Annotated in this window: 38 protein-coding genes and 2 pseudogenes (1 of these 40 only partly in view); 13 read left to right on the forward strand and 27 right to left on the reverse strand. The window is 63.0% G+C overall.

The genetic code is table 11. The features are described 5' to 3' along the window. From DGA31_RS14760 to DGA31_RS14795, 8 genes and pseudogenes are all read right to left on the reverse strand, one after another. Positions 1-182, reverse strand: the 5' portion of a protein-coding gene (locus DGA31_RS14760) for a PAAR domain-containing protein (protein WP_109513043.1). It extends 76 nt beyond the left edge of the window; the window shows 182 of its 258 coding nt (coding positions 1-182); its start codon is at positions 180-182; its stop codon lies beyond the left edge, outside the window. Continuing rightward, positions 179-1,342, reverse strand: a complete 1,164-nt coding sequence (locus DGA31_RS14765) for a hypothetical protein (RefSeq protein WP_206606842.1) — start codon at positions 1,340-1,342, stop codon at positions 179-181. Before DGA31_RS14765 ends, DGA31_RS14760 begins: the two co-directional genes overlap by 4 nt. Next, positions 1,330-1,803 carry a Tli1a family immunity protein gene (locus DGA31_RS14770; RefSeq protein WP_421957971.1) on the reverse strand — a complete coding sequence of 158 codons (474 nt, stop codon included), beginning with the start codon at positions 1,801-1,803 and terminating at the stop codon, positions 1,330-1,332. Before DGA31_RS14770 ends, DGA31_RS14765 begins: the two co-directional genes overlap by 13 nt. 82 nt (positions 1,804-1,885) lie before the next feature. Next, positions 1,886-4,225, reverse strand: a complete 2,340-nt coding sequence (locus DGA31_RS14775) for a T6SS phospholipase effector Tle1-like catalytic domain-containing protein (RefSeq protein ID WP_109513046.1) — start codon at positions 4,223-4,225, stop codon at positions 1,886-1,888. Next, complete coding sequence (locus DGA31_RS14780) at positions 4,216-5,028, reverse strand: toxin Tle1 chaperone Tla1 (RefSeq protein ID WP_109513047.1); 813 nt, start codon at positions 5,026-5,028, stop codon at positions 4,216-4,218. The genes DGA31_RS14775 and DGA31_RS14780 overlap by 10 nt, the downstream gene beginning before the upstream one ends. Positions 5,029-5,030: 2 nt before the next feature. Then, positions 5,031-7,430: a type VI secretion system Vgr family protein gene (locus DGA31_RS14785; protein WP_109513048.1), complete on the reverse strand. Its 2,400-nt coding sequence runs from the start codon at positions 7,428-7,430 to the stop codon at positions 5,031-5,033. Between the two features lie 300 nt (positions 7,431-7,730). Continuing rightward, a pseudogene (locus tag DGA31_RS14790) lies at positions 7,731-8,879 on the reverse strand (AAA family ATPase); the annotation flags it as partial. Between the two features lie 365 nt (positions 8,880-9,244). Continuing rightward, positions 9,245-9,499 carry a DUF6124 family protein gene (locus DGA31_RS14795; RefSeq protein WP_241509588.1) on the reverse strand — a complete coding sequence of 85 codons (255 nt, stop codon included), beginning with the start codon at positions 9,497-9,499 and terminating at the stop codon, positions 9,245-9,247. 593 nt (positions 9,500-10,092) lie between these two features. Here DGA31_RS14795 and DGA31_RS14800 point away from each other — a divergent pair. Next, on the forward strand, positions 10,093-10,590 hold the full coding sequence (locus DGA31_RS14800; protein ID WP_109513049.1) for a hypothetical protein: 498 nt from the start codon (positions 10,093-10,095) through the stop codon (positions 10,588-10,590). 613 nt (positions 10,591-11,203) lie between these two features. On the opposite strand, the gene DGA31_RS14805 is transcribed toward DGA31_RS14800, so the two are convergent. From DGA31_RS14805 to DGA31_RS14815, 3 genes are all read right to left on the reverse strand, one after another. Beyond that, positions 11,204-11,701, reverse strand: a complete 498-nt coding sequence (locus DGA31_RS14805) for a copper chaperone PCu(A)C (RefSeq protein ID WP_109513050.1) — start codon at positions 11,699-11,701, stop codon at positions 11,204-11,206. Next, positions 11,701-12,309: an SCO family protein gene (locus DGA31_RS14810; protein WP_056839868.1), complete on the reverse strand. Its 609-nt coding sequence runs from the start codon at positions 12,307-12,309 to the stop codon at positions 11,701-11,703. The genes DGA31_RS14805 and DGA31_RS14810 overlap by 1 nt, the downstream gene beginning before the upstream one ends. A gap of 94 nt (positions 12,310-12,403) precedes the next feature. Beyond that, positions 12,404-12,802: a hypothetical protein gene (locus tag DGA31_RS14815; protein ID WP_109513051.1), complete on the reverse strand. Its 399-nt coding sequence runs from the start codon at positions 12,800-12,802 to the stop codon at positions 12,404-12,406. A 208-nt stretch (positions 12,803-13,010) separates the two neighbouring features. Between DGA31_RS14815 and DGA31_RS14820 the strand changes: the two genes are divergently transcribed. Continuing rightward, a complete protein-coding gene (locus DGA31_RS14820; RefSeq protein ID WP_056839870.1) occupies positions 13,011-13,259 on the forward strand; it encodes a hypothetical protein in 249 nt (82 codons plus the stop codon). 3 nt (positions 13,260-13,262) lie between these two features. Here DGA31_RS14820 and DGA31_RS14825 read toward each other — a convergent pair whose 3' ends face one another. Beyond that, a complete protein-coding gene (locus tag DGA31_RS14825; protein ID WP_109513052.1) occupies positions 13,263-13,817 on the reverse strand; it encodes a TetR/AcrR family transcriptional regulator in 555 nt (184 codons plus the stop codon). 191 nt (positions 13,818-14,008) lie between these two features. Here DGA31_RS14825 and DGA31_RS14830 point away from each other — a divergent pair, with 191 nt between their 5' ends. From DGA31_RS14830 to DGA31_RS30770, 3 genes and pseudogenes are all read left to right on the forward strand, one after another. Then, the gene (locus DGA31_RS14830; RefSeq protein ID WP_421957972.1) at positions 14,009-15,175 is read left to right on the forward strand and encodes an efflux RND transporter periplasmic adaptor subunit; all 1,167 of its coding nucleotides are present in this window, start codon (positions 14,009-14,011) and stop codon (positions 15,173-15,175) included. A gap of 21 nt (positions 15,176-15,196) precedes the next feature. Then, positions 15,197-18,298 carry an efflux RND transporter permease subunit gene (locus DGA31_RS14835; RefSeq protein ID WP_109513053.1) on the forward strand — a complete coding sequence of 1,034 codons (3,102 nt, stop codon included), beginning with the start codon at positions 15,197-15,199 and terminating at the stop codon, positions 18,296-18,298. 277 nt (positions 18,299-18,575) lie between these two features. Continuing rightward, positions 18,576-18,740, forward strand: a pseudogene (locus DGA31_RS30770) (efflux RND transporter permease subunit); the annotation flags it as partial. Positions 18,741-18,951: 211 nt separating this feature from the next. Here DGA31_RS30770 and DGA31_RS14845 read toward each other — a convergent pair. The 4 genes from DGA31_RS14845 to DGA31_RS14860 are packed head-to-tail and all read right to left on the reverse strand — an operon-like array spanning position 18,952 to position 23,628. Continuing rightward, entirely contained in the window at positions 18,952-20,403 is a 1,452-nt protein-coding gene (locus tag DGA31_RS14845; RefSeq protein ID WP_109513077.1) for an amidase, read from the reverse strand. A gap of 5 nt (positions 20,404-20,408) precedes the next feature. Then, on the reverse strand, positions 20,409-21,638 hold the full coding sequence (locus DGA31_RS14850; RefSeq protein WP_109513055.1) for an MFS transporter: 1,230 nt from the start codon (positions 21,636-21,638) through the stop codon (positions 20,409-20,411). Between the two features lie 10 nt (positions 21,639-21,648). Next, on the reverse strand, positions 21,649-22,581 hold the full coding sequence (locus DGA31_RS14855; protein WP_109513056.1) for a SphA family protein: 933 nt from the start codon (positions 22,579-22,581) through the stop codon (positions 21,649-21,651). A 60-nt stretch (positions 22,582-22,641) separates the two neighbouring features. Beyond that, positions 22,642-23,628 carry a helix-turn-helix domain-containing protein gene (locus DGA31_RS14860; RefSeq protein WP_056839875.1) on the reverse strand — a complete coding sequence of 329 codons (987 nt, stop codon included), beginning with the start codon at positions 23,626-23,628 and terminating at the stop codon, positions 22,642-22,644. 232 nt (positions 23,629-23,860) lie between these two features. Between DGA31_RS14860 and DGA31_RS14865 the strand changes: the two genes are divergently transcribed. The 7 genes from DGA31_RS14865 to DGA31_RS14895 all read left to right on the forward strand — a co-directional run bounded on the left by DGA31_RS14865 (position 23,861) and on the right by DGA31_RS14895 (position 29,711). Beyond that, the gene (locus DGA31_RS14865) at positions 23,861-24,454 is read left to right on the forward strand and encodes an amino acid synthesis family protein (protein ID WP_056839876.1); all 594 of its coding nucleotides are present in this window, start codon (positions 23,861-23,863) and stop codon (positions 24,452-24,454) included. Positions 24,455-24,509: 55 nt separating this feature from the next. Continuing rightward, a complete protein-coding gene (locus DGA31_RS14870) occupies positions 24,510-25,343 on the forward strand; it encodes an alpha/beta fold hydrolase (RefSeq protein ID WP_056839877.1) in 834 nt (277 codons plus the stop codon). Next, positions 25,340-26,821: an aldehyde dehydrogenase gene (locus DGA31_RS14875; RefSeq protein WP_109513057.1), complete on the forward strand. Its 1,482-nt coding sequence runs from the start codon at positions 25,340-25,342 to the stop codon at positions 26,819-26,821. The genes DGA31_RS14870 and DGA31_RS14875 overlap by 4 nt, the downstream gene beginning before the upstream one ends. A gap of 14 nt (positions 26,822-26,835) precedes the next feature. After that, the gene (locus DGA31_RS14880) at positions 26,836-27,321 is read left to right on the forward strand and encodes a flavin reductase family protein (protein ID WP_056839879.1); all 486 of its coding nucleotides are present in this window, start codon (positions 26,836-26,838) and stop codon (positions 27,319-27,321) included. Positions 27,322-27,524: 203 nt separating this feature from the next. Further along, a complete protein-coding gene (locus tag DGA31_RS14885) occupies positions 27,525-28,277 on the forward strand; it encodes a GntR family transcriptional regulator (RefSeq protein ID WP_056839880.1) in 753 nt (250 codons plus the stop codon). A gap of 1 nt (position 28,278) precedes the next feature. Further along, the gene (locus DGA31_RS14890) at positions 28,279-28,842 is read left to right on the forward strand and encodes an NUDIX hydrolase (RefSeq protein ID WP_056839881.1); all 564 of its coding nucleotides are present in this window, start codon (positions 28,279-28,281) and stop codon (positions 28,840-28,842) included. Positions 28,843-28,883: 41 nt separating this feature from the next. Continuing rightward, positions 28,884-29,711: an AraC family transcriptional regulator gene (locus DGA31_RS14895; RefSeq protein WP_109513058.1), complete on the forward strand. Its 828-nt coding sequence runs from the start codon at positions 28,884-28,886 to the stop codon at positions 29,709-29,711. A 95-nt stretch (positions 29,712-29,806) separates the two neighbouring features. On the opposite strand, the gene DGA31_RS14900 is transcribed toward DGA31_RS14895, so the two are convergent. Next, positions 29,807-30,394 (reverse strand): LysE family translocator, encoded by a 588-nt coding sequence (locus tag DGA31_RS14900; protein ID WP_056839883.1) that lies wholly within the window; start codon positions 30,392-30,394, stop codon positions 29,807-29,809. 211 nt (positions 30,395-30,605) lie between these two features. Here DGA31_RS14900 and DGA31_RS14905 point away from each other — a divergent pair, with 211 nt between their 5' ends. After that, a complete protein-coding gene (locus tag DGA31_RS14905) occupies positions 30,606-31,100 on the forward strand; it encodes a hypothetical protein (protein WP_056839884.1) in 495 nt (164 codons plus the stop codon). Positions 31,101-31,114: 14 nt separating this feature from the next. Here DGA31_RS14905 and DGA31_RS14910 read toward each other — a convergent pair whose 3' ends face one another. The 10 genes from DGA31_RS14910 to DGA31_RS14955 form a co-directional block, all read right to left on the reverse strand. Next, positions 31,115-31,339 (reverse strand): DUF6555 family protein, encoded by a 225-nt coding sequence (locus tag DGA31_RS14910; protein ID WP_056839885.1) that lies wholly within the window; start codon positions 31,337-31,339, stop codon positions 31,115-31,117. Positions 31,340-31,586: 247 nt separating this feature from the next. After that, complete coding sequence (norR, locus tag DGA31_RS14915; protein ID WP_109513059.1) at positions 31,587-33,143, reverse strand: nitric oxide reductase transcriptional regulator NorR; 1,557 nt, start codon at positions 33,141-33,143, stop codon at positions 31,587-31,589. 255 nt (positions 33,144-33,398) lie between these two features. Continuing rightward, positions 33,399-34,436, reverse strand: coding sequence for an NADP(H)-dependent aldo-keto reductase (locus tag DGA31_RS14920; protein WP_109513060.1), 1,038 nt, complete (start codon positions 34,434-34,436; stop codon positions 33,399-33,401). Positions 34,437-34,494: 58 nt separating this feature from the next. Next, positions 34,495-35,559: a DUF1615 domain-containing protein gene (locus DGA31_RS14925; RefSeq protein ID WP_109513079.1), complete on the reverse strand. Its 1,065-nt coding sequence runs from the start codon at positions 35,557-35,559 to the stop codon at positions 34,495-34,497. Positions 35,560-35,625: 66 nt separating this feature from the next. Continuing rightward, positions 35,626-36,534: a glutaminase B gene (gene glsB, locus DGA31_RS14930; RefSeq protein ID WP_056839888.1), complete on the reverse strand. Its 909-nt coding sequence runs from the start codon at positions 36,532-36,534 to the stop codon at positions 35,626-35,628. Between the two features lie 61 nt (positions 36,535-36,595). Continuing rightward, a complete protein-coding gene (locus DGA31_RS14935) occupies positions 36,596-37,414 on the reverse strand; it encodes a class II aldolase/adducin family protein (protein WP_109513061.1) in 819 nt (272 codons plus the stop codon). Between the two features lie 630 nt (positions 37,415-38,044). After that, on the reverse strand, positions 38,045-38,995 hold the full coding sequence (locus tag DGA31_RS14940) for a D-isomer specific 2-hydroxyacid dehydrogenase family protein (RefSeq protein ID WP_109513062.1): 951 nt from the start codon (positions 38,993-38,995) through the stop codon (positions 38,045-38,047). Positions 38,996-39,087: 92 nt separating this feature from the next. Further along, positions 39,088-40,743 carry a dipeptide ABC transporter ATP-binding protein gene (locus DGA31_RS14945; protein ID WP_109513063.1) on the reverse strand — a complete coding sequence of 552 codons (1,656 nt, stop codon included), beginning with the start codon at positions 40,741-40,743 and terminating at the stop codon, positions 39,088-39,090. Continuing rightward, positions 40,740-41,615 (reverse strand): ABC transporter permease, encoded by an 876-nt coding sequence (locus DGA31_RS14950; RefSeq protein WP_206606843.1) that lies wholly within the window; start codon positions 41,613-41,615, stop codon positions 40,740-40,742. The genes DGA31_RS14945 and DGA31_RS14950 overlap by 4 nt, the downstream gene beginning before the upstream one ends. Beyond that, positions 41,612-42,610 (reverse strand): ABC transporter permease, encoded by a 999-nt coding sequence (locus tag DGA31_RS14955; RefSeq protein ID WP_109513064.1) that lies wholly within the window; start codon positions 42,608-42,610, stop codon positions 41,612-41,614. The genes DGA31_RS14950 and DGA31_RS14955 overlap by 4 nt, the downstream gene beginning before the upstream one ends. Positions 42,611-42,777: the final 167 nt, after the last annotated feature.

The following is a 42,777-nucleotide window of genomic DNA, read 5'->3' on the forward strand; positions in this document are numbered from 1 at the left end:
ACCGGGCAGCCATCGACCGTCATCAGGCTGCTGCCTTCGACAATGACGGTCGGGCCATGCCGGTTACAAAGCGCGGCATCGCCCTGGCAGGCCACAGGCAGGCCGTGACACAGGTAATGCCCTTGCACCACCTGACCGCCAAATTCGAGCAATGCGTCGCCCTGACGAACGATGGGCTTCATTGGTCTGCCTCGGGATGCACGATACCAAGTGCTAAGGCGTAATGCGGGTCGCTGGTCAGCCAGGCGCACGGCGCTTGCTGGTGATGGGCGCAGGTGGCCGCCAGAGTCTGTACCACCATAGGTGCAAGGCCGGCCAGATCGCCAAACTGTGCATCGAGCAAGTGATGTCGAGCGTTCCAGCCGATGGCAGACAGGTCCGGTACATGAGTGTGAAAGAACGACACGCAGGTGTCGGCCGGGGTCGCCAGTTCGCTTTGTTGCAGCGCCCGACCGGCCACCTCGGCAAGATCCTCGACACCGGCCACATACCACTCGCCCCGGCTCAGGCGCACATCTCCTTCGCGGCCCAGCATCCAGAGCAACGCGGCCTCTCCGGCAGGTGATTTGCTGTCTTGAGCGGCCGCCGAAGACTGGCAACCGGCACACAGAATGCGTGCATCGGCAGGTGCGTCATGCAACTGATCGATGATCGAACCGAGGCTGTCGACGCCCTGCCAAAGTTCAGGCTGTGCAGGCAACGACACTTGCGGATAGGTTATGGCCATCTGGTCGACTAAAGCCTGCCAGGCCTGCGGCGAGCCTTGCCAGTAAAACTGCATGGGTTGCAGCACGGCAAATTCGCCGCGTTGTGTACGCCAATTCACCACCAGTTGCCTGGCCAGTTCGCACTCACGTTCCACGCTGTTGGTGGCCAGGATGCCGGGCATCCGTAGCACGGCGCCTTCCGGCGTCTGTGTGACGTTGAGTGGCTTGTGGTCAGGGCTGAACAGTGCCTGGCGTTGCGCGCGGGTTCGGCAGGCAGGTGCCAATAGCACGGTTTCCACCAAGGCGGCTTTGCGGCGGTGGTGGGCCCACCAGTTTTTCAACTGTTGTTGATAGATAATTGCTTCATTTTTTTCATTCCAGCGAAACAGCCAATGGATTAACAATCGCACTATGAAGATCGCTAGCCACAGCCCGAGAACGCCTATTGATATAGGCAGAGAGATCATTGCTTCATACCCTTTCCAAGGTAGAAACACTTTAAGCAAGATCACCAGCACGATTGCGCTCATCAGCCAGCACCAGTAACAAGGTGACTTGACCAAAGGAGGAGGTATTTCAGGCATTTCGTTCAATGGCTTCACCTCTGGCCCTTTGGCACTTTTTATTGGGGGCATGACTGCGGCTCCGGCAATTGCAACGGGGTCTTGATTGGGTAATCGGGATGACCGTAGGCGTAGCAGGATGTGGTCACCTGCAATTCGTCGCAGGGCAGGAAGTGTACGGTGATACCGCAGGCTTTCTGGTTGGTGTAGTCGGGGACAGTGACCTGCTTACTATGTTGGCGCTTTAGGGAATTAACTCTTCTCTTCCACTCTAAATACTTGGACCAATCTCCAAATCCGGGAAAATCATCTGAGTACGACGATCCCGTCTCCCAATCTACTCGCACTGTCATCCCCGACTGCCAACGTTGGGGCGCGATATAACCGGTACCGCCTCCTCCACTCTTATGGGCACCAATGATGTCGATAGCTGAATACCCGTCCACACTGAAATGATTGATCGCCCAATGTGTGTGATTTACTCCCTGAATGATGCCTGCTTGAGAATGGGTCACCAGAAGGCTGCTGCCCAGCGCACAAACAGCCAGAAAGAAGCCGCGCCGCAAGCCGGCCTTACTAAAGGCTCGACGCCATATAAGACGTGAGATAAGCACCTTAGACGGTCGCATCGCTGACCTCTCCCGACTTGAACAGTGCTTCAGTGTTCTTCTGTGCCTGGGCCAGTTGCTCGGCATCCATAGGTGCCACCCCTGGCTCGCCAGTGCGCAGGCTGCTATCGGTGGCGGCCAGCGGTTGGCCGTGTTGGTCATACACCACCAGCATTCGCGAGTGGACCTCACCAAAGAACACCATGCGGTCACGGAAATAACTGCCGGTAATTTCACGCTGGCCCTTTTTTAAATAGTTGAGGCAAAACCAGTACAGAAACCAGGCGCGGGAGTCATGCACCTGATCATCAAACAATGCCCGCAGCAAACCTTCAGGCTCACTAGCATTGCGACTTTCGTCGACGTTGCCACGTAAGGTTTCGCTCATGTGGTTGCGCTGCGCACTGGGTGCCGGAAACAACCGGCTAACCAGCGCCTGGCCGTCGGCCTTGAGCCGCTTGTACTCTAATTGCACAGCGCCCTTGACCTTCACATCCATAAGTTGCTCGACCACCCAGATCGCAACATTGCGCTGCAAGCCGTGTCGATACTCGACGCCAAACTCCTGAGCCGCTTCGTGCAACTGAGTCCTGGCCATATCCGGATCAAAATCCTGAACGCCAGGCGGTAGAGGAACTGCCGGTGCTGAGCCTGTGCGTGCACGCACCAGCTGTACCCTGCGCTGTGTTTCCACCAGTGCTTGGCGAGCATCACGATCAGCTTCGGCAGCCTGCCGGGGCTTCTCTTGCGCGTGGTCATCGTTCGCCCACTTAAAGAAATCCTGCTCTTGTAGGCTGAGAAAGGCGTAACGGTCGATGCGCCAAGCCGTGATCCAGGCCATTTGTGTACGTAGGGCCTGCTCGATTGTTTGGTCCGATTGCAGCGGTCGATAGAGTTCAACCTGCTCAATAGACAGTTCTGGGGCAGTCGCCAAGTTCAGGGTTACTTGGCGCCACGCATTGAAGCGGTTGACCAGAGTTGGTGACGCCTCAAAGTGCTGTGCAACATCATCTTCCATTGCACGCCATGATTCGCGGTTAAGCTCAAAAGGCAAGGTGCTCCTAGGTACCTTTAAAGGCGCGCCATGAGCAAAAGCATCTGCATACAGATCATTCAGAGCTATCTGCGAAAGAAGCAGGCCATCGCCTATTTCAGGGTCAAGGCTGTATCCCTTCCCCTGCTCTCCCGGCGGATACCCACCCCCCTGATTGGAATGCATCCCCGGATGCAAAACCTCGACGCTATTGGCCGGATACTTACCATTCTCACGGCGAATCGAGTCCAGCGGAAAGCACAGGCGCTGCTCATGACTGGCAACGATTTGCAAACAGCGCTTAACCAGACCGTTGTCAGGTAATTGTTGAGTGCCATCGGCCCAACTCATATGACCGGTAGTGATCTGCGAGGCGTTGGCAATTCCCACAGAAGCAACGGTATCCAACAACCCAAGGTATTCGATACTGACGGGCAGGCTCAGATCATTCAGGTGCAGGGAGGGCATGCTGTCCGCAAACGACAGCAATCCGCCCAGCCAGTTGACGAAGGCTCTAGCAGATGCAGCTCCACGGGAAAAACCATAGACATACAGTTTGATACCCAGCAGCTTCTGCTTACCGGGACGCGGTGGTTCAAGGGCAATACGCAGCGGTTTGGCAATCACCTGCAACTGCTTTTGAATCTCTATAGCACGGTTGGCATTGCCCCTCATTTCGACTGTCGTGCCCATTGACTGCACCGCCGCATATAGCTGCGCATTATCCAGGCGAGGTAGCCCCAGACTCAGGCGCAGGGCATCGATGATCATCAATAGCCCCCAGTTGATGCGCTCTTGGCCAAAGGCGGCCATGGCAAGCCCTGGCGTGCTGTAGTCCAAATCCCCTACTTCGGGAAACGGCGTGCCGACACCCGGCATGTAGTACTTGAAATATTGACCTTCGCCGGTGCCCGGCACATCCGTGAGCCGTTCGGCGCCAGGCGTAAAGGAGGTGCCGCCTGTATAGCCGGTACCGATACTGGCGCGAAAAATCCGGCCGATATTGGTCGGCTTCTTGGTTTTAGCCATGTAAAGGTCGTGATTAAGGTTATTGCCGGTGCCGTCGAAGCACAGGGTGACATGCAATACCTTGCAGCATGGCGGCATGCCTCTGCGCCCGGCCGCCTTACTGGTGGAGTCGTGATAGTCGCGTTCAGCCTCCGTGCGACGATAGACGTTATCCCAGACTTGCTCGGGCCGACTCGGTAGCCGGCCCTGCAACGGAAACTGCGGTGGATACCATACCGGTGCCAAGTCTCTCGAGGGCGGTGGGGAGACGCTGCCCGCAAACGTAGAAATCAAGCCTATGGACATGATGTGGTTTTCCTTGGGTCTGAGGTCTGATCCATCAATAAGGTGTGCAAGCGGTCGCGCACGAAGGCCAGCCGTTGGCTGTCCGCTATCAGTCCTTCGCGGGTGGCTTCGAGCATGGCGGCGTAGCAAACCTGAAAGCGGCGCTCGGCGCTCCAGTCCTTGGGCAAGACCCTGCTCAGCATGGGGATAGCCAGGGTGGCATCGCTGGCACAACCGAAGGTTTCCAGTTGCGCGTCGCTGAGTTCGGTCGGGCGCAGTGGCGCGGCCTCCTCGAACGTGGCCGGTTCGCCCACCAGGCATTGCGGCTGACCGTCACGGTCCAGCCAGCTCCAGATGAATGCCGGTTGCAGCCAGCGTTGCTGCTGCTCTGGATCAAAGACTTTAAACAGCAGGGGGAACAAACGCGGATCGTAATAGCGCAGCAGCCCGCGATGGCCGCCCTGAGTGGCTTCCAGGCACGCGGTCAAGTGCTCGCCCAGATACTTGAAAGACCAGTGCGACACCAACGCCAGCAGTTCATGGCGACCCTGAAGTTCTTGTAGCAGACCGGCCAGCCATAAGCGTTGCAAAGGCTTCGCAAGGTCAATGCGCACTAATAACGGCGCCACATCCTCGGCTGCCTCTTCGGGCAGACCGGCGTACAGCGAATGCCAGGATATCGGCGGCTCAACGCTGCGCACACTGGCGAGTAATCGTCCAGCACAGCCGACTTGATCAATGATCAAATGAATAAAAGGGGTAGACGCCTGCGTACAGGCGCCCTGCAGCAGGTTGAGCCAATGATCGGAATTGAAGTCGCTCATGGTTAGCCTCCCTCGGCTACGAATATCTGGCTAGCGGCCTTGGCTTTTTCAAGACACTCCTTGCAGACCGAACTCGGCAACTCCGGCAACGGAAAGCTTTCCCCGCCGGGTCCTTCAAACCGGTGCTGGCCCTTGAGCCCCAGTAATCCGGTGCTGTGAATCTGAATCTCGCCACTTGGGGTAATACGAATAAACCCGCCGCCGCAGCCCAGAGTGATGCCGTTCCTGGCGGTCAGTTGCAGGTGGCCCTGCACCGATTGCACGGTGATGTCTTGTTGGGCGATGAGGTTGAGCAGGTCGCCATGGGATTCGATTTCCAGCGGTCCCTTGCCGGAGACCAGGCGCATGCCTTCCTCGCGCGCCAGCAGGCTCATGCCCTGTTCGGACTGGGCTGACAGGCGCTGGCCGCCGCACAGGTTGAGTTCGTCCTGGCTTTGCAGGTACATCGCGTCACCGCTGTGCAGCAGCAGGCTGGCGGAGGTCAGGGCCGCGATGCCCTTCGGGGCGCTGAGCACGATGGCGGGCGCATTGAGGGCTTGCGCATCGGCCTGAAGCCGTTGCAGGCCGTCACTGGCTGGCGCCAGGTTGTGATGCCCTGCGGCGACAGCCTGGCAGGTGCCCAGTTGCTGGCTGGCCTGCTCGACCTGTTTGACGGCCGCTTGCATCTCCAGCACCGGCCCCTGCGCCTTGGCCTGTTCATCGGCGCTGATGAACAGCCCCTTGCCCGCCCGGATCGCGCCCCAGCCGTCGGTGCGCAGCTCGAAGCCTTCGCCGCGCTTGTGTTTTTCGGCATCCACCAGGTGCCCCAGGTTGAGCTGGCTCTTGCCGCTGTACTCGGTGCTGAGCTTGACGTGTTCTTCGCCGCGCCGGTCTTCCATGCGCAGCTTGTTGTTGGCCGGGGTGCGCAGCACGTTGCGGGTGTAGTCGCGCTTGCCCAGGGTCACGTGGTCGACGTGCCCGCTGTCGTGCAGGGCGTGGGCGATGTAGGGCTTGTCCGGGTCGCCCTGTTCGAAGGCCACGGCCACTTCGGCGCCCTGGATCAGCGGCAGGTGCAGCCCGTGCACGTCTCCGGCGTAGGGCCGGGCCAGGCGCAGCCACATGCTTTCCTTGCCCTGGGGCCATTCGTCGCGGTCGAACAGGAAGCTGACCTTGTAGCGGCCTTCGCGGTCGATGTGGCTGTAGGGGTCGTTGGCATGGTTGCTGGTGACCCGCGCCGGCACGGTGCCGGCCATGCGCGGTTTGTCCGGCAGCGGCGGACGAAAGCACACGGTTTCCGAGTACGGGATGGCCTCGAAGTGCGCGATCAGGCTGCTGTCGCGGGCGGCGCGGGTGATCAGGCGGGTCAGCACTGCGCCCGGCGCGAAGGCCTTCGGGGCGTCGCCGAGAATGTTCAGCACCTGCCCCGGCGCCAGGGTGGCGCTGCTGCTGGTGCCGCTCAGGCGCACCTGGTCATTGAGGTAGCGCTCATGGCGCAGCCGCGCATAGAAAAAGCCGCTTTCGCTGAGCAGGTCTTCGTCCAGCGCCAGCGGGTCGCCCAGCGCTGTGTAGGGTTCGGCGTAGTGATAGGCCTCGCCGTAGGTGGTGGTGGCCCGCCGGCTGTGGTCGACCTCGCCCTTGAGCCAGGTGTGCAGGTTGCGCGGGTCGTAGCTGCGAAAGTGAATGTTCTTTTCCACCACCTGGTGGCGGGTCTGCAAGGCCCAGACGCTGTCTTCATGGCTGGCAAAGCCCGACGGCGGGTGCTGGGCCAGCTTGACCCCACGCTGGTACTGGCGCTGGTCGTCGTGGAACTGCACCACGTCGATGCGCAGGCGGTCATCGCTGGTGAAGCGGTACCAGATGCCGACCTCGGCCAGCAGCCGGTCGATGAAGGCCAGGTCGCTTTCGCCGTACTGCATGACCTGCTCGCGGCGCGGGTACTCGCGCGACAGGGTGAAGATGAAGTCCTGACCGAGAAAGCCGTGCCGGCTGCGCAGGATGTGCTCGACGATCTGCGGCACCGACCGGTCCTGGTAGAGGCGGTATTGCCGGCCACGGGCCAGCAGGGCCAGGCGCGGCTGCAGGGTGACTTCGTAGCGCGCCTCGTCAACGGAGCCTGACAAACGCTGCAGGCCGGTGATCGTGCCGCGCAGCGTGCGCAACGGCACCACCGCCGGCACGGGAAAACCCGGCAGCGCCCTGGGCAGGGTGTGCGCCGGTGGGTGCAGGCTGAAATGCCCGGCCCGGCCCAGGAACTGTTCGGCGGCGAGGTCCTGCTGCGGGCAGGTGAATTCGATGCGGTAGGTGAAGGGCTGGCTCAGGTGCTCTTCGCCCTCGAAGGCCAGCACGTCGAGCCGGTCCTTGACGTCGTCGACATGCAGGGTGTGGCAGCTGTGGTCGAAGATAACGGGCAGTGGGCTGGGCATGGGTCAGGCTCGACGAAGTTCGGAGACAAATAAAAGTCAGCCGGCAGGGCTGGACGCTCGACTTATTGATTGACGATATTTAATTAATTCACTGCAACTTATTGCAGAACTTAAACAAAGCGTGACAATGAATGATTCAAAAGAGCTATTCCATAGCGCCCCACCAAAACAGATATTTCCCAACACACTTCAGGAAATCTCCTACAAAAGTATTTATTTACTTTGCTGAAACACGCCACTGATCAAACTCGAAAACTAACGAAGTAAAGCCCGGATTTAATGAGTGCATAAGGCTCTCTTTCAATAATCATCCATAAACCGCACACTCACCCCCTCCTCCCCATACCCCATCACCACCCCGCAGGTCTTGACGCTGGCGGCCTGCCGTTCCAGCAACTGCTGGCTCAGCACCGGCAATATCTGCTGGTTCAGCAGGCTGTCGATGTTGCGTGCGCCGCTGTCAGGCAGCAGGCAGGCGGCGACCAGGGCGTCGTGCAAGGCGTCGTCGGTCTGGCAGTGCAGGCCGTAGTGTTCGGCCAGCCGGCGGGCGACCCTGGCGAGCTTCAGGCCGACGATGGTCTTGAGTGCCTTGGCCTGCAGCGGGCGGTAGATCAGGGTCTGGAAGCGCGCCAGCAAGGCGGGTTGAAAGTGCTCGCGCAGGATCGGCCGCAGCAGTTCCTGGAGGCCACTGTCCGGGGTGTCAGGCGCGTGGTCCAGGCGGGCTTGCAATTGATCGCTGCCCAGGTTGGAGGTCATGAGGATGACCGTGTTGCGAAAGTCGATTTCGCGGCCTTCACCGTCGCGCATGAAGCCCCGGTCGAAGACCTGGTAGAACAGGTTGATCACGTCGCGGTGGGCCTTTTCCACTTCGTCGAGCAGCACCACGCTGTAGGGGCGCTGGCGCACGGCTTCGGTCAATACACCGCCCTGGCCGTAGCCGACGTAACCGGGCGGCGAGCCCTTGAGCTGGCTGACGGTGTGGGCTTCCTGGTATTCGGACAGGTTGATGGTGATCAGCGATTTTTCGCCGCCGAACAGGCTGTCGGCCAGGGCCAGGGCGGTTTCGGTCTTGCCCACGCCGCTGCTGCCCACCAGCAGGAATACGCCTTGCGGTGCCTTGTCATCGGTCAGGCCGGTGCGGGCGGCGCGCAGGCGCTGGGCCAGGGCGCCAAGGGCCTGGGGCTGGCCGATCACGCGGTCACCCAGTTGCTGCTCCAGCGCCAGCAGGCTGGCCTGCTGGTCCTTGAGCAGGCTGCCCAGCGGCACACCGGTCCAGTCGGCAATCACTTCGGCCACGCTGCGGGCACTGACGTCAAGCGACAGCAACGGGTGGTGGCCTTGCACCTCGTGCAGATGGCGTTGCAGGCGGGCACAGTGCTCCGCGCAGGGGGCCTGGGCCTGGCGGGCGTCGAGCAGTTGCCGGGCCAGTTCGCGTTCGCGCTGGTGCTGTTGGGTCAATACGGCTTGCTGCTGGTACACAGCAAGACTGTGACGCACATCAAAGTAAAACAGTATATGAACCGACCGCGCAAAGCTATCACGCAGAAAAATCTCAGAACCTTCACACATAGTCTTGGGGATAATTTCTACAAGCCTGACTTCTTTCCTGTAAGGCGCATAAACCATGAACACTCATTCATCCCTCTAATGCATATACCCTGCCGGTCATAAGTTGATGCCAACTTGTTACGGACAGACAAGCGGCCGACAGAGTTAGTCGCGTCGATCAAGACGTTGATTCATAGGCATGGGTTGTGCGCACAAGGGACTGACGCGACCGAGCGCAGCCCCTTGGCTATCAAACAGGATTCGTCCTACCGTTCCGGCATGGGCGGCAAATGATCGATCATCAGGTCGATGACGCCTTGGGCCTGGGCGATCAGATGGGTCGTCGCCATGGCCAGGGCGCGCTGCTCACCGCACAAGTTGTCGCCACATTCGTAGGCCGTCGCATTGGCGCAGCCCAGCAGTTCCGAAACGTGGTTCAACTGGTCTTCGAAGGAAATCAGGGAGGTGCCCGGGGCGGGCGTCGGGGTTGAACCGGGTGGGTCGGGGACGATCTTTTTCATTGGGTAAGCCTCTCTCGTGGACAAGGATTACCACTCGCTCTGCGGCCAAGCAGATTGGGTGGCAACAGTACAAGGGTTGGCCGACCGGATGAGAGAGCGAATCCGGCACACCCGAAGGTGTCCCTTGCACAGCTGCCATAACAATGTGAGCACGGACAACCAGCATCCGCTAACAACATCTCAAGCGACTGCACTCTCAATCCATCCTGGGCGGCCAAGCCCTGCCGCTTTATATCAGCGACGCGAGGCAGCCTAGTGAGGGAAATGAGCAAGCGCAAGCGGTCGGCATTTTCTCGGAAATTTCCTGCAAGTTAAAGGGAGGCGTCTTGCAATCAGCAGACAATTTGGCCTTGAAATGCAGTGCAGAGCGGTGCTTTCTGACAAGACGGCCGTAAGCTGGGCACAGGAGACAACCCTTCTGCCAAGCCTCAAAAAATGTAAGACCCGCACACGCCCCGCAACACTTCCGATCCGTCCTACATCCGCCTCAGACGCGGCCGGCTGTCTTCAGCCTGATGACTCGCAAGACTTCCACAGACTCGTTTCCTACCCAACCGTCAAGGAATCTCGTGGATTTCCAGCGGCTCACACACATGGCGCAGATCACCCGTCCTCTCGGGCCGGATGCGTTGTTGCTCAAGGACAAAGGCAGCGCCAAGGCCTGCTTTGCCTTTGATGCCGCCATGACAAGTTTCGCCCTGGGCGCTGTCATTGAGACAGGGATGCAAGTCGGCAAACAACTACTTGGACAAATACAGGAAAAGATTAACCACAATCGCGAGATGACAGACATCAAGTGGACGTGCATTGAAATCAATGTTAGCCACCTACTTTTATCAGGCGGATTCAGCATATTTGCACCGAGCATGCTGGCTTCAGCGAAGACACTCATTAGCTCAGGAAAAGCGCTCAAGACCTTGTCAAACCAAGCAGCCAACACGACTAATCGCGCAGCAAAACTAACAGCACGCAAAGCGGACCACTCAAACGAAATCAAAAAAACAGTAACAGTTCAAGCGACTTGGCAAACAGGAAAAATTATCGCCAAGTGCCCCATCAAAGACGAAACACCGGAATGCAAAACCCAATGAAATATTTCCTGATAACGACCACCATCGCCATACCCTTTGCGGCACTTTATAACCTACTAGACATCTACTTTAACGGATCTTGGATTGCAGCCGTAATTGTCATCTCCATGATGGCTACTGCACGAGCCGTGCCTTTATTTTTACCGAAAATCAAAGGGCATCAAGGATAACTGGCCAGATGATTAACACAGTCCAAATCTGCGCAAGCCATCAAAAACAAACACACAGTCACTGACTGGCTTTATTGGGTATTAAATGCCCCCTCTGCAGGAGATTCCCCCGTATAGCTGACACCACACTGTCGCGCAGCAAACAGGGGACCTGGTAGGAGCGCGCTCTGCCGGAATGCCGGACCAGCGCGACCAAGTGCGAAGCGCTCGCAAGATTGATTAAACGCCACAAATTTACGACTGCTAACGCAGCCGGTCGCGGGCAGAGCGCGCTCCTACAGGGGTGAGTTTCAAATCCAATAAATCAATAAGTACCGTTCCTGGCTGAAGCGGATCGCCGGCCGGTCCTATGTCAAAGACACCTGCACTGGCCACGATCCGATCGGTATCAGAACTCACATAATCGGGATGAGCCGCTCAAGCGATGGCTTCACACGTCCCCATCAATGCCCCATGTGCGCCCCATGTCCGGCATGTACGTCATGGCCGTCGCTGTTCAGCGCCCGCACGGGTACTTGCACGTCCAGTGTCTGGCGCGTGCCCTTGGCGTCCTGCACGGTGAGGGTCAGCGGGATCTGGTCGCCCTCCTTCGCCTGGGCCGCCAGGCCGATCAGCATCACGTGGTAGCCGTTGGCGTCGAACGCCACGGGCTTGCCGGCTGGCAGCGCGACGCTGTCGACCTTGTTCATGTTCATGCGATCGTCTTTCATCGACGTCTGGTGAATCTCGACGATTTTGGCCGCCGTGGAGGCCACGCCAACCAGTTGGCTGTCGGTGCTGGCGGTCAGTTGCATGAAGGCGCCGGTGGAGGGCTGGCCGGGGACGGTGGCGCGCACCCAGGCGTCCTGCACCTGGGTGTCGGCGTAGGCCGGCAGGCTCAGGCCGATCAGCGCCAGGGCGGCAACGGTGGTTTTGAAAGCGGTACGGGTCAGTACATTCATCAGCAGACTTCCATAAGCGTAAGCAAATCTTCGGCGCATTGTTGCGCGGTGAGCTTGTGCGACAGGCTCAGGCGCAGCACGCCCCGCGAGTCGTAGACATAGCTGGTGGCGGTGTGCGAGATCGTGTAGGTGTCGCCCAGCGGCACCTTTTCGTAGAACACGCCAAACTCCTTGGCCACCGCGGCGGTTTCTTCCAGGGTGCCGGACAGCGCCACGAAGTCAGGGTCGAAGGCCTTGACGTATTTTTCGATGATCTGCGGCGTGTCGCGCTCCGGGTCCAGGGTGATGAAGATCACCTGGAAGATCGGCGCGTCGGCGCCCAGCAGTTTCTTGATCTGCGCGGCACGCGCCAGCGCCGTGGGGCACACGGCCGGGCATTGGGTGAAGCCGAAGAACACCAGCGGCATGTAGCCGCGAAAGCTCGACAGGCTCTTGTAGTTGCCCTCAGTGTCGCGCAGCTTGAAATTGCGCCCGACGATTTCGTTGCTCATGTCCTTGCCATGCTTGAACGGCAGGACGTTGGAATTGCCGCACCCGGCCAGCAGGCCGCCCATGCTCAGCAGGGACAGGCCGGCGACCACTTGGCGGCGGGATAAATGATGGTTCATGCACTACGGTCCTTTTCCAGGATCGGGACGGGACAGCGCCCGTGTCTCAGGCAGGCTCGCGGCGTGGCGGGCCCTTGGCAAGTCAGCCTGGCGCTCAGGGGGCCTGGGCGACTCTGCCTGGTGAGGTGTGTCGGCCGGGCCGCCAGTCAAGGCGCTCGTGCAGGGGCACGCGGCTGAACAGCCGCCGCAGCCACCAGCCCACCGTGGCGAACGAGATCAGCGCCGTGCCCAGCTTGCCGGCAAAGGCGCAGTCGAACAGCGCCAGTTGCATGATCAGCCCGTGGCCACCGGGCAATGGGTGATGCCCGGCCTCGGCCTGGCGTTGCGCGGCCACCGTCGCGGTGGTGGTGTCGCCGCAGATTTCCAGCGCCGGCGCGGGCATGAACGTCGCCAGCATCCGCCCGTGACCCAGGCTGCACAGCACCGCGCTGAACAGCACCAGGCCGGTCAGCGTGCAGGCCACGAGGGCGCGGTGAGTGCGGACGAATTTCATGGCGGCGAATTTACCATTGCCCAGCCTGGGCGAACACCGCCATTGCAGGCAGCCCCGGCCTGACCGCGCGGCAAGCCAAGGCCCGGCGCACTCACAGCCCTGTGCGGCAAAATGGCGCACGGGCGCGTTCTTTGCAAAGCGCCAGCTTTTGGCCAGGCAAATGCCGATCCTTTGCTAGGCTGTCTGGAAACAACAGGGAGTCACTGCCATGTCCGAGAACCTGCCGAACGATCCGTTGGTCACGCTGTTGGACCGGCTGGTCGAAAACAATGCGGCGCTGGTCGGCGCCGTCGAGGAAATCGCCTTGTGGATCGACCGCCAGAACGACCCGCAGACACTGGCACAGATCCAGCAGCATCTGGGTGCGATCCGCGCCAATGCCTCGGTGGTGCAAGAGACGCTGGGCGAACTGGCCGACCGGGCGGCGCTCAGGCATGAAGAGGACAACGAGGACTGAGTGTCAACGCCGGCTGGCACCGTCCAGGAAAAACTGGCGCAGCAAGCCAGGCATTGCCGCACGCGCCACCCGGCCGCGACGCTGCGATTCGACCAGGCCGAACATCAGCGAGGCAAACACTTCGGTGAGCATGGCCGCGCTGAGGTCGATGCGAAAGATGCCCTCATGCTGGCCACGCAGAAAGAAGGCGTCCATCGCGTCGGAGTATGACTGCCAACGGCGCTCCTCGGCGTCCTCGAGCAAGCAGTCCGGGTGCCACTCGGCCATCATGAATAGCAGCATTTCGCGGTTCGCCAGGTGCCCGTCAATCAGGTTCTGCAAGGCGTCCAGGACGGGAGCCTGCAGCAGGTCGGCATCCTGGATGATCTGGTTCATCTGCGTGGTGCTGTGGTCATGCAGAATGTCGATCAGGTTGGCGCGGGTGCCGCAAAAGCGATTGAGGGTGGCCTTGCTGACGCCGGCAGCCTCGGCGATGTCCTTGAACGTACCGCTCTGGTGATCAACCACGGCAATGGCCAGGGCCTTGAGGAATTTTGCATCGGCGGCGGGTAAATCCATGGGGCGGTTCTTTCACTCGGCTGGACAGCGTGGGCGACATTTTGCAGAAAAAGCCTACACATTCAATGAGCCTTACACAATTGCACACAAATGCTTCATATGAGTCAATATTGACTCAGATCAAACAAAACCAGATCATTGCCGGCTTTCAGGCACTGACGGGCCTTGCCCCCGGGGATGTAATGAACAACATGCACAAAAAGCGCGTCGCTTCGGTGATCGCGCTGGTGGCCCTGCTGGGCCTGACCGGCTGTGAAAAACAACCGCCAGCCGGCCCCCAAGGTGCAGCGGCCTCCAGAGAAGTCGAAGCCCTGACCGTCAAGCCCGAGTCATTTACCGTCATCAGTGAGCTGCCAGGCCGGGTCGAACCGGTGCGGGTGGCGCAAGTCAGGGCGCGGGTGGCCGGGATCGTGCTGAGCCGCAACTTCACCGAAGGCAGCGACGTCAAGGCCGGCCAGGTGTTGTTCCAGATTGATCCGGCGCCGTTCAAGGCCGCCCTGTCCAAGGCCCAGGGCGATCTGGCGCGCACCGAAGCCACCCTGGCCGAAGCCCAGGCCACGCTCAAGCGCTATGAACCGCTGGTCAAGATCGAAGCGGTCAGCCAGCAGGCCTACGACACCGCCAAGGCCACCCAGCTCAATGCCGTGGCCGCGCGCCGTGCGGCACAGGCCGATGTCGAAACCGCCCGGCTGAACCTGGGCTATGCCACGGTCAATGCGCCGATTTCCGGGCGCATCGGCCGCGCCTCGGTGACCGAGGGCGCACTGGTCGGCCAGAACGAGACCACGCTGCTGGCCACCATCCAGCAACTGGACCCGGTGCATGTCGACTTCACCCAACCGGTGGCCGATGCCTTGCGCATGCGCGCTGCCATGCAGGACGGGCGCCTGCCCAAGGGCGGTGAAGATGCCCTGACCCTGAGCGTTGAGGGCACCGACTATAAGCGCCGCGGCACCTTGTTGTTCACCGATGTCGACGTCGAGCGCAGCACCGGCCAGGTGGCCCTGCGTGCTCGCTTCGGCAACCCCGACGGCCTGCTGCTGCCCGGCATGTACGTGCGCGTACAAACCCCGCAAAGCGTCAGTAACGAAGCGATCCTGGTGCCACAGCGCGCCGTGCAGCGCGGCAGCGACGGCAATGCCAAGGTGCTGGTGATCGGCACGGACGGCACCGTTCAGGCCCGCCCGGTGAAGACCGGTGTCATGCAGGCGTCGCGCTGGCAGATCCTTGAAGGCCTGAGTGCCGGCGAACAGGTCATCCACGGCGCCATGACCGGTCTGAACCCCGGCGACAAAGTGGTGGCCAAGGCCGCGCAGCCCCAGAACGCTGCTGCCCCCCAGCCGTCCAGCGCCCAGTAAGGCCGACTTCGAGGAACGTCCATGTCACAGTTTTTCATCAAACGGCCCAACTTTGCCTGGGTCGTTGCCTTGTTCATCCTGCTCGCCGGCCTGATCGCCCTGCCGCAACTGCCGGTGGCGCAATACCCGGTGGTCGCACCGCCGCAGATCACCATCAGCGCCAGCTACCCCGGCGCCTCGGCGCAGGTGCTGGTCGACTCGGTGACCAGCGTCATTGAAGAGGAGCTCAACGGCGCCAAGGCCATGCTGTATTTCGAGTCGACCAGCAACGCCAACGGCATTGCCGAGATCAACGTAAGCTTCCAGCCCGGCACCGACCCGGACCTGGCCCAGGTCGAGGTGCAGAACCGCATCAAGAAGGCCGAGGCGCGCTTGCCCCAGCCCGTGCTGACCCAGGGGCTGGGGGTCGAGCAGGCCAGTTCCGGCTTTCTGCTGATCTACGCCCTGAGCTACAAAGGCGAGGCCGAAGGACGCAATACCGTGGCGCTGGCCGATTACGCCGCACGCAACGTCAACAACGAGCTGCGCCGGGTCCCTGGCGTCGGCAAGCTGCAGTTCTTTGCCTCTGAAGCCGCCATGCGCGTGTGGATCGATCCGCAGAAGCTGGTCGGCTATGGCCTGTCGCTGGTCGATGTAACCGCCGCCATCCGCGCGCAGAACATCCAGGTACCGGCCGGCAGTTTCGGCAGCACCCCGGGCGCCAGCGGGCAGGAGCTGACCGGCGTGCTGGCGGTCAAGGGCACGCTGGACAACCCCGAAGAGTTTGCCCGCATTGTGCTGCGCGCCAACCAGGACGGCTCCAATGTCACCCTGGGCGACGTCGCGCGCCTGGCGGTCGGCAGCCAGGACTACAACTTCGATGCGCGCCTGAACGGCAAGCTGGCCGTGGCCGGTGCCGTGCAACTGTCGCCGGGCGCCAACGCCATTGCCACCGCCGAGGCGGTCAAGCAACGGCTGCAGGAGCTGTCGGTGAATTTCCCGGACGACGTGGAGTTCTCCATCCCCTACGACACTTCGCGGTTCGTCGACGTGGCCATCGACAAGGTGATCTACACCCTGATCGAGGCCATGGCGCTGGTGTTCGTGGTGATGTTTCTGTTTTTGCAGAACATCCGCTACACCCTGATCCCCAGCATCGTGGTGCCGGTGTGCCTGGCCGGTACGCTGGCGATCATGTACCTGCTGGGTTTCTCGGTGAACATGATGACCATGTTCGGCATGGTGCTGGCCATCGGCATCCTGGTCGACGACGCCATCGTGGTGGTCGAGAACGTCGAGCGGATCATGGCCGAGGAAGGCCTGTCGCCGCCGGCGGCCACGGTCAAGGCGATGGGCCAGGTGTCCGGGGCTATCCTGGGCATTACCCTGGTGCTGTCGGCAGTGTTTTTGCCACTGGCATTCATGGGCGGCTCGGTGGGTGTTATCTACCAGCAGTTCTCGTTGTCGCTGGCGGTGTCGATCCTGTTCTCGGGTTTCCTGGCCCTGACCTTCACCCCGGCGCTGTGCGCCACGCTGCTCAAGCCGATCCCCGAAGGGCACCATGAAAAAACCGGTTTCTTTGGCGGTTTCAACCGGCTGTTCGGGCGCCTGACGCAACGCTATGAGCGGCTCAATTCAAGCCTGCTCAAGCACACCGGCCGCTACATGCTGATCTACGTCGGCATTGTCGCGCTGCTGGGGTTCTTCTACCTGCGCCTGCCGGAATCCTTCGTCCCCATCGAGGACCAGGGCTACACCATCGTCGATGTACAGTTGCCGCCGGGCGCCACCCGGGCCCGCACCGATGCCACCACCCGACAGCTGGAGCAATGGCTGGTCAACCGCGAGGCCACTGAAGCGGTGACCATGATCCTGGGCTTCAGCTTCTCGGGCATGGGCGAAAACGCTGCCCTCGCCTTCCCGACCCTCAAGGACTGGTCGGTGCGCGGTGACGGCCAGTCGGCCGGCGATGAAGCAGCGGCCTTCAACCAGGCGTTCGCCAGCATCAGCGACGGCACAGTCATGGCCGTGACCCCGCCGCCGATCGACGGGCTGGGCACCTCGGGTGGTTTCTCGCTGCGCCTGCAAGACCGCGGCGGCCTGGGCCGCGAGGCATTGCTCAAGGCCCGTGATCAGTTGCTGGGCCAGGCCAATGGCAACCCGCTGTTTCTCTACGCGATGATGGAGGGCCTGGCCGAAGCGCCGCAATTGCGCCTGGACATCGACCGCGACAAGGCCCGCACCCTGGGGGTGAGTTTCGAGTCGATCAGCAATGCGCTGTCGACGGCCTTTGGCTCGGCGGTGATCAGCGACTTCGCCAACGCCGGGCGCCAGCAACGGGTGGTGGTGCAGGCCGAATCCGCCTCGCGCATGACGCCCGAAAGCGTGCTCAGGCTGTTCGTGCCCAACAACGAAGGGACGCCGGTGCCGTTGGGGGCGTTCATCACCACGCGCTGGGAAGAAGGCCCGGTGCAGATCGCCCGTTACAACGGCTATCCGTCGATCCGCATTGCCGGCGACGCCGCGCCGGGTGTCAGCACCGGCGAGACCATGGCCGAACTGGAGCGCATCATTGCGCAGATGCCGGCCGGCATCGGCTATGAGTGGACCGGCCTGTCGTATCAGGAGCGGATTGCCAGTGGCCAGGCGACCACGCTGTTTGCGCTGGCCTTGCTGGTGGTGTTCCTGCTGATGGTGGCGCTGTATGAAAGCTGGGCGATCCCGCTGGTGGTGCTGCTGATCGTGCCGGTCGGTGCGCTGGGCGCGGTGCTGGCAGTCACGGCGGTGGGCATGCCCAATGATGTGTATTTCAAGGTCGGGCTGATCACCATCATCGGGCTGGCGGCGAAAAACGCCATCCTGATCGTCGAGTTTGCCAAGGAGCTGTGGGAACAGGGCACGCCGCTGCGCGAAGCCGCCCTGGAAGCGGCACGCCTGCGCTTCCGGCCCATCGTGATGACCTCGCTGGCATTCATTCTCGGCGTGGTGCCCCTGACCCTGGCCACCGGCGCCGGTGCTGCCAGCCAGCGCGCGCTGGGCACCGGGGTGATCGGCGGCATGCTCAGCGCCACCCTGCTGGGGGTGGTGCTGGTGCCGATCTTCTTTGTCTGGGTGCTGACGGTATTGCGGCGCAAGCCGAAGTAACCACCGGTTGCGCGCTTGAGCGCCGTAGGAGCGCGCTTGCCCGCGACCGGCTGCATCAGCAGTCGTAAAATTGCGGCGTTTCGCAGATTTTGGGCGTGTTCACAGCTGTAAATCTGTGGCGTTGCATCAATTTTTCGAGCGCTGCGCACTCGGTCGCGGGCAAGCGCGCTCCTACCAGGGGGTCGTGGCGATGGTGGGGTGTCAGGGGTTTTACAGGCCCTGCGCATTCACCGGCGGCACCCTGCCCTGCCATGGCCGGGCACGTTCCTCTCGGCGTGGTGCCCTGACCCTGACCCTGGCCACCGGCGCCGGTGCTGCCAGCCAGCGCGCGCTGGGCACCGGGGTGATCGGCGGCATGCTCAGCGCCACCCTGCTGGGGGTGGTGCTGGTGCCGATCTTCTTTGTCTGGGTGCTGACGGTATTGCGGCGCAAGCCGAAGTAACCACCGGTTGCGCGCGTGACCGGCAGTAGGAGCGCGCTTGCCCGCGACCGAGTGCGCAGCGCTCGCAAAATTGATGCAACGCCACAGATTTACAGCTGTGAACACACTCAAAATCTGCGAAACGCCGCAATTTTACGACTGCTGACGCACTCGGTCGCGGGCAAGCGCGCTCCTACCAGGGAGTCGTGGCGATGGTGGGGTGTCAGGGGTTTTACAGGCCCTGCGCACTCACCGGCGGCACCCTGCCCTGCCAGGGCCGGGCACGTTCCAGTTGGGCGGCCAGGGCCATCAACAAGGCGTCCTCGCCGAAGCGGCCGATGAAGTGCGCGCCCAGTGGCAGCCCCTCGGGGCTCCAGTGCAGCGGCACGGACATCGCCGGCTGGCCGCTGGCGTTGCACAGCGCGGTGTACGGCGAATAGCTATGGAAGTGCTCGATCAATTGCCCCAGCGACCAACTGTCGTCCTTCACACCCAGCTCGCCGATGGCTGGCGGCAGGTGCGCCAGGGTCGGGGTGAGGATGATGTCGTAGTCCTGCATGAACACGGCCATGCGCCGGCCAAAGGCATGCATCCACTCCACCGCCGCCGCGTACTGCGCGCCGCTGACCTGGCCTTTGTCGCGCAGGATGATCCTTGTGCGGGCTTCGACTTCGGACTCGCTGACCGGGGCGCCGCGCATCTGCCCCAGCACATCGAGGTAATTGCGCGTGCTGGCGCCGATGATAGTGAACACCTGATCGAAAAACTCCGGCAACACCACCGGCAAGCGCTCAGGCATCACCCGATGTCCCAGTGCTTCGCACAATTGCGCGGCGTCATGCAGGGCCGCACGGCTTTGTGCCGACACCGGCCAGGGGCCGACCTGCTCGACCAGCGCGATGCGCAGCGGCGCCGGGTCGTCCCGTGTTGCCAGCCGGTAAGGCTGGGCAGCCAGGGGTGCGGCATAGGGTGCGCCCAGGTCGATGCCGGCAGTGGCGTCGAGCAAGGCCGCACTGTCGCGCACGCTCAAGGTGATGGCGTGACCGGTGCCCATGCCGGCCCAGCCCTCACCGACCATCGGCCCGGACGGCAGCAAGCCACGGCTGGGCTTGAAGCCGAACACGCCACAACACGAGGCCGGTACGCGTAACGAACCGCCGCCGTCGTTGCCGTGGGCAAATGGCACCACCCGTGCCGCCACCAGGGCCGCTGCGCCACCGCTGGAGCCGCCGCTGCTATGACCAAGGTTCCAGGGGTTGCGCGTGGCCCCGAAACGGTCTGATTCGGTGGTATACGAGGTGCCGAATTCCGGCGAGGCGCTGGTGCCCATCAGCAGGCAGCCGCTGCGCCGCAACCGGGCGACCAGTTCGCTGTCGAAGTCCGGGCGCGCCAGGCCCAGGGCGTGCGAGCCGTTGCTCATCAAGGCGCCAGACAGCGGCGAGAACAGATCCTTGATCAGCGTCGGCACCCCGGCAAACGCACCGTTCAGGGCCTGCGGTTGCCCGGCCGCCTCGCGGGCCTGGTCGTAGAGGCGCTCGACCACGGCATTGAGCTGCGGCTCGACCCGCTCAAGGCGCACGATGGCCGCCTCCAGCAGTTCAGCGGGGTGTACTTCGCCATTGCGCACACGGGCCGCCAGCGCAGTGGCATCTTCCTGGTCGAACAGGGCCTGGATGTCTTGCATGATCGTCATTCCTGATTATTCAAGGGAGAAACCGCGACAGGCACGGCCTGCCGACGTTGCACCGCCACTACGGCGCACAGCAGCGCCAGGGCGAAACCGGCCATGGCCAGGTAAAGGATCGCCTGTAGCACACCGCCGGCCTGGGCGGCCACGGCGAGCACCACCACCGGGCTGATGAACTGGCCCAGGTACAGGCAGGCGGTAAAGCCGCCCAGCCCACGACCCCGGGTGCGGGTGGTCAGGGCATTCATCACCGACGCCATGACATTGGGCACCAGCAGACCGGCGCCCACACCATGGATGAACACCGCCAGCAGCACCGCGTTGTAGCTGTGCGCCTGCATCAGCAAGGCCAGGCCGAGACTCATCAGCACCAGCAGCGCCGCATTGCAACCGGCAACCCCAAGGTGCCGGCGCAACAGGGGCCAGAGCAGCGCGCCGACCAGGGTCGACAGCAGCCCCAGCCCGGCCGACAAACCGATCAGGGTACTGGACGTCACGCCCTGGGCCACCAGCAGGCCCGGGGTCTGGATCGGTACCACGAAGGCCAGCAGCATGCCGCTGAACACCAGCGCATAGCCCAGCAGCACCCGCCCGAGTGCCATCTGGCCTTCGGCTTCAGCGCCCGGCGGTGGTGCCTGGCGATCCGGCTCCCAGAGCCAGCGCATCATCAACGGCACCAGCAACAGCGGCAGCAGGTAAAGCGCAAACGGCAGGCGCCAGGAATGTTCGCCCAAGGCTCCGCCGGCGACGAAAAACAGCGCACCCACCACGCTGATGGTCACCACCTGGCGATTGACGTAGCGCAAGCGCTGCTCGCCCTGCCAATAGTCGGCAATCAGCACCGCACAACAGGTCATCACCGCCGCCTCGGCACAGCCGAACAACAGCCGCACGCCGACAATGAGGCGCAAGTCGTCCAGCAGCAGCGGCAGAAACCCCAGCAGCGCATACAGCAGTGTGCCGATGATCAACAGGTTCTTGCGCCCGACACGGTCGGCCAGCCAGCCGGCAAAGGGTGCGAACAGCGCAATCGCCAGTGCCGGTCCGGTCACCGCCAGCGGCACCAGTACATCGGCATGCGCGGTGGTGGGGCCGAATTCGGCGCCGATCTGCGGCAACACGGGTGCAATCATCACCGCGCCCATGATGGTCAGGCTGCTGCCGAGCATCAGCACTACGCCTTCGCGGCGCCCACGGGCCAGCCGTGGGCCGCCCTCGTTCAAGGTGGTCATCGATTAGTCCTCAGAAACTGTGGGAGATGCGCAGCCCGACCGTGTAGCCCTCGGCACGGTTGCGGGCATCGAATTCCTTGTAGGCGTGCAGCCAGATCGGTGGCAGGCCCGGCTTGAAATAGCTCAGCGCAGGACCCACGGCCATGACCCGGGCGCGGTTGCCGGTGGTCAGGTTCGGTGCGTCGTCGTCGCTGAGCTGGCGGTAGTAATAGCCACCGATGCCGGCCGTCCACGGCCCGAAGTGCTGGCCCACGGCAAACTCGTGGCGGTACTCGACGCCGCTTTTATAGTCGGTGGCCTTGTTGCGGGTATTGATGTCGACCTCGACGCTCGACGACACCTCGAATCCGGTGTCGCTGATCCAGGTGGCATTGACGATCGGCGAAAAGGTCCAGTGGTTCAGGCCCGGCGACACCAGGCGGTTGCGGTCATAGTCGCCGGTGGGCGCCTGGATCTGGAGCTGGGTGTTGATGAACAGGTTCGGCGACAGGTTCCATTGCAGGATCAGCGGGAGGACCTGCAGGTCGCCCATCCGAAACGGATCAGCCTCGAAGTCCAGTCGGCCCACTGGCGTATCGACGCCCAAACTGGCATCCATCTTGAAAAACGGTGCGACCCCGCCAAACCCGTAGTTGGCGCCGAACAGCGTGTAGTCGGTCATGCGGATGTAGGCCAGGCCCAGTGACAGCACGCTGAGCGAGAAGTCGTTGCCGGTGTCCTGGCCGTGACGGTCCTTTTGCACCTTGGCCGAATACCAGGCCGTGCGCAGGCCCAGCGTGCCATTGGGCGTGACCGGCGGCATCATGCCGGCGCTGAAATCGTAGACCCCCACGGCGGTGGTCGGTGCGCCGTTTTCAGTGGCCTGGGTGCTGGTGGCCAGGCCGCCCAGGCTCAGCAACAAGGTGGAACAGAGCGCCAGCTTATAGTTGTTGTCGTGCTTCATCGGATGCCCCCTTTGCATCGTGTTGGTGGGGTCATCCTGAAACCTGTGGGCGGGGTGCCGTTATCCGTTTTCAGCACAGTTGATGCGGCGCAGGGTTTGCGAGGGCAACTCGCCGAACAGCTGCCGGTATTCGCCGGAAAAGCGGCTCAGGTGCCAGAAGCCCCAGCGCGCCGCCACCGCCTGCACCGAAGCACCGGCCCGGTCGGCCAGCAGTTCGCGGCGCACCGCATTGAGGCGCACCGCACGCAGATAGGCCACCGGATTGATGCCCAACGCTTCCTGGAAGCAATACTGCAACTTGCGCCGGCTGGCGCCGATGCTGTTGCACAGGTCGAGCATCGAGAAGGGCTGGTCAAGATGGCTGAGCGCGTACGCCTGGGCACGGTCGACCATGCGCTTGCGGGCGGTGGCATTGAGGGTTTCGGGGTCGTGGGCGACCTGCTCGAGCAGCTGCAGCATGATCGCATCGCGCAGGGCATGACGAATGGATTCGTGCTTGAGCGGTGAGTGCGCCGCGTCGAAAGCCATCAGGTCATCGAGCAACTGGCGCAGCTCAATGTGTAACCCGCCCTCCTCCAGGCGGTAACAGGTGGGAAGCGCAGTAATCCGGAATTCACTGTGCTGGCGCTGCAACATGCTCTCAAGCGCCTGGCGATCAACGGCCATGCACAGCAGGTCGATGGGCCCCGGCGTGCGGATCTGTGGCAAGTCCTCGGCATGGGCGACCAGCAGGCTGGGCGTGCGAATGATGTGCCCGGCGCAGTACACCTCGTCGTGCGATGCCAGTGGCAGGCTGAAGGCCACCGCCCCTTTCCAGGCCTGGCCACTCTTGATCATGGCCTGATTGGAGCGGTCGCGGACCAGTTGCATCCAGCCGCAACGCAATTCGGTCAGTTCGCCATCGAAGCGTCCGGGGGTGAGCTGGTCGTAGCGCAACTGCCAGTTGGACAGGTTATGGGCATGCTCATCGATGTCGGATGCCCGCCGGTGAAGAATGTCACTGGAGGTGGAAACAGGTTCAAGGCCTGTGCTGCTGAGGGTGTTCATCGCCTGTCACTCCCGACGTAATCGAAAGGCTCAAGGCAAGTTTCGTTCCCTGCAGCAAGTCAACAGGAGATTTGTGCCGAAAACGGATAGTGGGCCCGATCCAGATTCACGCCAGGCGTATGAGGGTAAGTGCACAGGGATTTTTCAGGGATCACGAGAGAAAGCACTTGCACGCCCGATCTTATGGTATACCATCATACGAAATACAACAGACCACCTTCCGGGAGTCCCCATGAGCTTTGAAATTCGCAAGATCGTCACCTACACCGAAGAAACCCTGATCGAAGGCGGCAAGGCCACCGACAAGCCGGTGACCATGGTTGGCCTGGCAGCCGTGATCAAGAACCCATGGGCCGGCCGTGGTTTTGTTGAAGACCTCAAGCCGGAAATCCGTGCCTGGTGTTCCGACCTCGGTGCCTTGATGGTCGAGCGCCTGACCGCCGCCATCGGTGGCGCCGACAAGATCGAAGCCTATGGCAAGGCCGCTGTGGTCGGCGCCGACGGCGAGATCGAGCACGCCTCGGCGGTGATCCACACCCTGCGCTTTGGCAACCATTACCGTGAAGCGGTCAAGGCCAAGAGCTACCTGAGCTTCACCAACAAACGCGGCGGCCCGGGCACCTCGATCCAGATCCCGATGATGAACAAGGACGACGAAGGCCTGCGTTCGCACTACATCACCCTGGAAATGCAGATCGAAGACGCGCCTCGTGCCGACGAAATCGTCGTGGTCCTGGGGGCTGCCAACGGGGGTCGCCTGCACCCGCGCATCGGCAACCGTTACATCGACCTGGAAGAACTGGCCGCTGAAAAAGCCGGTCAGTGATCCACGCCCGCGCCCATACAAGAACGCCCATAAAAAGACTGTGCAGGAGCAATCCATGATTCAGCTCACCGCTGAACGCACCCCGGCCGGCACCAGTTACCTGGAAACCGGCCATGGCCATCCTGTGGTGTTGATTCACGGGGTGGGACTGAACAAAGAGATGTGGGGCGGCCAGATCGTCGGTCTGGCACCGCACTACCGGGTCATTGCCTATGACATGCTCGGCCATGGCGCCAGCCCGCGTCCGGACCCGGACGCCGGCCTGCCAGGCTACGCGGCTCAGTTGCTGGAACTGCTCGACCACCTGGGCGTGCCCCACGCCACGGTGATCGGCTTTTCCATGGGCGGCCTGGTGGCGCGCGCCTTTGCGCTGCACTATCCGCAGCGCCTGGCGGGGCTGGTGATTCTCAACAGCGTGTTCAACCGCACCGCCGAACAGCGCGCCGGAGTGGTCGCACGCACCAGCCAGGCCGCCGAACACGGCCCGGATGCCAACGCCGGTGCCGCGCTGTCGCGCTGGTTCAGCCGCGAATACCAGGCGGCCAACCCGGCGCAGATCGAAGCGCTGCGCCAACACCTGGCCAGCAACGATCCGCAGGGTTACCTGACCACCTATAAACTGTTTGCCACACAAGACATGTACCGTGCCGAGGACCTGGGCAGCATCGATGCCCCGACCCTGATCGCCACCGGCGAACTGGACCCCGGCTCGACGCCTGACATGGCCCGTCAACTGGCCATGCGCATCAAGGGCGCGGAAGTGGCGATCCTGCCCGAGCAACGGCATATGATGCCGGTCGAGTCGCCGCGCCTGGTCAATCAGGTACTGCTGGATTTCCTCGACAAGTCCGCCGTCTTACACAATCCGATCAAAGGGGACGTTGCATGAGCCTCACCCGTTTCCAGATGTGCATCGACGGCCAATGGGTCGATGCCCTTTCCGGCAAGACTTTCGACAGCCTCAACCCGGCACTGGCCGAGCCTTGGGCACAACTGCCCGATGCCGATGAAGCCGATGTCGAGCGCGCTGTGCAGTCCGCCCAGAAAGCCTTCGAAAGCCCGGCCTGGCGCGGCCTGACCGCCACGGCGCGAGGCAAGCTGCTGCGTCGCCTGGGCGACCTGATTGCTGAAAACAAGGAACACTTGGCCCAGCTCGAAAGCCGTGACAACGGCAAGCTGATCCGCGAGACCCGCGGCCAGGTCGGCTACCTCCCGGAATTTTTTCACTACACCGCAGGCCTGGCCGACAAGATCGAAGGCGGCACCCTGCCGCTGGACAAGCCCGACCTGTTTGCCTATACCGTGCACGAACCGATGGGCGTGGTGGCCGGGATCATTCCCTGGAACAGCCCGCTGTACCTGACCGCGATCAAGTTGGCCCCGGCCCTGGCGGCCGGCAACACCATCGTGCTCAAGCCGTCCGAACACGCCTCGGCGACCATTCTGGAGCTGGCGCGCCTGGCCCTGGAAGCGGGCTTTCCGGCCGGCGTGGTCAACGTGGTCACCGGCTACGGCCCGACCACCGGCGCCGCACTGACCCGCCACCCGCTGATCCGCAAGATTGCCTTTACCGGCGGCGCGGCCACGGCCCGCCACGTGGTGCGCAGCAGTGCCGAGAACTTCGCCAAGCTGTCGCTGGAGCTGGGCGGCAAGTCGCCGAACATCATTTTTGCCGACGCCGACCTGGACAGCGCCGTCAATGGCGTGGTCGCCGGCATCTATGCCGCGTCCGGCCAGAGCTGCGTGGCCGGTTCCCGCCTGCTGGTGCAGGACGAGATCTTCGATGAGTTTGTCGAGCGCCTGGTCGAGCGGGCCAAACGCATCCGCATCGGCAGCCCGCAGGCCGAAGACACCGAGATGGGCCCGATGGCCACTGCCCAGCAACTGGCGGTGGTCGAAGGCCTGGTGGCTGACGCCCTGGCCGAAGGCGCGCGCCTGCGCCTGGGTGGCAAGCGCCCGCAAACCGCCGAAGCCGGCTGGTTCTACGAGCCGACCCTGTTCGAGTGCGACAGCAACTCGATGAAGATCATGCAGGAAGAAGTCTTCGGCCCGGTGGCGTCGGTCATCCGCTTCAAGGACGAGGCCGAGGCGCTGGCGATCGCCAACGACTCACAGTTCGGCCTGGCAGCCGGAATCTGGACCCGTGACCTTGGCCGTGCACACCGGCTCGCTCGCGACGTGCGTTCCGGTATCATCTGGGTCAACACCTACCGCGCGGTGTCAGCCATGGCACCGATCGGTGGCTTCAAGAACAGTGGCTACGGCCGCGAGAGCGGCATCGATTCGGTGCTGGCCTATACCGAGCTGAAAACGGTGTGGATCAACCTCTCGCAAGCCCCGATGCCCGACCCTTTCGTGATGCGTTAACCGAGATTGCAGCAATGATCGAACCCGGTATCTACAAAGAAGTCATGGGCTCCTTTCCCTCGGGCGTGACCATCGTCACGACCCTGGACCCGGAAGGCAACCTGGTCGGTATTACCGCCAGCGCCTTCAGTGCCCTGTCCATTGATCCGGCGTTGGTGCTGTTCTGCCCCAACTACGCATCGGACACCTACCCGATCCTGCGCGACAGCAAGCGCTTTGCCATTCACCTGCTGTCGGCCGAGCAGACCGCCGAAGCCTACGCCTTTGCCGGCAAGGGCAAGGATAAGGCCAAGGGTATCGAGTTCACCCTGAGCGAGCTGGGCAACCCGCTGCTGGCCAAGGCCACAGCGATCATCGAGTGCGAGTTGTGGCGCGAATACGACGGCGGCGACCATGCCATCATCGTCGGCGCCGTGAAGAACCTGATCCTGCCGGAAACACCCGCCACCCCGATGATCTATCATCGCGGCAAGCTGGGCGCCCTGCCGGCGATGGTGTAAGGACCGGCCGGGACAGGCGCCCCGACATGAGGGCGCTTGTTGGTTCGGGGCAAGTGCGTGATAAACTCGGCAAAGGCCCGGGCGCCCCGAGGGTGCCCGGGCCTTTGCATAAGCCCAGTCCACCCCTGGCTGCCTGCGGATATGAGTGTTCGTGCCACGAACCGACCCCTGGCCTGCAGTCAACCCCACTCCGAGCCGAACCGATGAAACGCCTGCCCCTCGACGACACCTTCAAGGTCAACCGCAACCCCGTTACCCTGCGGGAAATCGTGTTGGACAAACTGCGCAGCGCGATCATGAATTTCCAGCTGTTGCCGGGCGACCGCCTGGTCGAGCGCGACCTGTGCGACCGCCTCGGGGTCAGCCGTACCTCGGTACGCGAAGCCTTGCGCCATCTGGAATCGGAAGGTCTGGTGGAATTTGCCGATGCCAAGGGCCCGCGCGTGGCGATCATCACCCTGGCCGATGCCTGTGATATCTACGAGTTGCGCTGTGTGCTCGAGGGCATGATCGTGCAGTTGTTTACCCTGCGCGCCAAGCCCAAGGACATCAAGGCACTGGAAAATGCCCTTGAAGAAAACCGCCAGGCGCTCAAGGAAGGCGAACTGCAACAGGTGATCGACTCGGTACAGGGCTTCTACGACGTATTGCTCGAAGGTTCGGGCAACCATGTGGCGGCCACCCAGTTGCGCCAGTTGCAGGCCCGCATCAGCTACCTGCGCGCCACCTCGGTGTCCCAGGAAAACCGCCGCGGCGCCAGCAACCAGGAAATGGAACGCATGGTCGAGGCGATCAAGAGCGGCGACCCGCAGGCCGCGCACCAGGCCTCGGTCGATCACGTGCGCAACGCTGCACGCGTGGCGCTGGAATACCTGCGATCAAAACAGGATGACGGCACCCAGCCGCGCGACATCGTGGCCCCCGTCGCACTCAAAGACCCACGCATAGGTCACTGACATGCCGCTGCCGTGTTACTGCCCGCAATGCGGCAGCCAGGATCTCGCCCACCGCACCCCGGACGGCGACACCCATGAACGCCTGATGTGCGGCGCCTGCGCGTACATCCACTACATCAACCCGAAGATCATTGCCGGCTGCATCATCGAGCAGGACGGCAAGTACCTGCTGTGCCAGCGCGCCATCCCGCCGCGCCCCGGCACCTGGACCTTGCCGGCCGGCTTCATGGAAGGCGGCGAGACCACCGAACAGGCGGCCCTGCGTGAGGTCTGGGAAGAAACCGGCGTGCGCGCCGAGATCGTCTCGCCCTATTCGATCTTCAGCGTGCCTAAAATCAGCGAGGTGTACATCATCTTTCGCGCCCAGGCCCTGGAGATCACCGGGCAATATGGTCCCGAAACGATGGATTACCGCTTCTTCGCCCCTGAAGACATTCCGTGGGACAGCATCTACTACCCTGCCATCCGGCAGATTCTGGAACGCTACATCTGCGAACGCCAGGCCGGGGTGTACGGTATCTACATCGGCAACGACGACAGCGGCAAGGTGCATTTCATTCGCTGACCGGTGCAAGACAACACGCGGCATCGACCAAGGACCCGGACATGAGCAACGCCACCGCCCCTCGCCCCGCCACCCGGCCGTTCTTCTGGCGCGATGCCGAGCTGCCATTCATCGAGGCCCGTTCGGTCGAGGATGGCCGGCAGGTGTGCTATTCCCGCCACTCGCACACGGTGTTTTCGATTGGCGCGATCACCTCCGGCTGCAGCACCTACCTGCTGGAAAAGTCCACGCTGCGCATTGGCGAAGGCACCGTGGTGCTGATGAACCCCGGCCAGGTGCATGCCTGCAACCCCATCGACGACCAGCCCTGGTCGTACATCATGCTGTACGTCGACCCCACGTGGCTGGCCACCCTGCAGCACGAGCACGAAGGATCAGCGTCTTTCCAGCCGCTGGCACCCTCGCACAGCCATGACCGGGCCCTGTTCGATGGCCTGCTCGAACTCTATGCCATCTTGATCGACGCCGACGCCAGTGTGTTGCACAAGCACTGTACGGCGGTGGCGTTCTTTGCCCTGATGCAGCGTTTGCTTGGCAGCGCGACAGCGCTGGACGACAAGCCTGCACCGCGCATCGAGCAGGCAGCCGACTACATCGATACCCACTTCAGCCAGGCGATTCGCCTGGACGACATCTGCCAGGCGGTGCACCTGTCGCCGTCGTACCTGATCCGGGCCTTCGAACAGCGCTACCACATGACGCCGCATGCCTACCTGCTCAACCGGCGGATCCAGCAGGCGCATCGGCAGCTCAGGGAAGGCCGGCTGATCGCCGACGTTGCCTGCGACACCGGGTTTGCCGACCAGGCGCATCTGCAGCGCGAGTTCAAGAAGCACCTGGCCGCTACCCCGGGTCAGTACCGCCTCTGAGCCACCAGCAAGTACAACGCGAGCTCGGGCCTGGCACCAGATTGTGGGAGGCTCCTCCCCCAAGAGCACTTTGACCTTGCCCGGGTGTACCGCCTCTACCCCACCAGCAAGTACAACGCACACGCCACCAGCAGCAACGCCATGACCCGGTTGAACAGCCGCACCCGGGTGGCGCTTTGCAGGTACTGGCTCAGGCGGGCGCCGGCCACGGCCCAGCAGGCCAGTGACAGGTAGCAGACCACCAGGTAGATGGCCGCGAATTGCCAGATCAGCCGCGGCTGACCGTCGGCGACGAACACCCCCATGCCGGCAATCGACGCCAGCCAGGCCTTGGGGTTGAGCCACTGCATCAGCGCGCCCTGCATGAAGGTCGGGCGGGCCTGGGCCTGTTCGATGCTCAGGCGACCCTCATCGCCGGCCAGCCTGAACGCCATGTACAACAGGAACACGACCCCGGCCCATTGAATCAGGCGGGTCAGGAACGGCCATTGCTGCAGGGTCTCGTTCAGACCGAAGCCGATCAGCACCAGTAACAGGGTGAAACCCAGGGTGGCGCCCAGCACGTGGCGCAGGCTGGCGCGCAGGCCAAAGCGCACCCCGGCGCTCAGCGCCACGATATTCACCGGCCCCGGCGTGATTGACGACGCCAGTGCAAACGTCGCCATGGAAATCAAAACGCTCATGTTCCTACCCTCTTGGCTATCGAAATGACAGCGCCAAGGTAGTGCTCGCGCTCCACGGCTGTATTGAAGGAAATTACCCTGATCGGTGCCTTGACAGGTCGTGGGCCGATGCAGAAAAAACGCCGGGCTCTTGCTTTTTTACTGTTTCACTCTACAAATGCGAGCTGTGAGGCAGACCATCGCCATCGTTGTCACTTATCGAGTTCATTGCATGTACAAAGCCATTGTTTTTGCCGTCGCCTGCAGCCTGTCCGGAGCGGCACTGGCCGCTTGCCCGGCCACGACCCCGGTCGACACGGCCCGCTGGATCTTCACCCAGCACGCCGATTTCTACGTCAAGGGCAAGGGTGGCCCGCAGTACCTGTCGGCAACGCTGCTGGAATGGCTGAAAAAGGATTGGGCCTGCCAGGCCTCGGGCGATCAATGCGCGATTAGCGCCAACCCCTGGACAGATGCGCAGGACGGCAGTGTGCTGGAGCCCATCACCTGGAAGACGGTCTCCACCCCCGACCAGCAGGTGGTGGTCGAAATGAATTACGTGCTCGGCTACCCGAACGCGCCCTCCCAACCGGGCGTAGAGCAGACCACCCGGTTGTTACTGGCCAAAAGCCCGACCACCCAGTGCTGGATGCTGGACAACGTGCAGGGCCCGGGTGACCGCCCGTTGCTCGAGATCCTGCAGGAGTTCCCGTACGACGGCGACTGACCCAGGCTGGCGCTTTATGCCTGGCTCCATTCCACATTGGTAATGCCGAAGTGCTCGGCGTAGGGCTTTGACACCCGTGGCACGCGCTCCAGACGGTACTTGGGAATGCGTGCCAGGCCTGCATCCACACTTGCATAGTGCCAGGCCTCGGCATTGTCCATGTTGGTGGCACGGATGTAGAAACTCTTGAAAGCACCGTTCAACAGGTAATCGATTCGATAGTGTTTTTCCTGAGCCATTTACAGCATTGCCTCCCTTATTGATGATCCGGTGCCCTTTCTGCAAAACAACCTGCCGGGTGAACGAAAAAGTCATTGGCGGCTGCCGTTGATCCACTCAGGACCCAGGCAACGGTCAATCTTTCACTCGCTCGGCAACGCCTTGATATTGAAAGGACACTGAGCAATAACGGACATATGGCAGATGTGAAAAATTCCTTATTTTTTCCGGACAGACGCCCGGCGGCATGTCTGGCCCGGCAGTCTGCTAGCGAATGGCCAGCCTTTTGGCCAGGCGACTGAGGTTCGCGCGGTCGACGCCCAGCTCGCGTGCCACCTCGGCCCACTTGCCCTGGTGACGTTCCAGCGCCTGCTCGATCAGGCGTCGCTGGAACGCGTCCACCGAGGCCTTGAGCCCCTCGCCTGCGGTCGGCAAAGGGTCGTGCTCGACGTCAGGTGCCTGTGCCTCGGGCACGATGACAGGCTCGCTGTCCAGGCCCAGCATGGCGGCTTCGACCGTCACCATCCTGGGCCGCTCGGCCGGCGTCACCAATGCCTTGAGCACCGCCCGGCTGATCAGATGCTCCAGTTCGCGCACATTGCCCGGCCAACGGTAGGCCACCAGCCGCTGCTGCGCCTCGCCGGTCAGGCGCACACTGCGCAGCCCCATGCGCACGCGGTTCTCTTCCAGGAAAAAGCCGGCCAGCAACAGCACATCACGACCGCGCTCGCGCAGCGGCGGCACCTGAAGCGGGTAGACACTCAGGCGGTGATACAGGTCCGCGCGAAAGCGGCCCTGTCGCACTTCCTCGGCCAGGTCGCGGTTGGTGGCGGCGATGATGCGCACATCGACGTGATGCTCCTGATCCGAGCCCACGCGCTGCAACTGGCCGCTTTGCAACACGCGCAACAGCTTGGACTGCACCGGCAGCGGCAGCTCCCCGACCTCATCGAGAAACAGCGTGCCGCCGTCGGCCAGTTCGAACTTGCCGCTGCGCCCGGCCACGGCACCGGAAAAGGCACCGCGCACATGACCGAACAGCTCGCTCTCGACCAGTGTCTCGGGCAAGGCTGCACAGTTGATGCTGATCAAGGCCTTGTTTGCACGCGGCGAATGCAGGTGGATCGACTCGGCGACCAGCTCCTTGCCCACCCCGGTCTCGCCGGTGATCAGCACGGTCAGCGGGCTGTTGCCCACCAGGGCGATTTCCTGCTGCAAACGCTTGTGCGTCGGGCTCTGGCCGATCAGTTCGCGCGGTGCATGGCCGCCGGCGACGCGTTTGTAGACTTCGACCAATTGACGCTGCTCCTCGAACCCGCGCAGCAATTGCTGGATGCGCTCACTGGCCATGACCGTGGCGGCGGCCAGGCTGGCGAACGCTTGCAGGGTGTCCAGGTCGACGCTGCCAAAGGTGGCGGCATCCAGCGCGTCGAGGGTGATCAGGCCCCAGGGCTGGCCCTGAATGATCAACGGGCAGCCCAGGCAATCATGGACTTCAAGGGGACCGTGGCCGTCGAGCAGACCGTCATAGGGATCGGGCAGCTCGCAATCGGCGGCGAACCGCACCGGCTTGTGGCTGTACAGCAGAATCTTCAGGCGCGGGTGCTCGCTGACCCGAAAACGCCGCCCGAGGGTGTCGGCGCTCAGGCCATCGACCGCCAGCGGCACCAGCACATCCTCTTCGAGCCTGAGCAACGCCACCGCATCGCACGGCAGCAATTGGCGCAGGGAATGCAGCAGCCGCCGATAGCGCTCTTCGTCAGGCAATTCGCGCGACAGGTCGGCCACCAGCGGTAACAACGAACGCAGCAGAGGGTGAGGCATCAGGGCACCGGGCAGGCAGGAAACATGAAGTCATTATGACCTCAACCTGCCTGTCCTGACACGCCCAGGCCTGGTGGGAGGACCGTAGGAGCGCGCTTGCCCGCGACCGAGTGCGTAGCGCTCGCAAAATGTGTCAAACGCTGCAATTTTTTGATTGCAAACACATTCAATATTTCGGAAACGCCACAATTTTACGAGCGCTGCGCACTCGGTCGCGGGCAGAGCGCGCTCCTACGGGGACCAGGCCGTGAGTGGCTACGGGGCCGGGTTGGGTTGGGCGGTGTGGATGGCCTCGATGCCGGCAATCACTTCATCGGACAACGTAAGGTCAATGCTCGCCAGGTTGCTGGCCAGTTGTTGCAGGTTGGTCGCGCCGATGATGTTGCTGGTCACGAACGGACGGCTGGTGACGTAGGCCAGGGCCATCTGACCAGGGTCCAGGCCATGCTCACGGGCCAAAGCCACGTAGCGGGCGGTGGCGCTCTGGGCCTCGGGGTTGTTGTAGCGCTGGAAGCGCTCATAGAGCGTCAGGCGGCCATCGGCCGGACGAGCGCCGTCGAGGTATTTGCCGGTCAGCACGCCGAACGCCAAGGGCGAATAGGCCAGCAGGCCGATCTGCTCGCGAATGGCGATTTCCGCCAGGCCCACTTCAAAGGTGCGGTTGAGCAGGCTGTAGGGGTTCTGGATCGACACGGCGCGCGGCAGGTCCAGGGTCTCGGCCAGGTGCAAAAAGCGCTGGGTGCCCCACGGGGTTTCGTTGGACAGGCCGATCTGGCGCACCTTGCCTTCCTTGACCAGGTCGCCCAGTACCGACAGGGTTTCCTCAATGGCCACCGCGTCGTCATTGGCATCATGCTGGTAACCCAGCACACCGAAGAAGTTGGTCTTGCGGTCCGGCCAGTGCAACTGGTACAGGTCGAGGTAATCGGTGTTCAGGCGCTTGAGACTGCCTTCGAGGGCGGCAGTGATATTGCGCCGGTCCAGGCGCGGGTTGCCGTCACGGATGTGTTCCATGCGGCCGGGACCTGCGACCTTGCTGGCCAGTACCCAGTCATTGCGGTCGCCGTGGGCCTTGAAGTACTCACCGATGATGCTTTCGGTACGGGTGTAGGTTTCGCCACGTGGCGGCACCGGGTACATCTCGGCGGTGTCGATAAAATTGATGCCGGCCTGCTTGGCCAGGCGAATCTGCTCGAAAGCCTGTTCCTGAGTGTTCTGCTCGCCCCAGGTCATGGTGCCCAGGCAGATGGCGCTGACAGAAATGTCCGTCTTGCCGAGTGAACGAAATTGCATCGATGACTCCCTTTTATCGAAGAAATGCGACGGCCAGTGCCGCCGCTGTTCAGGCCCTTCAGGTGCGCCGCATACAGCGCAGGTAACGCTCATTGACCCGCTGGGCGAACCAGGCGGTGGTCAGTTTACGGGTGATCTTCGGGCTTTGCAGGGTGATGCCCGGCAGTATCGCGCGCGGCAGCTGTTTGCCGGCTGTCTGCTCGGCCAGTTCGAACACCCGCGCATACACCCGGGTCTCTGCAAACTCGGGGCCGTCGCCCTTCTTGAGCTGGTTGTAGAGGGCCGCATTGCTGAGCCCCAGGCGCGGCGCCAGGCTGCGCACGGCCCGCTCGGTCGCGCCAGGGTCCAGCGAGTCACGCAGGATCAGGTCGCCGTCCAGTGCCAGCTCGATGCCGGTCAGGCGACTCACCGCGCTCTGGAACGCCGCGTTGCGACTGGCGTACCAGCCAGCGTTGAAATCGGCAAAGCGGTACAGCGGCTCGGGGTAATCGACCGGGTAACCGAGCAAGTGGGCGATACCGAAATACAGGCCGCCACGGCGGCTGAACACTTCGCGGCGAATCGAGCCGTCCACCGCATAGGGGTAATTGTTCGCGTGCTCTTCGGCAAAGGCGATGCTGACCTGCATCGGCCCGCCGGTGTGCACCGGGTTAAAGCGCCCGAACAGGGTCTGGCCGAGCGGCACCATGCTGGTGAAATCGTCGAAGATGGCGCTCAGTTGCTTTTCGGTACGCGCCGCCGCCAGCCGCGCCGCATAGGTCTTGCCGTCCGGCGAGCGCAGGCCCAGGGCGGCGTCGATCAGCGCCGCCGGGATGTGCAGGCGGGCGGCACGACGGTCGATTTCCTGCCGGGCGATACGCGCCAGCCCCGGCACCGGCGGGTCGGCCTGGTAGGTCGACTCCTGCTCGGTCACCGCCAGGGCGGCGCAGAGGTTCGAGTCGTTCAGGGCAATGTCCTGGGTGGTGAACGCGGTCTGGAAATCCGCCGCCCAGCCCTGGCGGTCGCTCACGTTGGCCGGCAGCCGCTCAAGAATGCGCGCCCGCGCCTGCTCAGGGCTGAGCGGCGGTGGCCCCGAGGGCGCCGTGACACAGCCGCTCAGCAATAGCGCCGTTGCGGTCAACAGACTCACAAGCAGGTTAGGACTCACCTCGATCTCCCGAAAACATGAAACGGATCGAGGGGCTGGTCGTCAGAACACCGACCACTCGATTCGCGCGCTCAAACGTTCCAGCGCTGCCATTCCGACCAGTGAGTTCCCGGCCGCGTTCAACTCCGGCGACCATACACACACCGAGAAACGCCCCGGCACCACCGCGACGATACCGCCCCCTACCCCGCTCTTGCCCGGCAGGCCGACGCGGTAGGCAAAGTTGCCGGCCTCATCGTACAGCCCGCTGGTGGCCATGATCGAGTTCAATTGCGTGGTCTGGCGCGCCGTGAGGATTTGCTCGCCGCTGTGGGTGCAGAAGCCTTCGTTGGCCAGAAAGCCGAAGGCCCGCGCCAGGTCGATGCAGTTCATGCTCAGTGCGCAATGGTGAAAATAACTGCGCAGCACGTTCTCGACTTCACCGTGAAAATTGCCGAACGACTTCATCAGCCAGGCCGCCGCCGCATTGCGTGAGCGATGCTGGTACTCGGATTCGGCCACTTTGGCATCGGAAATCACCTTGGGGTTGCCGCACAGACGCCGCACGAAATCGCGCATCGACAAGGATGGCGCGGCAAAGCGCGACTGGTTGATGTCGCAGATGATCAGGGCGCCGGCATTGATGAACGGGTTGCGCGGCTTGCCACGCTCGAACTCCAGCTGCACCAGCGAATTGAACGGCTGGCCGGACGGCTCGTGGCCGACGCGTTCCCAGATTTCTTCGCCGGAATGCTGGATGGCCTGGACCAGGCTGAAGACCTTGGAAATGCTCTGGATCGAAAACGGCGTTTGCGCGTCCCCGGCCTGGAAGACCTCGCCACTGTTGCTGTACACCGCGATGCCCAGTTGATCGGGACGCACCTCGCCCAGCGCCGGGATGTAATTGGCGACTTTGCCCTGGCCGAGCAACGGCCTGACTTCATCGAGGATTTCGTTCAGCAAGTCTTGCATGTGGGCGCCCCGTGTTTTTGGGTGCGCACACTACACCAAGCGCCGGGAAATTACCTGACGATTAATCCTTGTAACCGGTGCCCAGGCGATCCAGCTCGCGAATCAGCGCGTTCCAGTGGCGGGCCACACCGGGGCCGTTGCCATCCTTGAAGACCCGGGCCTGCTCCTCGACCTTGGCGACCACGTCAGGGGGCGGCAGGATCAACTCATCGTTGCCGGCCGATTGCGCGGCAATCTGGATATTGCAGGCGTATTCCAGGCCATGCAGTTGCTGGAAGGCATGGGCCACGCTCACCCCGCCGGTCAGCAGGCCATGATTGCGCAGGATCATCACGCTTTTACTGCCCAGGTCGGCCACCAGGCGCTCGCGCTCGTCCAGCTCCAGCGCCACGCCCTCGTAGTCGTGATAGGCGATGCGCCCGGAGAAACCCAGCGCGTGCTGTGATATCGGCAACAGGCCGCGCTTTTGCGCCGACACGGCAATGCCGTCACGGGTATGAGTGTGCAGGACCGCCACCAGGTCCGGACGCGCACCGTGGATGGCGCTGTGGATCACGTAGCCTGCGTAGTTGATGCCAAGGCCGGTCGGGTCGTCGACGATCGTGCCGTCCAGGTCGACCTTGACCAGGTTCGAGGCGGTGATTTCGTCGAACAACAGGCCGAAGGCGTTGATCAGAAAGTGCTCTTCGGGGCCTGGCACCCGCGCCGAAAAGTGCGTGTAGATATGGTCGGTCCAGCGCTTGTGGGCCGCCAGGCGGTAAGCGGCGGCCAGTTGCACCCGCACCTCCCATTCGGCAGCCGAGACGCGGTCACGCACCGAGGCCGAGGCTGAGGGTTGGGGGGCATCCTGCTGGATGGGCAAGGCACTGACGTTGCTCATGGGGTGGCTCCTGAAGGGCATGTAAAGCATGTGGCGCCAGACTATGCGCAGAAGCGGATATTTAAAAAGCACATTTTCATCTAAGCTAATTATTAAAAAATAGAATATTAAAAAAACGCTTTATGCTCTTATTCGCGCTTGCCCCCATTACCGACCCCTTTGCCAGGCGGAGGTCTTGTTCTTTTGACCTGCCTGGAGCCTGAACATGACCGTGCCATCAAGTCGCCCACTGACCCTTGCGTTGCACGTCAAACGGACACACGACACGCCAACCAGCACTGGCGCATGGACGCCATTTTCGCCCTGGCACGGGCAACCCACGGCGGTCGCAACGAACCGAAGATGCACGCGTATTGCGCTGCTGCACCGCGCCAAGGCGGAGCACTGTCGCGCAGCAACACTGGACCGGTGTAGGAGCGCGCTTGCCCGCGACCGGCTGCGTTAGCAGTCGTAAAATTGTGGCGTTTCGCAGATTTTTAACGTATTCACGGCTGTAAATCTGTGGCGTTTCGCAGATTTTTAACGTGTTCACGGCTGTAAATCTGTGGCGTTTCGCAAATTTTACGACTGCTGCGCAGCCGGTCGCGGTGGTCCGGCATTCCGGCAGAGCGCGCGCCTACCGGCGGTGTTTCAATACCCTCTGGCGAAATCCACCACATCGCCCAACGGTTCGTTTTTGTGATAACGCAGCAGATTGGCCACGAAGTGTTCGACGATGTTGTGCCAGATCACGCCGCTGGCCGGGGACACATGGGGTGACAGGCGTACCTTGGGGTGGGTGTAGAACGGGTGGTCCGCCGGGGTCGGCTCGATGGCGGTGACGTCCAGGGTGGCGCAGCTCAGGCGGCCTTCGTCCAGGGCCTGGACCAGGGCGGCTTCGTCGATCAGGCTGCCGCGCGCAATGTTGACCAGGTGCAGGCCAGGTTTGGCGTGGTCGAGCAAGGCCTTGTCGACCAGGTGACGGGTCGATGCGGTGGCCGGCGCGGCCAGTACCACATGGTCGGACTCGGCAAACAGGTGTTGCACGCTGTCGGCGCGTGTCACACCGGGCACACCAAAGGGCTTGCCGGAGTGGTTGACGGCGATCACCTTGACCCCCAGCGCCTGGGCGCGAATGGCCAGGTCGCGGCCGATGGCGCCAAAGCCGACGATGCCCAGCGTACTGCCGCTCAATTGCTGCAACGGGAAGCGCTGCCATTGCTCGACGCTGTCGATCCACACCTCGGGGAACTGCTTGACCTGTGCCAGGATCGCCGCCAGGGCAAATTCGGCCACTGCCACCGAAGCAGTACCGCGTGCCGACGACACCGGCAGGCTGTCGAACAGCCAGGCCGGGTAACCGTCGATGCCCGACGAGGTCAGTTGCACCCACTTGAGGTTGAACGGCCAGCCGGCCGGCTGCTCGGGCAGCTCCTGGGTACGGAAGTTGCCGAAGAATGGCCGGGTCAGCAGGATGCTCGCTTCAGGCGGCACCTCGGGCGCGCCCTGGCCAATCGGAACGATGGTGTATTCAGGCAGGCGCTGGCGCAGCAAGGCGTTGATTTCTTCATCGTGCTGGCTGGCAATCACGGTAAGGGGCATGCATCACGTCCTGTTCAGTCAAGTCATGTCGGCATCCTAGCAACCCGCATTAAATGCCGAAAATGAATTAAAAATATAAGCTAATATGCATTTTAATAATTAAAAGCAGGCTCATTCATAACTGCCTGCGCCTGCAGATAAAGGCGTCCCGGCACATCAGCCAGCAATTGCGCCGTGTAAGGCGATGACGGTGCTTCAAACACTTGGGCACAGGCACCCTGCTCCACCACCCGGCCTTCGCGCATGACCACCACCCGGTCGGAGATCTGCCGCACCACCGCCAGGTCATGGGAGATAAACAGGTACGTCAGGCCCAGGCGCTGCTGCAACTGGCTGAGCAGTTCCAGGATCTGCGCCTGCACCGAGGCGTCCAGCGCCGACAACGCTTCGTCCAGCACCAGCAGTTCCGGTTCCAGGGCCAGTGCCCGGGCAATCGCCACGCGCTGGCGCTGGCCACCGGACAACTCAGTGGGCCGGCGTTGCAGCAAGTGCGCCGGCAGCTCCACCTGCGCCAGCAACTGCGCGGCGCGTTCGGCCCGCCAGGCGCGGTCGCCCACGGCAAAGGCATGCAAGGGCTCACTGATGATCTGCGCCAGGGTCCAGCGCGGGTCCAGCGAGGCATAGGGGTTCTGGTAGACGATCTGGATGCGCCGGCGCAGCGGCTGCCACTGGCGCGCCGACAGGCCCACAAGGTCCTGACCGTCAAACAGCACCTGGCCACGATCGGCCTGCTCAAGCCCCAGGATCAACCGGGCGGTGGTCGACTTGCCCGAACCGGACTCGCCCACCAGGCTGGTGGTGCCGTGCCGCACCACGTCGAACGACACCGCCTGCACCGCCGGATGGCCAGGGTTGCGCCAACTGGAGAAGTCCTTGTGCAAGTGCTTGACCTGCAACAGCGGCACTGCACTGGCTGCACGCGCCTGCAGTGGCGGGCGCACACGCTGTCGGGCCGCCGCCAGGCTGGGCGCGGCGCTGAGCAACTGCCGGGTATAGGCATGCGCCGGCTGTTCGAAAATCGCCCGCGCCGGGCCGGCTTCGACAATCCGCCCGTGCTGCATGACGATCAGGCGGTCGGCCCGGTCCAGCGCCACGCCCAGGTCATGGGTGATCAACAGCACCGCCGTGCCGCGCTCGCGGGCCAGTTGCTGCAACCGATCAAGCACCTGGCGCTGCACGCCGACGTCCAGCGCGCTGGTGGGCTCGTCGGCGATGATCAGCGGCGGGTCGTTGGCCAGGGCGATGGCGATCAAAATGCGCTGGCGCATGCCACCGGACAACTGATGCGGATAGCTGCGTGCCACCCGCTCGATGTCACGCAGGCCCACTTGCTGCAACAAGGTCCGCGCACGCTCGCGGGCTTCACGGCGCGCCACACCGTGCACGGTCATGGCCTCTTCCACCTGGCGGTCGATGCGCTTGACCGGGTCCAGCGACAGGCCCGGGTCCTGGGGCACAAAGCCCACCTGCCGGCCGCGCACAGCGCGCCAGTCCCGCTCATTCAGTCCGACCCGCTCAAGACCGGCCAGGTGCAGGCTGCCGGCCTCGATCACGGCATTGCCGGCTAACAGCCCGACCAGCGCGGCGGCGGTGGTGGACTTGCCCGAGCCGGACTCGCCGACCACGGCCACGATCTCGCCGGGGTACACCGCAAAGCTGACCTGATCGACGCCCTCGACCCGACCGCGCTCGGTCTGATAACCGATGCGCAGGTCCTGCACCTGCAAGACAGGCATTGATGCACTCATCGCCGTACTCCTTGCAGGTCCTGAAGGGCACGGGCGAGCTGGTTGGCCGCCAGCACCACGGCGGCCAGTACCAGGCCCGGCAAGCTGGTGTACCACCAGGCGGCGACCATGTAGTTGCGGCCTTCGGAAATCAGCAGCCCCCATTCCGGCTGCGGCGGTGGTGCGCCAAAACCGAGAAAGCTCAGCGCCGACACCGACAGCACCGCCGCGCCGAACTCAAGTGCCGCCAGGGCCAGCACCGGGCCGGCGGCGTGGGCCAGGATATGTCCGTAGATGATGCGCCACGGCCCGACTCCGGAGACGCGTGCGGCTTCGACAAACAGGCAGGTGCGCCAACGCAGCACCTCGCCGCGCACCAGACGGGCAAAGGTCGCCACCGATGACAGCCCCACCGCCAGGGCGATGTTCAAGGTGCCAAAACCGAGCACCGTAATGATTGCCATGGCCAGCAGCAGCGAAGGAATCGCCATCAGCACTTCCACCACACGCATCAGCACCGCGTCCAGCCAGCCACCGAAATACCCGGCGACCACCCCCAGGACAATGCCGAGCAACAAGGCAATCAGCACCGCCAGCGCCGTGGCCTGCAACGACAACGCCGCGCCATGCACGGCCCGGCTGTACAGATCGCGCCCCAGGTGGTCGGTGCCGAACCAGTGCCCGGCGCCAGGTGGCTGCAACGCCTGGGCCGGCTGGCCGAGCAAGGGGTCGTAATGGCTGAACAGCCCGGGCCACAACGCCCAGGCCAGGGCCAGGAGCAGCACGGCAAGCCCCAGCGGCAGCAGCGGACGCTTGCGCAGCAGGCACCAGGCGGTGTGCCACCGCACGGCACCGGGTGAACGCGGGTAAGGCATGGCTACAGACAGGCTCATCGCTGACCTCCACGGACGGATTGACGCAGGCGCGGATCGAGTAAGGGGTACAAGAGGTCCACCAGCAGGTTGACCGCAATGAAGATAAACGCAGCCAGCAGCACCACGCCCTGGACCATCGGAATGTCCTGGCTGCCGACCGCCGCTTGCGCCAGGCGCCCGACGCCCTCGCGGGAAAATACGGTTTCGGTGACCACCGCGCCGGCCAGCAGGTTGCCGACCACCACGCCAGCCAGGCTCAAGACGGGCACGGCGGCGTTGTGCAGCAGGTGCACGAACAACAGGCGCCGGTCGCTGACGCCCTTGGCGCGCAAGGCTTCGGCAAACGGTTGCTGGCGCACGCCGGCCAGCGAACGCACCAGCACCTGGGCGATTACGGCAGCCGCAGGAATGGCCAGGGTCAGCGCTGGCAGTATCAATGAGGCAAAGCCCCGGTTACCCATGGCCGGGAACCAGTGCAAGTTGAACGAGAAGCCCTGCAACAGCAGCAGACCGACCCAGAACGTCGGCAACGACACCGACAGGGCCGGCACTCCCAGCAAGGCGTCGCGCAGCCAGGGCCAGCGCGTCAGGTTGGCCGCCAGCGCCAGGCCGATACCCCCGAGCAAGGCCAGGCCCAAGGCCAGGAAGGTCAGTTGCGCGGTGGCCGGCAAGGCCTGCGCCAGGGCGGCCACCACCGACTCGCCGCTCTGGATCGAGCGGCCCAGGTCCAGCTGCAGCGCCTTCCACAAGGCGATGCCGTACTGCACGGCCAACGGCTCATCCAGGTGATATTCGGCGCGCAGGGCCTGGATCTGCGCCTGGTCTGCCGCCGAGGGTTCGCCGTTCTGATTGAGCATGATGCTGACCGGATCACTGGGCAGCGCGTACAGGATCACGAACGACAGGCTGAAGGCAGCCCACAGCACCAGGGCGCTTTGCCAGAGCCGGTGCACAGCGGCCAGTGTCGCCTGCCGCCAGCGCCGCCCTGGGTGAGGGATAGAAAGGTCTGTCATCAGAAAAGTCTCACAGGTTGGCCAACAGCGGCCAGTAGGAGCGCGCTTGCCCGCGACCGGCTGCGCAGCAGTCGTAAAATCTGCGAAACGCCACAGATTTATGGCTGTGAACACATCCAAAATCTGCGAAACGCTGAAAATTTACGACTGCTGCGCAGCCGGTCGCG

This window comes from Pseudomonas ovata (assembly GCF_003131185.1).
GTDB classification, from domain to species: domain Bacteria; phylum Pseudomonadota; class Gammaproteobacteria; order Pseudomonadales; family Pseudomonadaceae; genus Aquipseudomonas; species Aquipseudomonas ovata.

Excerpts from the sequence above, each read along its gene's own strand:
- DGA31_RS14765 (WP_206606842.1), bottom strand. The coding sequence starts at position 1,342 with ATGCCCCCAATAAAAAGTGCCAAAGGGCCAGAGGTGAAGCCATTGAAC.
- DGA31_RS14775 (WP_109513046.1), bottom strand. The coding sequence starts at position 4,225 with ATGTCCATAGGCTTGATTTCTACGTTTGCGGGCAGCGTCTCCCCACCG.
- DGA31_RS14780 (WP_109513047.1), bottom strand. The coding sequence starts at position 5,028 with ATGAGCGACTTCAATTCCGATCATTGGCTCAACCTGCTGCAGGGCGCC.
- DGA31_RS14785 (WP_109513048.1), bottom strand. The coding sequence starts at position 7,430 with ATGCCCAGCCCACTGCCCGTTATCTTCGACCACAGCTGCCACACCCTG.
- DGA31_RS14795 (WP_241509588.1), bottom strand. The coding sequence starts at position 9,499 with ATGAAAAAGATCGTCCCCGACCCACCCGGTTCAACCCCGACGCCCGCC.
- DGA31_RS14800 (WP_109513049.1), top strand. The coding sequence starts at position 10,093 with ATGGCGCAGATCACCCGTCCTCTCGGGCCGGATGCGTTGTTGCTCAAG.
- DGA31_RS14805 (WP_109513050.1), bottom strand. The coding sequence starts at position 11,701 with ATGAATGTACTGACCCGTACCGCTTTCAAAACCACCGTTGCCGCCCTG.
- DGA31_RS14810 (WP_056839868.1), bottom strand. The coding sequence starts at position 12,309 with ATGAACCATCATTTATCCCGCCGCCAAGTGGTCGCCGGCCTGTCCCTG.
- DGA31_RS14815 (WP_109513051.1), bottom strand. The coding sequence starts at position 12,802 with ATGAAATTCGTCCGCACTCACCGCGCCCTCGTGGCCTGCACGCTGACC.
- DGA31_RS14820 (WP_056839870.1), top strand. The coding sequence starts at position 13,011 with ATGTCCGAGAACCTGCCGAACGATCCGTTGGTCACGCTGTTGGACCGG.
- DGA31_RS14825 (WP_109513052.1), bottom strand. The coding sequence starts at position 13,817 with ATGGATTTACCCGCCGCCGATGCAAAATTCCTCAAGGCCCTGGCCATT.
- DGA31_RS14830 (WP_421957972.1), top strand. The coding sequence starts at position 14,009 with ATGCACAAAAAGCGCGTCGCTTCGGTGATCGCGCTGGTGGCCCTGCTG.
- DGA31_RS14835 (WP_109513053.1), top strand. The coding sequence starts at position 15,197 with ATGTCACAGTTTTTCATCAAACGGCCCAACTTTGCCTGGGTCGTTGCC.
- DGA31_RS14845 (WP_109513077.1), bottom strand. The coding sequence starts at position 20,403 with ATGCAAGACATCCAGGCCCTGTTCGACCAGGAAGATGCCACTGCGCTG.
- DGA31_RS14850 (WP_109513055.1), bottom strand. The coding sequence starts at position 21,638 with ATGACCACCTTGAACGAGGGCGGCCCACGGCTGGCCCGTGGGCGCCGC.
- DGA31_RS14855 (WP_109513056.1), bottom strand. The coding sequence starts at position 22,581 with ATGAAGCACGACAACAACTATAAGCTGGCGCTCTGTTCCACCTTGTTG.
- DGA31_RS14860 (WP_056839875.1), bottom strand. The coding sequence starts at position 23,628 with ATGAACACCCTCAGCAGCACAGGCCTTGAACCTGTTTCCACCTCCAGT.
- DGA31_RS14865 (WP_056839876.1), top strand. The coding sequence starts at position 23,861 with ATGAGCTTTGAAATTCGCAAGATCGTCACCTACACCGAAGAAACCCTG.
- DGA31_RS14870 (WP_056839877.1), top strand. The coding sequence starts at position 24,510 with ATGATTCAGCTCACCGCTGAACGCACCCCGGCCGGCACCAGTTACCTG.
- DGA31_RS14875 (WP_109513057.1), top strand. The coding sequence starts at position 25,340 with ATGAGCCTCACCCGTTTCCAGATGTGCATCGACGGCCAATGGGTCGAT.
- DGA31_RS14880 (WP_056839879.1), top strand. The coding sequence starts at position 26,836 with ATGATCGAACCCGGTATCTACAAAGAAGTCATGGGCTCCTTTCCCTCG.
- DGA31_RS14885 (WP_056839880.1), top strand. The coding sequence starts at position 27,525 with ATGAAACGCCTGCCCCTCGACGACACCTTCAAGGTCAACCGCAACCCC.
- DGA31_RS14890 (WP_056839881.1), top strand. The coding sequence starts at position 28,279 with ATGCCGCTGCCGTGTTACTGCCCGCAATGCGGCAGCCAGGATCTCGCC.
- DGA31_RS14895 (WP_109513058.1), top strand. The coding sequence starts at position 28,884 with ATGAGCAACGCCACCGCCCCTCGCCCCGCCACCCGGCCGTTCTTCTGG.
- DGA31_RS14900 (WP_056839883.1), bottom strand. The coding sequence starts at position 30,394 with ATGAGCGTTTTGATTTCCATGGCGACGTTTGCACTGGCGTCGTCAATC.
- DGA31_RS14905 (WP_056839884.1), top strand. The coding sequence starts at position 30,606 with ATGTACAAAGCCATTGTTTTTGCCGTCGCCTGCAGCCTGTCCGGAGCG.
- DGA31_RS14910 (WP_056839885.1), bottom strand. The coding sequence starts at position 31,339 with ATGGCTCAGGAAAAACACTATCGAATCGATTACCTGTTGAACGGTGCT.
- norR (WP_109513059.1), bottom strand. The coding sequence starts at position 33,143 with ATGCCTCACCCTCTGCTGCGTTCGTTGTTACCGCTGGTGGCCGACCTG.
- DGA31_RS14920 (WP_109513060.1), bottom strand. The coding sequence starts at position 34,436 with ATGCAATTTCGTTCACTCGGCAAGACGGACATTTCTGTCAGCGCCATC.
- glsB (WP_056839888.1), bottom strand. The coding sequence starts at position 36,534 with ATGCAAGACTTGCTGAACGAAATCCTCGATGAAGTCAGGCCGTTGCTC.
- DGA31_RS14935 (WP_109513061.1), bottom strand. The coding sequence starts at position 37,414 with ATGAGCAACGTCAGTGCCTTGCCCATCCAGCAGGATGCCCCCCAACCC.
- DGA31_RS14940 (WP_109513062.1), bottom strand. The coding sequence starts at position 38,995 with ATGCCCCTTACCGTGATTGCCAGCCAGCACGATGAAGAAATCAACGCC.
- DGA31_RS14945 (WP_109513063.1), bottom strand. The coding sequence starts at position 40,743 with ATGAGTGCATCAATGCCTGTCTTGCAGGTGCAGGACCTGCGCATCGGT.
- DGA31_RS14950 (WP_206606843.1), bottom strand. The coding sequence starts at position 41,615 with ATGAGCCTGTCTGTAGCCATGCCTTACCCGCGTTCACCCGGTGCCGTG.
- DGA31_RS14955 (WP_109513064.1), bottom strand. The coding sequence starts at position 42,610 with ATGACAGACCTTTCTATCCCTCACCCAGGGCGGCGCTGGCGGCAGGCG.